The organism is Erysipelothrix sp. strain 2 (EsS2-6-Brazil) (genome assembly GCF_016617625.1).
GTDB lineage: Bacteria > Bacillota_I > Bacilli_A > Erysipelotrichales > Erysipelotrichaceae > Erysipelothrix > Erysipelothrix piscisicarius.
This window is the reverse complement of record NZ_SBAR01000001.1, coordinates 115343-173013: the sequence shown is the minus strand read 5'-3', so window position 1 is coordinate 173013 and position 57671 is coordinate 115343. Positions and strand designations below refer to the sequence as shown.

Genomic DNA, 57671 nt, shown 5'->3' with positions numbered 1-57671 from the left:
TTGACCAAATCTTCTTTAAAGATGGTAAAGCTAAGGTTTCACAAGTACTTAAATCAGCAAATGCTAACGTAGAATCATTTATTCGTTATGCAGTTGGTGAAGGTATTGAAAAACGCGAAGAAGATTTCGCAGCTGAAGTTGCAAAAGCAGCTCAAGTTTAATTAATGATATAAGGACACAGTTACTGTGTCCTTTTTGAAAGGACGTGCAACATGTACAAACGCGTATTGTTAAAATTAAGCGGTGAAGCTCTATCAAAAGATGGAGAAATATTTGATCCGATCGTTCTCGATGATTTATCAGAACAAATTAAAACAATCGTCAACGATGGTGTCGAAGTCGCTATTGTTGTCGGAGGAGGAAACTTTGTAAGAGGTCGTATGGCTGATGATTTAGGTATTGATCGCATGCAAGTTGACTACATGGGAATGTTGGGCACAGTAATCAACGCTTTAGCAATCCAAGGCGCTTTAGAACGCAACGGTGTTGAAACACGCGTTCAAACAGCAATTGATATGACTAAGGTCGCAGAACCCTTTATTCCACGTCGTGCAATCCGTCATTTAGAAAAAGGACGTGTTGTCGTATTTGGTGCGGGTACAGGCTCTGCATACTTTTCAACGGATACTACTGCTGCACTACGTGCATCAGAAATTAAAGCTGATGTTATTTTAATGGCAAAAAATGGTGTGGATGGTGTTTATAATTCAGATCCAAGAGTTAATCCAGATGCCTTAAAATATGATAGTTTATCCTATATGGATGTAATTCAAGAAGAACTTGCAGTCATGGATACAACTGCAACATCGATGTGTATGGATAATGATATTGATTTAATTGTATTTAATATGAATGAAAAAAATAATATAATAAAAGCAGTAAAAGGTGAAGCAGTAGCAACACGTGTATCTAAGGGAGGAAAATAAAGATGCAATCAATCATTAACGATGGTCGTCTTTTAATGGACGAAGTAATTGAAAACTTTGAGACACGCTTAGGCGGTTTACGTTCAGGCCGTGCGAATGTGTCAATGTTATATGGGGTGTCAATTGACTATTATGGTTCAGCAACACCCATTGAACAAATTGCTCAAATTTCAGTAGTCGAAGGGCGTCAATTGGTAATCAAGCCATTTGATCCATCTGCACTTAAAGAAATTGAACATACAATTAATAACGGTAACCTAGGGTTACTTGCTCAAAATGATGGTACGGTGGTTCGTATTAATGTACCTCAATTAACTGAAGAAACACGTAAAGAAGTTTCAAAACAAGTTGGTACTTTAGCAGAAGATGCAAAAGTAGCTGCACGTAATGTTCGTCGAGATTTAAATGATGAAATTAAGAAACTTGAAGATCTTCCAGAAGATCAAGAAAAACGTCTTCTTGATGATGTCCAAAAACTTACAGATGATATTACAAAGAAAATTGATGCGATTTCAAAAGATAAAGTTAAGGAAATCATGACAATTTAATTATGAATAGCCTAAAACATGTGGCCATCATTATGGATGGCAACGGACGTTGGGCAACAAAGCAAAAAAAAGAGCGTACATTCGGTCACTACTACGGGAGTGAGAATGTACGTGATATTGCTTTGGAAGCCTTAGATTTGGGTGTTGAGGTCATTACTTTGTATGCATTTTCGACTGAAAACTGGAAACGTCCTCAAAAAGAAATCGATTATCTGATGAAATTACCGGCTGTGTTTTTTGAAAAGTTTTTAAATGAATTGATGGAAAAGGGCATTAAGATCCGAACAATTGGTGATCTTACGAAAATTCCTGCACGTACGCGTAAGGTAATGGATAATGCGGTTGAACGCACAAAAGATAATAACAAATTAATTCTTAATTTCGCATTGAATTATGGTTCACGTGATGAAATCGTTCGGGCGGCCCAATCAATTGTGGATGAAGGTATTGAAACTGTTACAGAAACAGTATTTGAATCGTATTTAGATACGTTTGGATTACCCCCTGTTGATCTCTTAATTCGTACAGGAGGCGATCGTCGACTTTCGAATTACTTATTGTGGCAATTAGCGTATGCGGAACTTCTCTTTGTAGATGTTCAATGGCCAGAGTTTGATCGTCCAATGTTTAAGTCGTGTGTAGAGGATTTCAATCAACGAAATCGTAGATTTGGAGGACTTTAGTATGAAAGAGCGCATAACCACTGCCATTGTATTAGTCGCTGTTTTTGGTGCAGCCTTATTTGCAGGGAATCGGGCTCTTTTTACTTTAATCATGGGTTTAATTCTTTTGGGAGCATATGAAATATATCTTCTCAATAAATCGCGATTAAAGCCCGTTATTGTCCCTATAATCATCGCATTTACCATAACAGGTGGCTTAATTCAAGCCGATTATTTGCCATCCTATACTGCTGTCTTAATCATGACGCTTTTTGCACTGACGGTATTTTTCGAATGGTTTACCTTTGATAATGTTTCCTATATGTTTATCCTCATAATGATGTTAGTTCTTGCGGTGCAAGCTGTGAGCGTAGTATTGAACTATGATAAGTTTGTATTTATTTATGTACTTCTTGCTACATACCTAACTGATACGTTTGCGTATTTTGGGGGTATGCTATTTGGAAAGCATAAACTCATTGAGCGGATTTCTCCAAAGAAAACGATTGAAGGTGCGGTGATCGGTTATGCGATGTCCGCAATATTATCCTTTATCTTTGGTTCAGTATTTATTCTTAACTACGTACCCTTAAATGCTGTCATTGCAGGGTCACTTATAATCCCTTTTATTGGTCAAATTGGCGATTTAGCATTTAGCTCAATTAAACGCCATTTTGATGTTAAGGATTTTGGCTATATATTCCCAGGTCATGGGGGTGTCTTGGATCGTGTTGATAGTGTGATTTTCGCACTCTTGACATTCAATATTATACTTACAATCTTTGTATAGGAGGTTTGCATGCAAGTATTACTTAATATATTTTATTTTGTTCTCGTTATGGGATTGATTGTATTCATTCATGAATTAGGTCATCTTATGGCGGCAAAGGCTTTTGGCGTCTATTGTAATGAATTCGCAATTGGCATGGGACCTAAAGTTTTCGAATATAAGAAAGAAAATTGGGAAACCAGTTTCTCAATTCGTGCATTGCCCTTAGGGGGATTTGTATCGATGGCTGGTGAACCAGGTGAAGCGGACTTTGGTGTCGAACGTGAACGAACCATTGTTGGGATTAAACCTTGGAAGCGTCTTATTGTGATGCTTGCCGGTATCTTTATGAATTTAGTGTTAGCGTTTGTGATTTTCACAGGGCTTTCAATGCATCTCGGGACGGTTGATGCACCCAAACCCATTGTGGCAGGTGTTGCGGAAGGGTCACCGGCAGAAAAGGCTGGACTACGCGTTCAAGATGAAATTACAAAACTAACATTTGATGATGGGAAGGTCGTGATTCCTCATGATTTTAATCAGCTCGTTACGAGTATTATGGTTTATGAAGATCATGAAGTTACCATTACGGTAATGCGAGATGGTCAAGAAGTTGATACAAAACTAAAACCTGAATTCAATAAAGAAGAAGAACGGTATCTCATTGGTGTTCAAGCAGTTAGTGGTGAACATCGCGATTTAGGGTTTTTTGAATCGATCATGATGGGCTTTACAATGCTGGGAACAATTATCCAGCAACTTGGTTTTGTACTAAGCAGACTTGTTCATGGTGTGGGTCTCAATGCTGTGGGTGGTCCAATTGGGATTTACCAAGTAACATCTCAAATTTCAAGTCAAGGATTTATTTTCTTCTTGAGCCTTATTGCACAATTATCCGTAAGTTTAGCGGTTATCAACCTTGTTCCGATTCCTGTAATGGACGGTGGACGTGCGCTCTTAACCCTTATCGAGATGATTATTCGAAGACCGATTCCAGAAAAAATTGAAAATGCCATTATGTCTCTTGGCGTTGCAATGATTATGGCGCTCTTTGTATTCATAATGTTCAACGATATTCGTAAACTTATTGGGTAACAGAAGTTGATTTAAGTTAAAAAAAGGCAAGAGCCTTTTTTTATGTTATAATGGTAAAAAGGAGTATTTTATGGCGTATAAGATTGAAAAACTTTCATTAGATAAAATGTGGCTGGCTACAATGGAGATTACGGTACCCGATTATTCTCGTGATCTATACTTAAAAGCAATTGATTCATTACGCAATGAGTTGATTCGTCTTAATGTAGAACTAACAGAGCCAGAATATAACTATACAGTGGCATATGATTCAGAAGACCGTATCGAACTTGTTGATGTTAAGCTTTTCATTGCTGTGAAAGAGCCGATTGAAGACCTTGGACCGATTAAGTTTGTTCAAGAGAAACCCGATGAGTTGATACGTATTGTTGCGGATTCATTTGTGGATGTTCATACGGGAATTGCAGAATGGATGCATGAACATGATTATGTCGCGGATGGCGATATGAGACGTGTTGTGGATGCAGATCAAGAATATGTCTTTGATTGCCCATATAAAAGAGCAGATGATTAATCTGCTCCTTTTTTATGCCATACAGAATACAATTGCGATAAAATGCGCAAGCGACGCTAAATTAATAAATAAATGCCAAATAAAATGATAATACTGTTTATCTTTTTGCATATAAAACCATGCCCCAATGCTATACAAGACACCACCAAGGACAATCAGTCCGAGAAATAAGGGCGTTGTATTTTCTAGTAAGCGTGGAATTAAGACGACAGCAGTCCATCCCATCACTAGATAAATCCCAACTGTAATGGATGGCTTAGCATTCTTAGCCAGAGCCTTATAAAGAATTCCTAATACTACCATAAGCCATTGAATTAGAACAATCACAATTCCAAATGTACCGCCAATGGCATAAAGTGCTATTGGAGTATAACTTCCAGCGATTGCCACAAAAATAAAACTGTGATCCAGAAATCTAAAGATATACTTATGATTTGAACCATACTCCATTGAATGATAAAGGGTAGATCCTAAAAACATAAAGAATAATGAAATTACGAATACCGCTTCTCCAGTAGCAAGGAGTGCGCCACCATCTCGATATGCATGAATGGAAACATAGGGAAGGCTTATAAGAAGTGCGAGCGCCATGATTCCGTGCGAGACACAGTTAAGAACTTCTTCTTTAAAAGAAAGTTTAATCATGTGCTTCATTGAATTTTCGTTTGTCATAATTACCTCCTAAGTTTATTCTACACTATCCACATATAAACTTATAGTAAATTCAAGTATGTGCGTATGTGAAATATTGTTCATGATGCACCCATTCAATTGTGATTGTGAGGGAATTATGGTATATTTTATTCCAAGGCGGTGGGTAATAATGAAACGTTTTAAACTTAAAAAGAAACTCTTAAAACTGATAATTTGTGCTGTGATTTTAGGATTTGTGGGGGTAAATTCAAGTGCATCGACGTATGCGGACCATAAAGGGTTGGAGGGATTTACACAAGAACTTGATCCTGAAATTGAACAGCTTCGTGATGAAGAGGATTTGGGGGAAATTGATTTGAATGAAAATCCAGATGTCCCATCCTTAGGTGGTGAAGACAATGAAACAGTAACCGTATTAAATCAAATGCGGAATTTTTCTTCTGGAGCCCGTGCACAACGTACAGAGGGGATTATTGAACCCAATGGATCGGGAAAATCTACCATTCTTCTATACAATAATTCAACAGGGGAAGCAGCACGTACGTATCTTTCAGATGGAGTCCTTTACAGTGGTGCCTTTCCGTTTTATGGCAAAGAAAACAATCGTTATAAAGTTCAAATTGCTGGCGCTATAGGTTGGGTTAATGCTTCGAACTTTAGAGAATATAGTTTCGATGAAGCAAAATCCATGAATATGTATAAAGTGAATGGAGATAACGAATTGGTTCACTATATCAGTCGTGGTGCAAATCAAACGAATGCAGCATCAATTCTTCTTGGACCAGCACCAAGTTTTTTACGTCAAGGGGTCAATTATTATTCGGCAGATGGTCATTATTTTTACACAAATCTCAAGACCATGGTTGCGGATTTAAAACTTAATAAAAATGCCGCGGCAGTCAATGCTTCAAATCCTTGGTATAACTACTATCAATATTTATCAAATCGTGCAAAATCATCCGTTACTGCGCAAGATATCAATAAATATTTAGCACGCAAGGGTTATACCGCAGCCCCTTCACCTAAAGTAACTGAGGTTGAGAATTTACAGCCACATGAGTCACTATTGGTTGGCTCGGAAAGTCACTTTATAAATGAAGGGAAAAAGTATGGGATTAACCCTCTAATTACATTTGGAACTGCAGTAAATGAGTCGGCATGGGGACGAAGTAATATTGCCTTAAAAGATAAAAATATATTTGGGCATTCTGCCTATGATTCTGCACCTGAATCGGCGACTGTCTATGAGAGTATTGGGATGTCCATTTCTAACCATATGACCCATTTCTTGAACTGGCATTATATGGATGTTACGGAAGCGAATTACTATGGCGGTTATCTAGGGGATAAACAAAGTGGTATTAACGTTAAGTATTCATCAGATCCATTTTGGGGCGAGAAAGCTGCAGAGTATTTCTACATCATGGATTGGTATATTGGTATGAAAGATTACAAGCAATATACCATCGGTTTGGTGACATCAAGTGGAACACCATCAGTTTATAAAGAGGCAAATGGAAGTTCTGCTTCAATCTACAAATTAAACGTTACAGGACAACATGTATTAATTCTTGATGAGATTAAGAAAGGATCAGAGGTGTGGTATAAAATTGCTGCAGATCCATTATTAACATCAAATCGTGACTTAATGCCTTGGGATACTGAGACAAGACCTTTTAAAACACCCTATAATGAAAATCATAACTATGGTTATGTAAAAGGGAGTGAAGTTAAAATCGTAGCGGGTAAGTTGCATAACGAAGCAAATCTAAAACGTGGAGATGTGAATGGTGATGGGAAAATATCACTCATCGATCTTGCGATGGTCAAAAGTCATCTATTAGGTAATTCAAAACTCAGTGGTGACAGTTTTAAACGAGCTGACGTTAATGGTGATGGTAAAATTTCATTATTAGATTTAGCGATGATTAAAAGTCATTTATTAGGAAATAGTAATTTAAACTAGAGGTGAATCATGAAAAAAATATTAAAATTAGTTGTTGTGGGGCTCATGACGGTCCTCTTATTACCGTTTAATGCGAATACAGTTCATGCCGCAAGTGGAAGCATTACTATCTCAGGACCTTCATCACTTGCGCCCGGAGAAACTGGGTATTATACACTCACATTCAGTGCTAGCGAAACAGCGTATTTTTCATATAATACGTCTGTATCAAACGGTAGTGCGGGCGGTGAAACATCCAGTGGTGCGTTTGGAAGTGGAGAGAGTAAAACTGAAAGTGCGAGTATTTCTGTAACTGCGGGATCAAGTGGAACGGTTGTGATCTCAGTCTCTGGTGTTGCTGCAACGACGTCTGCGAATGCTTCAGAATTCTCAATTGGAGGATCGAAAGAAGTTGCAATCGTTGCATCTTCAGGTGGGGGAAACTCATCGGGAAACGGTGGATCATCAGGAGGGTCAACAGGAGGTTCGACTGGTGGGTCATCAGGTGGGTCAAGTCAAGGTGGTGCAGAAGCGCCATCAAAGACACCTGAAGAACTCAAAGAAGAAGCTGAACAAGCAGAAAAAGAGCGCAAGGAAGAAATTGCGAAATCATTTTTAGTTGAGTCTATCGATATTATTTCCAGTGATACCAAACTTTATGGTGAAACGTTAAAGACAATAAAAATCGAAGAAGGTAAAACAGAATACGAGTATACATTACCTAAACGTGTCAATAAAGTTCTTTTAGATGTTGCCTCAACCGGCAATGATGTTACCTTAACGTTTGACAAAGAGTATGAATTCAAAGATGACGTAAAAGAGCATGTTATCACCGTTCGTGGTGCTCAAGAGGATGTCGTCAAGGAATATAAAGTCACATTAAAACGTAATTTAGATGAACCCACAGTCGTAAAGGTTGATGACCACGATGTGACGGTTTATGAAGATGAGATGTTAGATCGCTACATGGAATCAATTGGATTTAAACAAGCCGAAATTAAAATTGGGGACCAAAAAATCAATGGGTTTGGTAACGGTAATCTAAAAGCGATGTTAAGTCTTGAGAATGGCGAAGCATCATGGCGTGTATTCAGCAACGATGATGCCTATCTCGGGGATGCGGTTATGATGATGCGTTCTGAGAAAGAACCATTCTTTATCCAATCAACAACAAATGGTAGTGACCATGAAAAGGTTAATAAAGCGACGTATGTTGACCATACCTTGGACTTGGATAAAAAAATTCTTGAAATTGATCCAGAGTTGAAATTTAAACAAACTTATAAAGCTTGGGATTTAGAAGATGAATCACAGTTGCTTTATGGTATCAATTCTAAGGGGAAACAAGGTTTTTATAATCTAGATGTCGACAAAAATATCGAATGGTCCGTTGTCGGTTTTGATCACGTCGATAATGCTTATGTTACAGCTACTTGGGGACTTTCTGGTGCACTTGCTGTTGTATCAAGTGGGTTGGTTGCAAGTGTATTAGAACGAAAAGGCATCCTTAAATTTAAGAAAAAATAACTGAAGCAATTCAGTTTTTTTTTACGCATAAATTATCGAAGTGGCACCGTGATAAAAAGAAGTTTGATTTCAAGAAATTCCAGTGGAATGTCCGCCGTTTTCATTGTAATTATGGTAAAATAATGATTGAGGTGTGAACATGAAAAATAGAGTTAAAGCATTTTCAACAAATGTATTTTTGATTTTCTTAATCGTTTTGACAATCTATATCGGCTATGTAGGATTTATTGGTGGACCTCGCCGTGCTTATGAACGTGAAGATCAATTACATGTTGAAGCGATGATGAAATTAAAAGGCTATGAAGAGGCTCGCTTATTGAGTCGTTTTTCACTTGATCAAGTTTATTACATAACAGAAATAAAAGAAGATGAAGGCTCTAAAATTGTGTGGTTCAATAAAGGTTTAGATGCTTTCGGTGAACATGAAATGATTACCTATGAGCCGGTTTATGATTTGGCAGAGTCAATGGGCATTTCAAGTCGTAAAATTCGTTTGGGTGTCTATAATGACAAACTTGTATATGTATTAAAAACTAAAAATAAAGAAGTATTTGTAGATGTTGATGACTTATCCGTAGTTTTTGAATTGGAGGACTTTTAGTTATGTGGTGGAATAAGGCTTATATTAATCGCCGTGATTGGATTTTAGAGAATTTGGGTTCGCTGAAACTGACGCCTACCCAGACCCTAGTTTTATTAATGATTGATTTCTTGAATCAACAAGATGCTCCGATTACGCTTGAACTGTTGGCAGAACGTACGGCTTTAGACAGTCAAGTTGTGGATGAAACAATCCATGATTTAGTACGCCAGAATATTCTTGCGATTAAGGTATCGAAAGATGCCCTTGAGTTTAACCTTGACGGACTATTTCAAGACGGGGTTCGATATGAATACGTTAATGAAGGGATTTTTGAGGTGTTTGAATCGGAATTTGGACGATTGTTGTCTCAAAATGAGTTGATGACTCTTAATACATGGTTATCAAAATATTCGGAAGCCGATATTTTGGACGGTTTAAGAAATGCTGTGATCTATAAAAAAGTATCGATGCAATACATCAATGCAATCCTTGCGAATAAGCAAAAAGAGCGTTTAGGATGACCGTAGCTGAAATGATTAAAATTTTGGATGCTGAGTTTCCAAATGCGAAAAGTGACTTGGATTATCGCAATCCTTTTGAATTGTTGATTGCAGTTACTTTGTCGGCTCAGACAACCGATGTTGCAGTGAATAAAGTGACACCTGCCCTCTTTCAAGCTTATCCAACGCCCGAAGCACTTGCACAGGCAGATGTTAAAGTGGTTGAGTCGTATTTAAAGACGATTGGTTTGTACCGAAACAAAGCGAAGTATATTGTCGCATGTGCTCGGATGCTTGTTGAGGATTTTAATGGGGAAGTTCCCAGAACACGCACTCAACTGATGAAATTACCGGGTGTTGGTCGAAAAACAGCGAATGTTGTTTTAGCGGAAGGTTTTAAGCTTCCCGCAATCGCAGTGGATACGCACGTTGAACGTGTTGCCAAACGGCTAAAGCTTGCCAAACCAAATGATTCGGTAGAGGATGTTGAACGTAAGTTAATGCGTAAAATTCCGCGAGAGGATTGGGCTCGTGCTCATCATCTCTTATTATTATTTGGACGTTATCATAGCACCGCACGAAATGAGCGGGATGCTTTTGAGTTATTAGAAGAATTAAAGGAGAAACATCAATTATGAAAAATTTAAAAACCGATATCATTGCGGATTGGGTAAAAGGTTCTGTATTGGGTTCAGCGCAAATTCAAGGGGTTAAGGTCGATTCACGTACTGTGGAAGCAGGAGATTTATTTGTGTGCTTAAAAGGGGCTCGTGTAGATGGTCATGATTATATTGAAGATGTGATTGGTAAGGGAGCTGTAGCGGTTCTTGTTGATCATAAAATTGATAATCTTGATGTATGTCAGATTATCGTTGAGGATACAATGGTGGGCTTACAGATGTTTGCGCATGCATACCGTGAAACGTTAAATGCGACATTTATTGGTATTACAGGCAGTAATGGAAAGACTTCGACGAAAGATATTCTCTTTAGTATTCTAAGTCGTGTTGGAAGTGCTATCGCAACATACAAAAATCAAAATACTGAAATTGGAACTTACCTCAATCTCTTTCGCATGAATGAGGATACAGAATTCGGTATTTTTGAAATGGGTCTTGATTATGTCGGGGATGTCGCTGTCATGGCTGAATGTATTCGTCCGGATGCAGGACTTGTAATGAGTTTAGCACCAGCACATATGATGAATTTTGAAAGCATTGAACACATTGCTTCGGAAAAAATGAGAATCTTCGATTTTGTGACGCATAAAGATTTATCGTTTTACCAAGGAGATTTTGAACACTATCGTAATATAAGCCATGGTGAGCACACTTTTGGTTTTAATCAAGATAATGAATGGATTGTGTCAGATGTCGCTTCAAATAATGATGGCATCACATTTAAAGTAGATGGTATTGAATATTCAAGCAATCTTTTAGGGAATCACCAAGCGAGCAATTGTGCTGGGGTAATTGCCTTAATGCGTAAACTTGGCGTTGATGATGGACTTATTCGTGAGGGTTTGAATCACGTTGCATTAACCTCCCTAAGAACTGAGCTTGTAAACAAAGGGAATGCATTAGTCTTGTTGGATGCATACAAGTCCAATCCAATCAGTGCGAAATATGCTCTTGATTTGCTTGCACACTATGAATTTGAAGGGGAACGTATTGCTATCTTGAGTGATATGGTTGAGTTAGGTCCTGAAAGTCAACGTGCACATCTTGAGGTTCTTGATTGCATCCAAGATTTAGATATTAAAAGGGTTCATACATTAGGACCAGAATTTAATAAAGCGATTTCTCAACGTAAACTTGATTCGTCGCGATTCACAAATGATGAAACGTTTGAGGCATTTGTGGCACGGGTCACACCCTGTTTTAATGAGCATGCGATGATATTAATTAAAGGATCACGTTCGTATCAACTCGAGCGTTTAATGGAAGAGGTAAAGTAAATGGATAAGTTACAAGTGGCATTAGTTTTTGGATCAATTAATAGTGAACATGATATTTCAGTTGCAAGTGCAGCGTCTGTATTTGAACATTTTCCTAAAGATAAGTTTGACTGTGTACCTTTATACATTGGCAAAGATGGAAAATGGTATACGGGTGATTATACATTAGCGATGATGCAATCAAATAAACTTGAGGGACATCGTGAACTTTATTTACAATTTAATTATGATCGTCCCGGTTTTATTTATGCAGATGATCAAAGTCTCTTACCGGTTGATGTGGCATTTCTAATGTTACATGGTCGTATGGGTGAGGGGGGACAAGTTCAAGGACTTCTAAAATGTGCAAACATTCCTTTTACAGGCTGTGATGTACTTTCTTCCGCACTATGTATGGATAAAGGCTTTACACATATAATCTGTGAAGCAGCAGGCATTAATATGGCTGATTATCAATTAATCACCCATATTAACGATATTGATATTGAAAAAGTAACTTATCCTTGTATTGTGAAACCAAGTCGTGAAGGGTCTTCTTTTGGTGTGACCTATGTGCGTAATTATGATGAATTACTGAAAGCATGTTTGTTTGCGTTTGAATTTGATACCCGTGTTCTCATTGAAGCGTATATCAAGGGAACTGAGGTCGGTCTCGGTATTCTTAAAACCGATCAAAAGATGATTATCAGTGAAGTGGACCAGGTTAATGTTTCCGGTGAGGTGTTTGACTTCCAAGAGAAATATCACCCACATGCAACCGAGACACTCCCTATCTCTACATTCCCTGAATCGGTCCGAAAAGAGGTACAGCGTTTGGGTGAGCTTGCATTCAATGTTTTAGATTGCGCTCAATTCTCGCGTATTGATTTCTTTGTAACTGAAGATCATCGTATTTTCTTAAACGAAATTAATACAATCCCAGGATTTACAAGTTCATCACGTTATCCGGGAATGTTAGACCGTGCCGGTGTAAGTTATCCAGAATTGATTACCAAAATGATTGAGGATTTACTATGATTAACAACTGTACTGTATTTGTAGACGAACAAAAAATCCTGAACAATACTGAAAAACTGCGTGAAATTATTAAACCTGAAACGAAAATCATTGCGGTCATTAAAGCCAATGGTTATGGTTGCGGTCTTGTGGAAGTAGCACATACTTGTGAAAAGATGAAAATTGATGTACTTGCAGTTTTAAACATTGAACAAGCCCGTGACCTTCGATCCCATGGAATTACGACACCGATTCTTCTTCTTGGTGCTACCCTCGAGTCAAATTTTAAGTATTTGATTGAGTATGATTTAATGCAAGTTATTGTTAATCATGACTATGCATTAAAACTGAATCAATTTGGTCTTGACCACGGTGTTAAAGTTAAAACACATGTAAAAGTTGATACAGGCCTTCATCGCTTGGGTATGGAAGATTATGAAGAGATTAAGACTTGTTATGCACTTGAGGGTCTAGAAGTTTGTGGTATTTACAGTCATTTTGTGGAAGCGCAGTCTTATGATGGAGATGCAGTTGCATTTTCAATGCTTCAACTTGAACGTTATAAGACAGTTATTGAAAAGCTCCATCAAGATGGCATTGATCCAAAGATGACCCATATTCAAAACAGTCCTTCCATCCTTAATTTTGGTGATTTAGGCTTTGATGCAGTTCGTTGCGGTATGATTATGTTTGGTCTCTATCACCCTTCACAACTGGAGATGTCTTTAAATGCGGGGTATGAACCCGTCCTATCTTTTGAATCACGCGTTTGCATGGTGCGTGAGCTTAAGAAAGGGGAGTATGTAGGTTATGGTCGCACATTCCAAGCAACGCACGATATGATGCTTGCTACGGTCTCAGCAGGCTATTGTGATGGGGTTATGAAGTCCTTGTCCCTCAATGGTGGTCATGTTGTTATTAATGATACACTGTGTCCGATTGTGGGTGATATTGCGATGTCTCAATTTATGGTTGATGTGACCGGAGTTCCTTGTGCGCTGGAAGATCGCGTGATTCTCTTTGGTCATGAGAAGCAAACAATTTATGATTACATCGCAATCACAGGACAATCGATTAATGAATTAATCAGTCATATTCTTTACGATATTCCTCGAATCTATATACATAAAATCTAAGAGACAATCCGTCTCTTTTTTTTATGCACGCAAAAAAAGAAGGCCGAAGCCTTCTATTTAAAGTTTACAACAACTTGAGATCCTTCATGATCACTTAATCTGAATGAACTCATCGCCGTACCATCTACAGTAAAGGAATCAATTATTCCAGATGCTTTACCTTGTGTGTCAACTGTGAGATATCCTGCATCAGCTGCACGCTTGAGATTAGAACGAAGATAGTCACCCGAAGCAGTGATTTCTAAATCGGTGACATTAACACTGATAACAGTTCCAGAATAATCACCCGGTTTTACATTTTTACCAAGGATATTTGGATCCGAGGAAACAACTGATTTATACTTGTTTCCTTCGAGAACATAATTTGCTTGAATGAGGTCTCGATTAAAGCCTGCTGCCACCATTTGTTCTACAAAGTCATTAAATGCAGTTCCTGCAGAGGGAACTAAAACACTAATTTCCTTGGCATCAACGGCTGTGCAGACTACATTACTCTTCTTACCGGTACTCTTATCGAAGGTGTAGTAAGAACATGCCTCAATTTTACCTTTTAAATTCTCAATCGTTACTGAGATTTCTTGATTTGGTCCTTCGGTCATCGATTCAGCGATGGGTTTACCATCAACACGAATTTCAGATTTATAGCGCACGGCACCAAAGAGCCATGATGGATCATACAGACGTTTTCCATCAACCGTACCACCACTTGGATAATTCATGGTTATGGTAGATGGTGCAACGGTTAATTGCGACGCATCGGGATAGGTTGCCATCTTAATATCAAAATTAAATTTATTTCCTTTTTGATTCATCATAACTTTATGATCACTGAGTGCTGCTAAGTCTTTTGGACTCGCTTCGGCAAGTTTTAAGAAATCACGTTTGATATAACCTGTAGCAAGGAGGCTTTGGTCCATACCTTCTACTGGCGCTTGATATGGGAATGTTCCCAAGATATGTTGAATATCGGCAACTGAACCCGGGCGGGCAACATCATCACCAGCACCATAGGATTCTTCAATGAGTGTTAGGAGGTAACTGTTGAGTTTACCTGTAAGATTTTGTGATGCTTCATCAACACCGTACTCATCGATGAAGTAAGGATTCTTCTTATCTTTTGAGTCAAAACCGGTCCATGTCGCAATACTGTATTCCGATGTTGCGGTAATCATGAGACGGTCTTTAATTGAATTTCGTGGAACACCTGTAGCATCAGCTGTTTCATCATCATATTTATTCGTTCCAGTTTTACCAAATACAGGGTAGTTACGACGTACTGGCGAGATAACCGGGTTATATGAACTTTCAACTGCATATTTCATAATTCGAGTTGTAAGCCATGCCGATGCATCCGAAATAACAGGTGTTGCAGTGTGCGAAGGAACATAAGGTTCCCGATCACTATCCAAGAACTCGATTCGAGTGACTGTATGAGGCTTAATATAATTTCCATCATTAAACATAACCGCATTGGCACCTGCCAATTCAACTGGACTTACAGTGAAGGTTCCATCACCAATCGCGAAACCAGGACGGAAATTATCCTCGGATACAGAACTGAATCCAAGTTTATTTAAATATTCAACCATCTTTTCATTACCAATGGTATCAATTGTACCTTGTGTTGCTTCAAGGGCAGGAATGTTTCGTGAATCGGCAACGGCCATCATCAATGGAACTTGTCCTAAATAGCGTCCATCATAGTTTCCAATTAGAATATCCGTACCACGATAATTCATCGGTGCGTCTAAGAACACATGTGATGTCGCAAGACCTTGATATTCAAATGCAGGTGCATAAGCAATATGAGGCTTCATAACAGATGCAGGTGAAGAGTTTCTCGCAATGGCGCGGTTATGAAGGAATGCACCATTATAATCGAAACCACCTACAATCCCAGCAATTTCACCGGTATGGTTATTAAGAATAACCGAACCAACTTGAATAGGTCGGTATTCATTTTTTTCTTCATCAACCAATGAAGGGTTTAAATCTGTAATTTTACGATTTTGGAAATCATCAATCCCTTTTTGCACGGTAGGATCCATACTTGTATAAATATTCATGGAAACTTTTCCTGGATCAAGACCCGTAAGTTCTTGGGCTTCTTGATAGGCGACATCGATAAATGCTTGATACTCAAACATTTCGCCTTCGGAAGCAGATGATTCAACAAGTAAATCCTCGACGCGTACTGCTTTCGCAAGTTGGTACTCTTCATCAGTAATATATCCGTGATAATTCATTAAGTAGAGTACTTCTTTTGTACGTTCGTCGGCTGCTTCAATGCTATAGTAAGGGTTATTCACACTCGGTGCATTAATAACACCAGCCAAGAATGCAGCTTCAGTTAAGTTAATTTCGGAAAGACGCTTACCAAAATATGCTTGGGCCGAAGCATCGGCACCCATTGTACGTGGAACACCATAATTAATCATATTAATATAGAGTTCAAAAATCATTTTTTTGCTAAGAACTTGTTCGCGTTCAAGTTTAGTAGAAAGATAAATTTCTTGCAGTTTACGGTTTACACCCGTTGCTGCATCTTCATTTTCCATAAAATACTGGTTTTTAATTAATTGCATTGTGAGTGTCGACCCACCTTGACCAAAACTAATCGAACCATGTCTTAACGAATCAAGGAGATTGGAAAGTGCTGCTTTGGTAAAGCGTGGAACATCCCAACCGCCATGGACAAAGAAACGAGAATCTTCAACCGCAACAAATGCATCAATTAACGATTGAGGCACTTGATCAAATGTTGTAGGATCGGATTTCTTTGCAGCAGTATTATAAATAGGCTCCCCATTCTTATCAAAAATGGTTGATGCGGATTGTGTTAAAAAGTCATCTTTTTTTAATACAGGTGCATTTTTCATGTTTTTTACGGTAAGTGCACCGACGCCTGTAACGCCAATAATTCCGATTGATACACAAACAATTAAAATCCATGCGACAATGCGTTGTCGTTTCAGTTTTTTCTGTTCAGGTGTTAAGGGTTTTTTATCTTTTTTTATTTTTGTTTTCTTTTGAGAACCATCCGTATTATTTGATGATCCACGCTTAATATGTGGAATCTCAGGTTCGTTTTTACTTTTTCTATTTGTCATAGACACTCCTTTATATAGACTCTATTAATAATGTCAAGATAATGACAAGGTATTTGATATGTACTTTCAAGTTGATAACCGACAGATCGAATCCACGAAAGGGGTAACGACCGAACATGTTTCTCACTGATATAAGGTACAAAGTCTTTTGCAAAGATCAAATACGTCTCATCAATCGTCCAAAAACGAATGATAAGAAATGCTATGGCACCATGCCGTGAAACCGCAGCAAGATGATCGAGCTGATGTTTATGAAGTGCAGCAAGTGGGAACAAGGTTTTGTTCTTGGTTTCTTTTGCTTCAAAATCAAGAGCGTATCCCTTATATACACCTTGATAATCGGTCGTGGATGCCTGTCTAAAATAAGCTTCAGTGATTTTTGCTTTGTTACGTGAAGGGTAGTCAACATTGACGATTTGAATCGGCGTAGGTTTTTTATGAACTACCGCCATGTCCTTCATAAGATAGTGGTCATTGGTCTTGTTGATATCTTCTTCAAGACTCATACCACGTCTACTTGTAACGCCAGTACCACTGGGTTTGTTGTAAGTTTTTTTTCCAGTTGGATATTGAATCATCTAATCACCAACAATATTATACTATAATTCCCATCAAATATCATATACTAAAAATCTTGGGGGAAAGCGGAGGTTTCCTATTGAACTTCAAACGGTTATTTGTAATAATAGATGAGAGGTGAATTTATGGCACAAAAATTAACGACGCAAGCAATCCTGGATAAAGAGTTCCATGTGGACTTTAAAGGATATAATGCAGTTGAAGTTGATCAATTCCTTGATCAAGTAATGCACGACTATGAATTCTTTGAAGGCATTATCAAAGAACAAAAAGAGTTGTTAGATCGATATGAAACCACATTAGGTCAACAAAAACGCATGCTTTTAGAATATGAAGGAAGAGATCGTGTGTCTAAGGATATGCCAACTCAATTCAGTCATGTAGACATTCTAAAACGTGTTTCACGGCTTGAGGAAGCGGTCTTTAATAATAAAAAATAAATCTTACTAACACGAAAGATAATCGCTGCAGTAAAATGTAGAGGAAAGTCCATGCTCGCACCACCTGAGATGGTGGTAGTGTTTGTGCTCAGTGAATCAATAAGCTGAGGTATAGAGGCATCTATAACGGCAGACCAAAATCCTAAGGGAAACTATGGATGGAGGCTATAAAAGTGCCACAGTGACGAAGTTTCTAGGGAAACCTAGGAAGTGGAACGAGGTAAACCCCATAAGCGAGAAACCCAAAATTGGTAGGGGAACTCACACTACTGAAATGAAGGTAACGTGAGACGTTTTTAAAACGTAGATAAATGATTATCGCAACAGAACATGGCTTAATGAGTGTTAATGCATTTAGGAGTAGAAATACTCCTTTTTTTAATTTCACAAATGCACACGTATTACATTGTAATAAAGTGTAATGATTGTTATAATTATTTTATATGTGTAAGGAAGGTGAGCATAACTTGGAAAAAATTGGCTTAATACTACAAGAACGCCGTAAAGAACAAGGTTACTCATTAGAAGAAATGAGTGTTAAAACGAAATTATCAACCGTACAGTTGAGTGCAATTGAAGAAGGAAATATTCAATTTTTCAAAGACGATTTATCGTATTTGAGCTACTTTGTACGTTATTATGCGAATGCTTTAGATATTGATTATAATGAATTGCGAAGTGAGTTGGATGATACGATTAATGCGTATACAGATTCCATTACGGTTTCACAAATCAAAAAGCAAGATGAAATTACAAGCAATGTCCAAAAAAAATCGAAGCAAGCTAAAGTTAAGAGCAAACCCGCATCGAAAGGCCGTAAGAAAATGGATTTACAAACAATTGCGATGCTCTTGTTTGCGATTGCGATTCTCGCACTATTATTCTTTGGTGGTTATAAATTATTAAGTGGAAGTCTCAATGTCAAAGATCCGATTGAAGATCCAGGAAGTACCATCGTAGTTCCAAAAGAAGATCCAAAAGAAGATGAGAAAGAAGATGAGAAAAAACCAGAAACCGAAAAGCCAAAAGAACCTGAAAAAACAAAACTTGAAGTCGCTCAAAAATCGATTGAAGGATCAAGTGTTGTTTATGAAGTGAAAAACTGGGTTAAGGATGAAAAAGCAACGTTTGATTTTGAATTCCATAATGCTTCTTGGACCTCTTTTACCGAAGATGGCCAACAGCTTGCAAATCCAGCTGCTAAGATTTTTAATGCTAATGAGAAAGCAAGTGTTATTCTCAATGTTGCGGATGGGAAGTCACTGGAAGTAACATTTGGTTACATGAATGGTAATGAGATTAAACTGAATGGTGAAAAAGTCGAAATGGATGCTTCAATTGCAACCTTACCCGACTATGCAACAATTACCTTCAAGTTTGTTGGAGGAGCTAACTAATGAATATCGCAAATAAACTAACCGTCTTTCGAATTATTCTAATACCAATTATTGTATTGGTGGAATTATTTCCTTACAGTCATTTTGGGATTACGGTTCCCTACATAAATATTGATACCGTGATGTTGTCGTATAAAAATATTGCAGTGCTTGTACTGTTTGCGGTCGCATCCTTTACGGATTTCCTTGATGGTTATCTTGCACGCAGTCGTAATATGATTACTGTATTTGGGAAGTTTTTAGATCCAATTGCAGACAAACTTCTTGTAAATACATTATTTATTATTTTCGCCTACCAAGGCATTGTTCCTGTTGTAGCAGTCTTAATTATGATTTGGCGCGATACCATTGTGGATGCAGTGCGAATGTTACTTGCTCAAAAAGGAATGGTTATGGCTGCTGGGTATTTAGGTAAGGTAAAGACTGTTGCGCAAATGATTGCAATTATTTTAGTCTTACTCAATAATCTGCCATTTGAGTTATATCATATTCCAGTTTCATCGATTGCAGTATGGTTTGCAACCTTGATGTCAGTATTAAGTGGGGCTTCGTATGTAATTCAAAGCCGTTCATTCTTTACAGAAAGTATGTAGTCTTTGTTTAGTTTCATATATGGAGGATCGTATGGAAGACGCAAAAAAAGATAAAGTTCTTGATGATGCAATAAAACAAATCGAAAAACAATTTGGTAAGGGTTCAATTATGCGCTTGGGTGATCGAGCTGCGGTTGATATTGACGCTATTAGTTCAGGATCGCTCAGTTTGGATGCTGCACTAGGAATTGGCGGATACCCTAAAGGTCGTATTATTGAAATTTATGGCCCTGAATCAAGCGGTAAAACAACGCTTGCATTACATGCGATTGCGGAAGTGCAAAAAGCGGGTGGTAAAGCTGCATTTATCGATGCTGAAAATGCGATTGATCCTATTTATGCTCAAAATTTAGGTGTTAACATTGACGATTTAATTCTTTCACAACCGGATAGTGGTGAACAAGGATTGGAAATTGTGGATGTCTTAGTTCGTAGCGGTGCTGTTGATTTAATTGTCGTTGACAGTGTTGCGGCACTGGTACCACAAGCGGAACTCGATGGTGAAATGGGTGATGCTCAAGTCGGTTTACAAGCACGAATGATGTCTAAAGCAATGCGTAAGCTATCCGGTGGCATGAACCGAGGGGAATGTACCGCAATTTTCATTAATCAGCTTCGTGAAAAAGTGGGAATTATGTTTGGTAATCCTGAAACAACACCAGGTGGCCGTGCGTTGAAGTTCTACTCTTCAGTTCGACTCGATATTCGTCGCAGTGAACAAATTAAACAAGGGACGGATATTGTTGGGAATAAAGCCAATATTAAAGTCGTAAAAAATAAAGTAGCCCCACCTTTTAGAACCACACAAGTTGAAATCATTTATGGTAAAGGTATTAGTTATATTGGTGAAGTCATTGATCTCGGTGTTCAATATGACTTTATCAATAAGAGTGGATCTTGGTATTCTTACAAAGATGAGAAAATCGGACAGGGTCGTGAAGCGGTTCGAAGTTTCTTAGAAGATAATCCTAAGATAACAGAAGAGATTGCTGCACAGATTCGCGAGATTATTTTACCGAAACGTGAAGTTTTAGAGAAAAAAGAGGATAAAGAATGATAATATATATCATTCTTTTTTTTGTCCTTGTGGAATTCACATTAATAAAGTATTATATAAGTATTAGGAAACTAATTTTTAAATATTTTTTTAATAAAGAAAGAGGAATAGAATGGACAATCAACTATTATATTCCGTCTTAACTGGTATTATTGTTTTTATTTTGACAATTTTTGCGATGATTGTCGTGAATAAATTAGGTTTAAACCGTTCAAAGGAACGTGCAAATTCATTAATTAAAGATGCTGAAGAAAAAGCAGAATCAATAAAAAGAGAAGCACATTTAGAAGCGAAAACTCATGCTTATGAGATCAAACTAAATGCTGAAAAGGAACTTAAGGGGCAGCGTAAGGAACTCCAAGAATATGAAAATAAATTGGATCGCCGTGAAGAAAATCTAAATTTTCGCGATGCAAACTTAGTGACTAAAGATAAAGAAATGTTGAATAAGCAACGTGACTTAGAGGCTAGAACTGCCAAACTAGATAAGATGGAGCAGGCGTTAATCGAACGCACAGAAGTTCAATTAAGAGAATTAGAACGAGTTGCTCATATGCCTGCATCAGAAGCAAAAACAGAACTATTCGAAGTTGTTGAAAAACAAATGGAGCAAGAAGTTCTTACTTACATTCGTGAACAAGAAGAAATGGCTCATCAACGGGCTGAAGACATCGCAAGAAACATAATTTCTCTTGCTATTTCGCGATATGCACAAGAAGAAACAACGCAACGGACCTCTTCGGTCATTACCTTGCCAAGTGAGGAAATGAAGGGCCGTATTATTGGTCGTGAAGGACGTAATATCCGTGCATTTGAAAATGCAACGGGTGTCGATCTATTAATCGATGACACACCTGAAATTATTACATTATCATGTTTTGATCCAATTCGTCGTGAAGTTGCACGAATGGCATTGGATACGCTTATGACTGATGGTCGAATTCAACCAGGTCGTATTGAAGAAGTTGTTGATAAAGCACGTAAAGAACTTTATCAAGTTATTAATAAAACGGGTCAGGATACCTTGTTTGATTTAGGTATTAGTAAGATGGATAAAGAAATTGTAACCATTCTGGGACGTCTGAAATATCGTTATAGCTATGGTCAAAATGCCTTGGCTCATAGTATTGAGGTTGCGAATTTAGCGGGGATGATGGCCGCTGAACTTGGCTTAAATCAAAAACTTGCGAAGCGTGCAGGTCTGCTCCATGATATTGGTAAGGGTCTTGATTTTGAAATCGAGGGTAGCCATGTGGATTTAGGGGTGCGTTTAGCGAAGAAACATAATGAACATCCAATTGTGATTAATGCAATTGCATCACATCATGGTGATACTGAAGCAACCAGTGCGATTGCCGTACTTGTCGCAGCGGCGGATACATTAAGTGCAGCACGACCAGGCGCACGCTTTGAGTCATTTGAAAATTATATTCAACGTCTTGAAGAACTTGAAGCGATTGCATCAACTCGTGAAGGAGTTCAACGTGCATTCGCAATTCAAGCAGGTCGTGAATTACGTGTTATGGTTGTACCAGATGAAATCGATGATCTTCAAACGGTAAAACTAGCACGTGATATTCGTCAACAAATAGAAGAAGAACTCACATATCCTGGTCAAATTAAAGTGACTGTGATTCGTGAATTACGCGCAATGGAGTTAGCTAAGTAATGAAGATATTATTTATAGGTGATATCGTAGGAGCAAGTGGTCGACAAATTGTTGTTGACCACTTACCTATGTTAAAAGAGCAATACGAAATAGACTTTACGATTGCAAACGGTGAAAACAGTGCACATGGTAAAGGCATTACAAAGAAAATATACAATCAATTAACCGAAGCAGGTGTGGAGTGCATTACAATGGGAAACCATACATTTGCGAAACGCGAAATTATCGATGATTATGATGCATGTCCGAATCTATTGATACCTGCGAATATTGAACCCATTGATTTTGGAAACTATTATAAAGTTTTTGATGTTCAGGGAAAACAAATTTGTGTGGTAAACCTCTATGGTGAAGCATTTATGAATCGTGTGGGTGATCGGCCTTATCCTTATATGGACTGGCTTTTAGAAAATACGGAGTATGATTACTACTTTGTAGATTTCCATGGAGAATCGACCAGCGAAAAGATGTTATTTGCACATATTTATTCTGAAGAAATTGATGCGATGGTTGGAACCCATACACATGTTCAAACTGCAGATGAACGTATTATTGGCCAGGTAGCCTATATTACGGATGTCGGAATGTGTGGCGCTTGTGATAGTGTTATTGGACGTGACATTGATGAGTTGTATGATCGCGTAATATTAAATGAAAAAACACACTTCAAAGTGGCCAAAGGTGATGCATTCTTAAATGCTGTAGTGATTGATGTTGATGATAAGACGATGAAGTCGAAGTCAATTCAAAGAATTGCAATTTAAAGTAAGTAAAACCAAGCCTTGCTTGGTTTTTTTATTGAAGTTTCTGTGCAAACATTAGTGCTTCGTTTTTAAGTGAAGGAAATCTAGTGTATAATATAGGAAATGGTTTACATCATAATAGAAATTAATTAAAAGGAGATTTTATGGATAAAATTCGTTTTCTCGCATTAGGAGGTCTTGATGAAGATGGCAAGAATATGTCGGTCATTGAGATTAATGACGAGATTTATGTCGTGGATGCAGGTTTAAAATATCCACAAACTGATCAATTGGGTGTCGAAATTGTCATTCCCGATTTATCATATTTAAAGAAAAATAAAAAGCGTGTTAAAGCAATTTTTATCACACACGGTCATGATGACGTAATGGGTGCACTCCCATATCTTGTTAAGGAAGTGAATGCACCGGTATATGCAACGCCGCTTATTGCGCTTATGATTGAAGATTTGTTTAAAGAAAATAAAGTAAAGAATGCACACATTCACAAAATTAAACGCAACAGCCGTTTTAAAATTGGTGAGCGTCGTTTTGTAGCTTTTGGGTTGACACATTCAATTCCAGATACATTTGGAATTGCAATTGATACGGATCAAGGATATGTCGTTCATTCGAGTGAATTTATTATTGATTTTGATGTGCGTAATCAAGGATTTATGTGTGATGTCGCAAATATCTCTGAATTGGGTAAAAAAGGCGTATTCTTATTAACTGCTGAATCGGTAGCTTCAAAACGCCAAGGATTTACTTCGCCTAATCACCGTATTTCAAAACGTATTGAACGTGTTTTTGAAGAAACAAACGAGCGCATTCTTGTGACGTTGTATGAACAAAATATTTACCGACTCATTGAAGTGATTGAAACGGCTCAAAAATTCAATCGTAAAGTGTTTTTCTATGGTGAGAAGCAACGTCGTTTGATGAAGCATCTTGAACGTTTAAATTACTATCATATGCCTAAAGGTCTCGAAATTAAACCTGAGAAGTTTAATAATGAAATCAAAGATGTCGTGGTAATTGTGTCTGATATTGGCCCTAGCGTTTTTAATAAAATGGGACGCATTGCGATGGGTGAAGATCAACTTGTTGAAGTGAATGAAAACGATAACGTGATTGTCGCTTCTCCAGTTGTTCCAGGTACGGAAGCCGTCGCGGGAGCTATGATCAATGAATTGTATAAAGATGGCGTTAAAGTAATGTCCTTAAACTATAAAGATGTTATGCCGATGCATGCATCTGTTGAAGATTTGAAAATGATGATTGCGCTTCTTAAACCGAAGTATTATGTTCCAGTTAAAGGTGAATATCAAAATCTTGTCGCAAACGCAGGTGTTGCGGTTGATATGGGTATTAGCGCTGGTAATATTGTAATCTTGGATAACGGTCAAGTCGCAGAGTTTGATGAAGGTCGTTTAAAAACGACATCTGAAATCTTAAAACTTGAAGATATGTTAATCGATGGCAAAGACCATTTAGATACATCGGGATTGGTGCTTCGTGATCGTCAAACACTCGCTACAGATGGATCCATTATTGTTGGTATGGTTATCAATAACAAAACGAAGGAAATTCTGGGCGGACCGGATGTGCAATCTCGTGGTGTTATCTACCTAAAAGACGCAGATAACATTATGAAAGAAGTGGGTGTCATTCTTGAACAAACCATTCTTAAACTTGTTGAGAAGCACAAATATGATAACGTTACAGCGCGAAATGAAGCACGTGATGTTATTTCTAAATACATTTATAAACAAACAGGGAAACGTCCGATGATTTTACCTGTTATTATTGAAATTCATATTTGATAAGGGGTGATTGCGTGAGTTCTAAGGGAAAGAAAACAAAAAAAGAACAGCTTAAACAACAAGAGCTCATTAAATTTGTCGTTGAACTCTCTGTAATTGCACTTGCAATTATTGCGATGTTTGAATTGGGTGTTGTTGGCCGCTTTTTAAATCAATGTATGCGTATTTTAGTGGGACAATATCCGATGCCTTACCACATCTTAATCATTGGGATTACAGGATACAAAATGATTGGAACGGATACGAAACATAAAACATGGCGTTTTTGGACCGCCGTGGGTCTGCTTTTTACTGCAATGATTCTTTCCGTTAATTTCTTTCTACAACCCCAAGCGTCCGGTTTGTCCGTAATCTCGGAGTATTTTAATCGTATTCCGAAGATTTTTATGAATTCAAATGAGAATGCTTATGGTGGTGTTGTGGGCGCAGTTTTATTTGGACTGTTGTCATATCTTGTGGATCGTGCAGGTGTCTTGCTTTTTGTAATTGTGCTAATTCTAAGTGGTCTTGCGCTCTTATTTACACCAAGAGAAATGTTGCGAAGTGCACAAAAGAGTACTGATGCAACCAAGTCTGCCTTAGAAAAACGTCGTGAACAAAAAGAAGCGAAGCGCCGTGTGAAGGCAATGCAGGAAAAACAAGCGGAACTGGATGAAAAATTAAATGAGTACGCAAGCGAAGCAGAACCAACAAAAGCCGGTTTTATTTCGTTTGATGCTCCCAATGTGGTGAAAGAATCAGTCACAAAATCACCGTTTATGACAATGGATGATGTCAATGTGCCTGATTCTTCCGATGCTACGCCGACAACGGATTTAGAAGAAAATCCATTTGGATTTAAAAATGCAGGATTAGATCCGGTTTCCTTATCGGATAAAACCAGTACCCAACAAGCACTGGAACAAGGAGAAGATTTTAGAACGAGTTCATTTGAAAATTACAAAGTTCCTTCCATTCACTTGTTGGAGGCGGGACGTGGATCAAATACATCCAAAGCGAATGTAGCCAGTGCTAAAGAAAAAGGGGAACGGTTAATTGCGGTTTTAAAACAGTTTGGAATTGATGCAGCGCTTATGGATATCCATATTGGTCCTGCCGTAACGAAATTTGAGTTAAAACCTGACAGCAATGTGAAGATCAGTCGGATTGCATCGATTCAAGATAACTTGATGATGGAACTGGCAGTAAAGACTTTGCGTATTGAAGCGCCGATTCCAGGTAAAAGTGCGGTTGGGATTGAAATTCCAAATGTTGAGATGGTCCCAGTTAAAATGAAAGATGTTGTGATGGGGTCATCACAATTTATGTCAGAAGATAATGTAAATGTTGCACTGGGTAAGGATTTAACAGGAAAACCCATTACGGTGGCTTTGAATAAGATGCCTCACCTACTTGTTGCGGGTGCAACAGGGAGCGGTAAGTCGGTATGTATGAATACCATTATTACATCCATTCTGCTCACCAAGTCTCCCGAAGATTTAAAACTTCTCTTAATTGATCCTAAAAAAGTAGAATTTACACCTTATACTGAAATACCTCATTTAATTGGTCCGGTTATTGATGATCCGCATAAGGCATCAGCAGCTTTGAAAGTTGTTGTTGAGGAGATGGAACAACGTTATGATTTATTTTCAAAAGCTGGGGTGCGAAATATTGGATCTTATAATGAGAAAGTGAAAGCCTTCCCTGCGGAAAATCTGTCAAAATTACCGTGGATTGTCGTTATTATTGACGAGTTGGCAGATTTAATGTCTGTTGCCGGTAAAGAGGTTGAGACAAGTATTCAAAGAATTACTCAACTTGCGCGTGCTGCGGGGATACATCTTATTGTCGCGACGCAGCGACCATCCGTGGATGTCGTAACAGGAATCATTAAGGCAAATATTCCTTCGAGAATTGCTTTTGCGGTGTCAAGTGCAATTGATTCGCGTACCATCTTGGATGAGACCGGTGCCGAAAAATTGCTTGGATATGGCGATATGTTGTATGTACCAATGGGTGAACCGCATGCAATTCGTGTTCAGGGATGTTATGTCAGTGATGACGAAGTTAAGAAAATTGCGGATAAAGCAAGTGCCCAAGCAAAACCACGATTTGATGATTCCTTTATTAAATTAGATGGTGTTGATGGAAACCAAGGGGTCTTGGGTGTGGAAGAAGATCCACTTTACCAAGAAGCTCAAGAATATGTTGTTCGTCAGAAAAAAGCATCAACATCTCTATTACAACGCCGTTTTAGAATTGGATATAATCGCGCAGCCAATATGATCGATGCCTTAGAACAAAATGGTGTCATTGGTCCAGCTCAGGGTAGTAAACCCCGCGATGTTTATTTAAAATTAGATGATCTTGAACAAGAGAGCGCTTTATAGCGCTTTTTTATTTGTCTCCATTACCTTATATTTGTCATTTATCGTTAAATATATGGGAGTTGTGTTAAGTTTATGTATATTACGAGAACAAATTGTGCGAATGTAGTGAAATTTTCTTAAAAATAGTGTATATTGATACCGTTAGTCTAAATTTTTATATTTGGATTCATGGGAGGGTATATGAAAAGAAAGCTATTTGCACTTTTGATGGCTGTGGTCATGTTTGTATCAACTGGAGTTCAGTTGGATGCAGATACAGCACGTGTCGCAAATCAAAACAGTCTTATAACTGATTTTAATTTCTCAAATACTAATTTAAACCATGGGTATGAAACCAGCGTTACAGTTCAATTTGCGGAATCCGGAAATCGCAAGTTGAATTCTGGTGATGTTATGGAACTCCGATTACCAATGGAGCAGAAAGTAGATTCGAATGGATCTCCTTATTCCGTGGGACTCAAAGGAATCTCACAAACGATTAAGCTTACCATGCCAGGGGTTGAAAAACCACTCGGTCATGTCTATGTGACAGAAAGTAATGTTCATGTTGTGTTTACAGATGAAGTGGATCAACTCAACAATATTGCAGGTTCTTTCACATTTAGAGTTGAAGGATTTAATGATAATACGCAAAACATCAAAGAAACACTGTATACCAATCTTGGAACGAATGTTTCTCAAAAGTCGGTACAAATTGAAGGTCAATTTCAAGGAAGTGGTTCTTATGAGATGTTTGCGAAACTAGGCGGAATGTCCCGTGAAGAGGAAGAGGTCGTGCGATGGGTTCTTCTATTAAACGGTGAACGCGAACCCTTTATGTCTGAGATGACGGTACGCGATACAATTGGAACAGGTCATGAATACATGCCAGGATCCTTAGTATTTATGGTTACCGATCATACCGGAAATCGCTTTACGGTTAGTGAACAGACGTTTCGAGATCAGTATGGTGGCGTATGGATTAATGGTCAGTCTTTAATTGTGGCAACTCATCCAAGCAAATTACACTATACTTCAATTGAAGTCATGTATAACACAAAAATCACAGATTTGAAACAGGCTGAGATGGAAAATAAAGCTGTGGCGAGTTTTTATGATCATGAAGGCTATCCCCAAACCATTGAAAAAGATGTATCTGTTGAAAATCATTATGCATCCGGTTCGATTGTTGGAAATAAACCAAAACCGGGTGTTTTAAGGATTGTAAAAGTTATTGATGGAACGGAAACACCTGTATCGGGTGTTACTTTTACTGTGAAAAATGATCGTGGTGTCCTCGTTGAACGTGTAACAACCGATGAAACGGGAGTGGTTAATCTTTCGCTGAAAGATGGCCGTTATACGATTGAAGAAGTCGAGGCACCTTCTTGGCTTGTCTTGGATCCCAAACCCGTAACCGTGGATGTTGATCAACATGCGGAAGTCGGGACGCTTGCAGTTTTTAAAAATGAAATTAAAAAAACAGAAGTTAAAGTCTCTAAAACATGGATTGGTGGTCCTTCACCCCATCCGATTGTTGCATTTAACCTTATGCAAACGCTTAACGGGGTTACTTCTGAGGCAGGTCGTATTTTAACCTTAGAGGGTGGAAAATCTTCGGTTGTTTTTGAAAATCTTCCAGTTGCTGATGAAACTGGAACCCCCATTGTTTATTCTGTCGAAGAAGCGGGGTTCGCAACCGATGAATATAAGGTTTCAATCACACCAATTAATGAAAATAATGAAATTTTTGTTACAAATACCTTTATTAAAGATACAGAGTTGACAGATTTTAAAGTTTTTAAAACATGGAATGGAGGGCCTTCTACGAAGCCTTCAGTTTCCGTTCAACTTTATGCCAATGGAGATCTTGTTGAGGGAAGTATTATGGAAATTCCTAGCGGAGAAAACTCCGTAACGTTTCAAAATTTACCTGCTTATAAAGGAGGCGTTGCGATAGAGTATAGTATTCGAGAAGTTGAAGTTCCTAAAAATTATAAAGAAACAGTGATTAAACCCAATCATATTGAAAATGAGTACCTATTAAAAGATGTAACCATGACTAAAAAATGGGTGGGAGGCAGTCCGATACATCCAGACACTGAATATGTTTTAGTTGCGGATGGTGTTGATACTGAACACACCGTAACGCTCTCACAAGAAACGAGTTATACCTTTAAAGACATGCCGAAATACAATGACAAGGGTCAAGAAATTGTTTACCGTGTTCGTGAAGTCGTGGTTCCAGAAGGGTATGACGCAACGTATAGTGAAGATGGTTTAACCATAACCAATACCTATCGTATGGAGTACATGGATGTTACCGCAAACAAAGTTTGGGTGGATTCCTTAAACTCAGGGGAACATCCAACAGTTAGGTTTCAATTGTACCAAACCATTGATGGTGTAACATCAGCGGTTAATGGTGTATATAAAGACTTAAGTGAAGGTTCTGTAACGTTTAAACAGCTTCCTAAAACGACGCAAGACGGTAAAGAAATTCGTTATACTGTTCGTGAGGCAAATATTCCAAAACATTATGAAGTTCACTACAGTACGGATGGTTTAACTGTCACCAATACCTTTAAACCGGATATGATTTCCGTAAATGTAGAGAAGGTTTGGAATCATGGACCCGTTACGCGTCCAGATATTGAAATTCAATTGTACGCAAATGGTGCTCCTGTCACAAACGGGAAACGTACTTTAAGAAATGGTCAAACACACGTGGTTTATCGAAATCTACCAAAACAAGACCATGCGGGAGAGATTGTATATACGGTTAAAGAAATTACCCAGTTAGACAATTATTCAACCCGCTATGAAGGAGCAGGGACAGATTTAAAAATCATTAACGATTATCAAATTCCGACAAAACCCATTATTGCGCGAAAAGTGTGGGAGGGTGGACCAAGTCCAAAACCAACCATTGCTTTAACACTCTCAAAACGTATTGAGGGATCCAATGACATATTACCAGTTCCCCTTGCACCGATTGAACTTAAAGATGGTGAAACGGAGGCTCATTTTGGTGTGCTTCCAATTAAAACCTTGGATGGAAAAACCATTACGTATTTCGCGAATGAGGTGGATGTCCCAGAAGGTTATCTAGGGTTAAATTCATACTCCGACCCACTAACCGTAATCAACCGTTTTGATGTGAAGACAGCACCGGTTTACGGTAAGAAACTATGGCGTGGCGGACCAGATCTTAAACCTGATATTGAAATTAAACTTCAAGAACGGTATGAAGGTGAGACAGAGTATCGTGATAGCGATGTTGCTTCTAAGCTTTTAAAAAGCGGTTATGATACTGTGCGTTTTGACTCCATGCCAACGTTTGCGTTTGATGGACGTCGTATTGAATATCGACTTCATGAAGTAAAGGTACCAACTGGATACACTCAAATAGAAAGTTCCAATCCGCTGGAATTGATAAATGTATATAATCAAGGAAGCATGTCCGTTACGGCTGAAAAGAAATGGATTGGTGGACGCAAAGAAACCGTTACCCTTCGTCTTTATCAAGAAATTGATGGTGTTGAAACGCCTGTACCTAATGGGGAACGCGTTTTAAAGGAATCCGAAGCACAGATCGTAACGTTTACGGATTTACCTGAAAGAACCTTGGATGGGAAAACCATTACGTACTTTGTTCGTGAGTTAGGCGTTCCGGAAAATTATTCTGTTTCATACAGCTCTGATCGTTTGACAGTTATCAATACCTTCCAAGAAGGGGTAACGCATTTAAATGTGAAGAAAATATGGCAAGGTGGTCCAGGACCTTCAATTCCCCTCGAACTTGAATTAACGCGTAATGGAGCGGCTACGGGGATTATGCAAACTATGGTTCCTGGAGATAATGACGTTGTCTTTGCGAACTTACCGAAATATAGTGAAGAGAATGTTCCGTATTTCTACAGTGTTCGTGAGGTAAATGAAATCGAACACTATAGCCTTGAAAACATTTCGCATGATGGAGATACCAACGTTACCTTGACCAATGTCTACGATTATGGAGTACGGGATGTGGTTGCGAAAAAAGTATGGACCAACGGCATGAGTCCACGTCCTGAGATACAGTTTGAACTTCGCCGTGCGTCTTCACCAACTGATAAAGTCGGTACATCAACAGGTAGGGTTCAAACCTTACGTGATGGTGAAACAACCACTGTCTTTAAAGATTTAGAGGTTCGCGATGATGAGGGGAATACCTACATCTATTTTGTAAAGGAATTGACGTCAGTTCCGAATACGATTACACAATACAGCCCTGATGGGTTAACCGTCTATAATCACTATGTGTCACCGAAAACATCCATTCGTATTCTAAAAACATGGGTTGATGGACCAACGGTGAGACCTGATACCTCTTTCCAATTAACACGACGTCTAAAAGGGACCGAAAATGTCTTTGAAGATGTTTTAGGATTTGAAGCTCAATTACATTCAGGTCAAACACACCTTGATTTTGTGGATGTGCCCTTAAATGATCATCAAGGGAATCCGTATGAATACTCGGTTCGTGAAGTTTCCGTTCCAGAAAATTATACAGAAACCGTATCACCAATTCGTGATGCAAATATTATAGAGGTTACCAACACCTATCAGTCTCCACTTAAATCCGTGACCGCCTTTAAAAAGTGGTCTGGCGGAGAAAAAGCGCGGGATCGTGTTGTATTCGAACTCTATCGACGAGTTGAAGATAACGATTTTGAAGCGGTATCGAATCAAAAAGAAACGCTTTTACCATCAATGGCTTCCGTAACGTTTACAGATCTTCCTGTGAATGATCAACAAGGCCGTCTTTATGAGTATCGTGTCAAAGAAATCGAGGGACCTGAGCATTTTGAAGCCTCTTACAGCGATGATGGATTAACGGTAACCAATACGTATAATCCTGGGGTCACGGAAGTGTCCTTTACTAAAGTATGGGTTGATGGACCCGATACGCATCCGACAATTGTGGTTGATTTATACGCAAATAACGTTAAAACAGAGCACGCAATAACACTTCAAGCGGGTGAAAAGGCCGGTATATTTAAAAACCTTCCAAAACGTGATGAAGCAGGTATTGATATTACGTATACCGTACAAGAACGGGATGTTCCTGAAAATTATGATGTATCGTATCAAGGAACGACCATTACCAATACCTTTAATCAAGGTGTTCGTGATGTGATTGCTACTAAACTATGGGATGGTGGTCCAATGACACATTCTGAGGTTACCTTTGAACTTTTTGCGGATCAAAAAGCAACCGGTATAACGCAAGTTCTATCACCAGGTGCTAAGACGGTGACCTTTACGAATGTTCCAGTCTATACATCGGAGGGTACAAAAATTGCATATCGTGTTGAAGAAATCGGTGGTCCGGAACATTATATTGCACGTTATAGTTCTGATGGTCTAACGGTAACCAATACGTATGATCCAGGCCTACGTGATGTCATTGCTACTAAAAAATGGGTCGGTGGAGCATCAAGTAATCGACCAACGGTGATTTTTGACTTGTATGCAGATGGTTCTAAGACAGATCAATCTGTAAGCCTCTCAGATGGCATGACACAAGCTCATTTCACAAATCGTCCGATCCGTAATCAAGATGGCTCAATCATTCAATATACAGTGAAAGAGCGTACAAAGCATGAAGCTTATGATGTCCATTACAGTGAAGATGGTTTAACCGTAACCAATACCTTCAACCCAGGTTCACAAACCATCACCGCTCATAAAGTGTGGGTAGGTGGACCTGATGAAAAGCCTGATGTTGTATTTGAACTTTATGCCAATAATAAACCCCTTGGTGTGAAAAAAATCTTGGGATCGGGTGTGAAGTCGGTTAGTTTCAGAGGTCAGCCTGTTTTTGATGACTTTGGAAAACGCATTAAATATCATATTGTGGAACATGATGTTCCTGATTATAAAATTACATACAGTGCGGATGGCTTAACCGCTATTAACACTTATACAAAAATCGATAATGGTGTTGGTTCGCTCAACAATCGACCAACAAAACCATCTGTGCCACCACTCCATGGTATTAATGTATTGGGAATGAGTAAAAATCGTTTGAGTGCTCTTCCAAATACAGGGGTTGGTGGATCGCAAATGCAGTATACTGCTGCATTGGGTCTTATTGCGATGGGATTAATTCTAAGACGCAAAAAACGAAAATAGCCTAAAAAACCTACATAAACGTAGGTTTTTTTTATTGTGCAAAATCTTGTGTATTTAATGCCATAAATAAGTGAACAATTGCTTAAGTTTGTTCATTAGATACATTTTGTAAGGAATCGTGATAACTTTGTGATGAAAAGGTGCAAAAATGTGTAAGTTTTGTGACAAAGGACATATACTACATATACAAAGAGATTGTGAACAGGTCATGAAAGTTCACAAGTAAAGGAGAGAATATGAAAAATACGAAGACAAAGTTGATTCTAAGGTCACTTATTGCTTTAGTTCTAATCGTTTCAGGTATTACAACAAATGTGAATGCATCAAGCAGTCCTAAAGATTATACAAATGAAGCGATATTTACCCAATTCGACGTTAATCCTAAGGGATTAATTAACAATCCAAGTCAACCTATTGAGTTTAACTTAGCGTTCAGCGATATGAACAATGGTCAAAAAGTTAAATTTAAACCAGGTGATTATTTCGAGTTAACATTACCAAGTAATGATGAGGTAAGTTTACGTTCCCTTCGTGCTATGGGTTCAAAAATGCCTGTACATGCATTTGATAAAAATGGAAAACAAATCACCCTTGGTGAGTTAACCTTTAATGGAAGTCACATTCATTTTGAATTTATGGAGGATGTACTTCAACTTGAAAACGTTACAGGTACGATTAATCTAAAATCGGTATACGATAATGCATACCGTGGTGAAGAAGATAAAATTGCGGAACTTCCAACCAATCTTGGATTGGGTTCATTGGATAAACAAATGATTACAATCTCACAACCTGGAACCCCTACAGGTGTTGAACCAAGTCCAATCTTTTACTGGAAAACCGGAACATTCTCAACAGAAGTTCACGGCGATATGAACTGGTGGTTAAACATCAACAGTCCTAAAGAAGCAGTGCAATCCGATGTGAAGGTAATCGATACAATTGGTGAAGGTCATAAACTGGTTGATGGATCAATCATGGTTGACGTGGAAGCAAATGGAGAACTCAAACACATCAGTGCTGAAGAATTTAATAAAGAATATGGAACAATTACTGTTGAGGGTCAAGTTCTAACGGTAATGATTCCAAGAGAAAAAGCAGCAAAAACAACATTTACCGTTACTTATGATACGCGTGCTTTTGATAAGAAACTTGAAAATTATAAAAATGCGTCAACAATTGAATATAAAGATGAATCCGGAAATCTTGTGACGGATACACCCAAACATTATACTGATACATCCGTTGTGAATATGTTTGATGATGCGACAATCGGTGGAGAAATGAAGGAAAAAGGTGTATTCCGCGTGCAAAAATTTATTAAAGATACAGATGAAGTGCTCGAAGGCGTTACCTTTGAGATTACAGATAAAGATGGCAAGAAAATAGAAGGAATTACCAATGAAGATGGTATCTTTGATTTCAATCTTGAACCCGGTAGTTATACCTTAAAAGAAATCAAAACGCGTGATGGGTTTGAGTTGGATTCAACAGAATATGAAATTGAAATGACTGAAAAATCCCAATCGAAGTCAATTTACAACGATTACCAACGAATTGATGTTGTTGCGACAAAGAAATGGGTGGGTGGTACGTCACCACGGCCTGCGGTAACATTTGATCTCTACCGTAGCGCAAACGGTGTTTCAGAACGTGTTGAAGGTGCAACCATGGAATTGGTTGATGGTCAAACAACCGCTGATTTTGGAAAACAGTTAAAATTCGACAAAGAAGGTCATGAATACACATATTTTGTTAAAGAAACAACAGATTTAGAAAACTATATCAAACATGAAAATGGACTTGAAGTAACCAATACCTATAACCTACGTGATGTAGCTGTAAACAAAGTATGGGTTGGTGGACCTGCGGTTCACCCAACCATTCAAATTCAACTTTATGCAAATGATATTGCACTTGAAAATCATCTTGAAACCTTAACATCAGGTACTGATGTGGTAACATTTAAGAATTTACCAATTCTTGACAAAGCAGGAAATGAAATCGTTTATTCCGCAAAAGAAGTCAATGTGCCGGTAGGCTATGAAATGGAACAAACGGATGCACTCACAATTACCAATCACTTTATCGTTGAGAAAATCGATATTACCGCACACAAAATCTGGGACGGTGGTCCAAGTGTTAAACCTACCATCACATTTGGGCTAGTCCGTGATGGCATTGAAATGGGAATTACGGTAGATTTAGTCAATGGTGAGGAAACAGCAGTCTTTGAGGATTTACCAAAAACAGATCCTAATGGAAAAGATTATGTTTATACCGTTATCGAACTTGATGTACCAAAAGGTTATGTTGCGGTTTACAGTGAAGACGGTTTAACCGTTACAAACTATTATGATGAACCGGTCATTGTAGATCCACACGAACCAAAAGAACCTACAAAACCTGTTGAACCTACGAAACCTGGTGAACCTTCAAAACCTGAAGTCTTGGGTGTTCGTAAAGAACAATTACCTCAAACAGGTGTAAGTGCAAACAATGTCTTACTCTATGGTAGTTTATTATTAATCTCAGGAATCGGTATGTTTGTATTGAAACATCATCGTGAGGAAAAAGAGTAGAAGCTTCGGCTTCTTCTTTTTTTATAAAATCATAAAAAAAACTGGATGATTAAGTCCAGTTTTTGTATTTTACATATAAGATTTAAGAACACTCAAGATGTCTTCACGTTTAATTTTTTGTTCCGCACCAGTTTTACGTTCCTTCAGTTCGACTTCACCGTGTTCCACATCACGTCCGACGGTAATTCGTAATGGAACCCCAATGAGATCCATATCGTTAAACTTAATACCTGGACGTTGTTTACGATCATCGAGAATCACTTCCAGTCCTGCTTGGGTTAATTCTTGATATAAAGCGTCTGCGAAGGCCATATGTTCTTCGTTTTTATTATTGATAACAACGATTGCTACTTGGAATGGCGCAAGATTCATGGGCCATACAATGCCGTTTTCATCATTGTTTTGTTCAACAACAGCTGCAAGAGTACGACCCAGTCCAATTCCATAAGATCCCATATATACATCTTGAAGTTTGTTGTTTTGGTCTAGGTATTCAAGACCCATTGCTTTTGAATATTTTGTCCCCAGTTTAAAGGTATTTCCAACTTCAATCCCTTTTGAGAATGTAAGAACGCCTTTACCATCTGGGTTTGGATCGCCTTCTTTAACATTTGATACGTCGATAATGTGTGTTGCTTTAAAATCAGAATGATTCACATTAATGAAGTGGTGGTCATTTTCATTTGCACCCACTGTGAAATTTCGTAATCCTTCAATCATCTTATCAACAACAACATCAATTTCAAGACCTACAGGTCCTGCAAATCCGACAGAAGCACCCGTATGTTTTTGAACGTTTTCAAAGTCGGCAAGTTCAACTTCCGTTGCTTTGTATAATTTCGCAAGCTTAGTTTCATTTACATCACGGTCTCCAAGAACACAAACGGCAACATATTGATCATCCAAGCGATAGATTAATGTTTTTACAAATTTTTGAACGGGTTGTTGTAAAAATGAAGCAACCTCTTCAATTGTACGTGCATTGGGCGTATAGACTTTTTCCATACTTAAGAATGGTTCATCAGATTGAATACGATTTACGTTTTCCGCAACCTCAAGGTTACTTGAATATCCTGTTTCTTCGCCAAGTACTAAGATGTCTTCACCGATATCAGTAACAGCCTGAAACTCTTCAGAGAGTAAACCACCCATAATACCTGTGTCTGCACGAACGATACGATAATCCAGTCCAACACGATCAAAGATACGTTTATACGCTTCAAACATCGCGTCATAGGACTTGTCAGCGGATTCAAGATCAGCATCAAAGGTATAGGAATCCTTCATCACAAACTCACGTACACGAATTAAACCAAAACGAGGACGTGCTTCATCTCTAAATTTCGTTTGAAATTGATAAAGGCTAAATGGCATATCTTTATACGAACGAATTTTCATTTGTGCTGCTTGCGCAAACAACTCTTCATGCGTAGGACCTAAAACAAATGGTTTTTTAAAACGGTCATCCAATTGGAACATGCTGGTACCAATAATATCACGACGTCCTGAGGCTACATAAACATCTTCAGGAATCAAGGTAGGCATGGTCATTTCCTGTGCATCGATGGCGTTCATCTCTTCACGGATAATGTTTTCGATTTTATTTTTAACTTTTAAACCAAGTGGCATATACATATATACCCCAGAAGAACTTTTTTTAATATACCCAGCTCGAACGAGTAGGTTACCACTGGTAGAATCTTCATCACGAACATCTTCCCTAATGGTATAAAAGAAACTTTTACTTAATTTCATACATTCACCTCGTAATTTTCTCATATAGTATATCACGAAACCATGAATTGTGTGTTATAATAGTGGTGCCCAAAGGGAAATATATTTCCGACACTTTGATATAAGGGAATCCGGATGTTTATGCGTGGTGTGAAAGCTAATTTATTAGAATCCTAAACCCATGACAGGATACCCACCTGTTAACACAGGGAATAATATCAACCCTTTGGGTTTTTATTTTGAATGATTAAATCGGTCCTTGTGTTTATCAAGGAATCGTTATAAAATATAGATAGATATAGGATGGTGAGAGTATGCTAACACTACTAAGTACAACAGGTTTATCAATTACTTATTTTGTTTTAGGGTTATTGGTTGGAGGTGTCGTTGCTTTCTTCTTAAGTAAGAAGTATTTTGAAAAACAATTAAAAGAAAACCCACCAATTAACGAAAAAATGATTCGTGCGATGTACATGCAAATGGGACGTAAACCGTCCGAAGCGCAAATTCGTCAGATCATGAAGTCGATGGGACAATAAAAAACACAGGCGACTGTGTTTTTTATTACGATGTGTGAATATGAGAAAACTGATACGAAAACTTGTTTTAATGATGGTGACCGTTGCCTTGGTGGTTGCGGGGGTCATCCTCTTTTTCGGATACAAAGAGTATCAATCGGTTATCCTGAAAAAACCAATTGATACGGTTTTAATCGAATTAAAAAAAGATGAAGCGTATACTACAATCGATGAAATCCCTGACCTTGCTTTAAAGGCCATGGTTGCTACGGAAGACTCCCGTTTATTTACTCGGAAATCGGTAATGGATTTGCGTGCAGTTTTACGTGCGATTGTTCATAATATTCAAAGTCGTAAACTTGTGGAAGGGGGATCAACCATTCCACAACAAGTTTCTAAAAATATATATTTTGATCATGATGCCTCTTTTGTGCGGAAAGTATCCGAATATTTTGTAACACGTGACTTACTTTTAACGTATACTAAAGAAGAAATCCTGGAGATGTATCTAAATATAATCTATTACGGTGATGGTTATTCCGGGATATACCATGCAAGCATGGGGTATTTTGAGGTCCTACCTTTCGAATTGAATGAAGGACAGGCGACGCTTTTAATGGGGTTGCCACAATCACCGTCTTATTATGCCTTGAGTTCTAATTTTGAGGCTGCGAAAGCGCGGCAACGTCATGTATTAAATCGTCTTGTTGATGCCCAAGAAATTACAGCAGAACGTGCCGAAGAAATCTATTTAATGGATGTTTATGGAGGACAATGAAATGAAAAAGAGAATGATTAGTGGTATTAAACCAACAGGACAATTAACATTAGGAAACTATATTGGCGCGTTAAAGCCTTTTGTAGCATCGCAAGATGAATACGATTTAAGTGTTTTTATCGCGAATCTACACTGTGTTACCATGCCGATTGATCCGGAAGAACTTGAGACCAATTTAAGGGATGCCTTGGCATTTTATTTGGCATGTGGTCTTGATCCGCAAAAAACAGACATCTTTCTCCAAAGTGATGTTCCTGAAATTGCGCAACTTGGTTTCTTATTATCGTGTGTTACCCCAATGGGTGAATTAAACCGTCAAACTCAATATAAAGATAAAAAAGACAGCGGTGTTTCCTTAAGTGCTGGATTTTATACGTATCCAACCTTAATGTCAGCCGATATTTTAATTCACGGTGCAGAGCTTGTACCTGTTGGTGAAGATCAAAAACAACACGTTGAGTTAGCGCGTGATACAGCCGAACGTTTTAATAATCGATTTGGGGATACGTTTAAAATTCCAGAACCGGTCATTGCGAAGGTTGGAAAACGCATTATGTCCTTACAAGATCCAAGCAAGAAAATGAGTAAATCAGATCGCGAAGGGGACAAAGGGGTCATTTATTTAAAAGAAGACACTAAAAAAGCACGTAAGAAAATTATGTCAGCAGTGACGGATAGTATTGGTGTTGTGCAATATGATCCAGAACACCAACCAGGGGTTGCGAACTTACTAACCATCTATGCTTCACTGAAAGAAATCAGTATTGATGACGCCGTAAAAGTATTTGAAGGCCAACAATATGGAAGTTTTAAAAAGGCAGTCGCAGACGTTGTTTGCGCTGAATTAGAGGCGATTCAAGCACGTTATCACGAGTGTATTGAATCCAATACACTCAATGATGTTTTAGCGGAAGGCGCATCCCGTGTCCGTCCTCAAGCCCAAGCAACATTGCATGATGTGCAATCGAAATTTGGTCTTGATTGGAAACGCAACTAAGTTCGCTTAACATAAATATCAAAAAGATTCATGAATTATGACCTAGAATTATTTTCTAGGTCTTTCAAAATATACATATAAAATGTATAATTGATTAAAAGGGAGGTTTGCACATGATTGTTCTTTATTCATCTCCTGGTTGTGCGTCGTGTCGAAAAGTTCGACAATGGCTTAAAGATCGGAATTTAAAATTTATTGAAAAAAACATATTTACATCGGTTCTTAGCGAAAAAGAAATTAAACATTTACTTATGCGAAGTGAAAACGGTACGGAAGATATTATCTCGAAACGTTCGAAAGTGATGCAAGAATCACAACTTGACTTAGAGGAATTATCGATGAGTGAATTAATTACATTTATTCAACGACATCCATCCGTTTTAAAACGTCCAATCATTATGAATGATAAATCATTCTTAGTGGGGTATGATGAAGAAGAAATCGATGCATTTCTACCGCCGGAATTACGTTCGGCAAATAGACATTCGTGTGATCCAACCTGTCCAAAGTATGGGTCATGCAGCATGGCAATGAAAGATGATGAAAAATGAAAGTATTAGTAGGTTTATCTGGAGGCGTCGATAGCGCAGTCGCGGCTCATATATTAAAATCGCAAGGACATGATGTTACTTGCGCTTTTATGCGTAACTGGGATTCTTTTGCGAATAATGATATTCTGGGAAACCCAACCATTAAAGATGATATGTGTTCACAAGAAGTGGACTATGATGATGCGAAACGTGTTGCTGACCATTTAGGTTTGGAATTACTTCGTGTTGATTACGTTAAAGAATATTGGGATCATGTGTTCTCATTTTTCTTAGCAGAAACCGAACGCGGAAATACTCCGAATCCGGACATTTTATGCAATCGTTTTGTGAAGTTTGATGCATTCTATGATTTTATGGATGCGAATGGTTTTGAAGCACTTGCGACCGGTCATTATGCCATTACACGTGATGGGAAAATGTATCGTGCCGTCGATCAAAATAAAGATCAAACGTATTTCTTAAGCCGTGTTCGTCCTGAAGTGTTACCACGGGTATTATTCCCATTAGGTTCTTTAACCAAAGACGAGGTTCGTCGTATCGCCTTAGAATTAGATTTACCGGTAGCAACCAAAAAAGATTCTACGGGCATCTGCTTTATTGGTGAACGTCAATATCGTGATTTCCTTAAAAACTACCTTAAAGATGTGGAAGGGGATATCATCGATGTGGATACACAAAAAGTACTCGGAAAACATCAAGGTGTTATGTTCTATACAATAGGTCAACGCCATGGCTTGGACATCAGTACGGCTGTAGGCCCATGGTTTGTGGTGGGAAAAGACCTATCAACAAACCGTATCTATGTTGGAAAAGGCGCAGACCATCCAATGCTCTTTGCCGGTGCTGCCGAAATTGCGGAAATGAACTGGTTTGCGGATGAAAAAGTGGATCTTGAATGTACCGCAAAATTTAGATATCGTCAAAAAGATGTGCGAGTGCGTATTGCTTGGATTGATGCGACGCGACTCCGTGTTGAAATGATTGATGATGTGAAGTCAGTCACATTGGGGCAAGAAGCCGTCTTCTATCTTGGCGAAGCATGTCTTGGTGGCGGTCGTATTGACCGTGTGTTTGATACAAATGGAAATGAAGTAACCTATGATTCGAAATTATGATGTTGATCAGGGGCGATTTGAGTTTACCCCCTTTCAAGTGATTTTAGTGGTTCTAAATTATTTCTGTGGATTCCAATACCTTTACCCACGCATCGGTGCTTGGGTAAGTGGTACACAAGGGGTCGTAACACCGCGTGTGGCGATGTTTATCTACCTTTTTACATTGATATCAATGGTTGCAATCGTTTATAAGCCATTGAGAGCTAGTTTCTATTTTTTTAAACGAAATATTCGGACAAACATTCTTCCAGTATTTAGGATAACAGGTCTTATGCTTTTATTTAATATTGCACTGGGTTTGTTGGTTCAATTAATTCTGGGAAGTGGTGTCGTAAGTGCCAATCAAGAAGCGGTCAATGAAGGGTTGCGTAATTTTCCGTATCTAAATATGTTTGCAACAATTGTGTTTGCGCCCATTGTGGAAGAGATTGTCTTTCGTGGAGCGTTTTACCAATCCTTGCGTTCTGAAAAATCATACCGATCAAGCATCGTAATTTCGTGTTTGCTCTTTGGGTTAATCCATATCTTACCCAATATGATGCTTACCGGAGATTTAACGCAATTGATTTACTTAATTCCTTATTCAGGAATGGCAATTTTTATGATTATGGCATTTGAAGTAACAGGTTCAATATGGGGAGCAATTTTTGTCCATATGTTGAACAATACCTTCGCAACATTAACTGTAATTCTACCAATGTTTTTAGGTTAGATTTGAGGTCAATATTATGGAACAAACGATTAAAGGATCTGTCGAAACATGTATATTTAAAAATGAACAATCTGGATATGGTATTTTCCGGATTGTTCTTTTCAATAGCAATCAAAAGCCAATGACCATTAAGGGGCCATTGGCGACTTTAGAGCTGGATTCATATTATGAGTTTACAGGGGATTACGTCGAAGATCCACGTTATGGCATGCAGTTTGATGTCATTGCGTTTAAACAAATGCTTCCCCAACACCGTGATTTTATTATTCGTTTTTTAAGTGGACCCAATTTTCCCGGTATCGGTCAAAAAACGGCAACTGCAGTTGTGGATACTTATGGCGAAGATGTTTTAGATCAAATTCGTGAGGATGAGTCTTTTAAACTTGACGTTAAGGGGATTACGGAAGCGAAAGCGGAAATGATTGTTTCGGTGATTCGCAAACAAGACGCGCAAGAAGATGCGGTATCGTTTTTGCTTGCCCATGGACTTGGAAATAAGCAAATTATTAAAATAAACAAAGAATACGGTGATAATGCGATTTCAGTGATTCGTGAAAATCCTTATCGTCTTGTTTATGACGTCGATGGCATTGGATTTAAAACCGCTGATAAAGTCGCAATGTCGCTTGGTTATGCGCTGGATGATCCCTTGCGTGTTGAGGCACTGGTTCTTGACCGTTATAAAACAATTTGTTTTGGGGCGGGTGACAGTTTTATCACCAAAGATAAATTGTTTGATGGTGTGCGAATGGGGGATGCAGAGCGAGTGGAAGCGGCGTATCAAGCGCTGGTTCAAAGCGGTGAATTGGTTGAAGATGGTGATCGTCTTTACCACCGTACGCAATATGATAGTGAAGTTTATGTTACTGAAACCCTTAAGAATTTTAAATACACAGGTTATGATTTTGATCTGGATGATTTGGAATCTAAAATCGCTTCAATAGAATCTCAGCTTCGCCTTGAATTTGATGATACCCAACGCGAAGCCATTGAGTCCTTTTTATGTGAAGATGTCATGATTCTCACCGGTGGTCCGGGAACGGGGAAAAGTACCTTGTTATCGGGTGTGGTCACATTACTCCAAGCAAATTGTCCATGGCTACACATTACCTTATGTGCGCCGACTGGGCGTGCCGCAAAACGCTTGGAAGAATTAACCAACGTCCAAGCCGCTACGATTCACTCTGTTCTTAAATGGGATTTGGAATCCAATAAGTTTGGTATGCATGAAGAAAACCCATTAGAAACCGATATTTTAATTATCGATGAGTTTTCAATGGTCGATACATGGCTTCTTGCTCATATCTTAAAAGCATCGGAGAGGGTAAAAAAACTGCTGTTTGTGGGTGATAAAGATCAGCTTCCATCAGTGAGCAGTGGTTTTGTGTTAGGGGATTTAATTGCATCGAAGGTATTTAAAACAATTTCCTTAGAACGAAACTACCGTCAAGAGGCCGGATCTGAAGTTATTGACTTAGCGGTTAATATGAATCAAGGTCTTCTGGATGTTTCAAATTATCATCGTGATGTCCGGTTCTTTGATAGCCGTTATGGCAGTGTCAAAGATATTGTCTTAAAGGTTGTGGATGAAGCTATGCAGCGTGGTTATGATTTAAGCGATATTCAAGTCTTAGCACCCATGTACTCAGGTCCAGCTGGGATTGATAATTTAAATCACTTCCTTCAAAAAATGTGTAATCCTGAAAGTCCTCAAAAAGCACAAATCATGTACGGGACACGGATTTTTAGAGAAGGGGATAAAATCTTACAACTTAAAAATCAACCGGATGATTTTGTATTTAACGGCGATATTGGGATGCTTGTGGAAGTTGAAGCCAAACGTTTGGTTGTTGATTTTGATGGAAACTTCGTCGAGTATGAGCCATCTTCCTATATAAACATTACTCATGCTTATGCCATGAGTGTTCATAAAGCTCAAGGGTCGGAATATCCCATTGTGATTCTTGTAGCAGTGCGAGATTTTTACCGCATGTTATCCCGTCGACTTTACTATACCGGGGCAACGCGATCTTCAAAATCACTCGTCTTGGTTGGTGAATTGGATGCCTTTCACACCGCAGTTGAAAATCACCACGAAGCCAAACGCAATACATATTTAACTGAACGCTTGCAAGAAGCATTTGAAAAGTAAGAAAAATTTGATATAATAGACGTGTCTGAGATGTGATGAATCTTAGACATGGTGGATTTAGTTTGGGAGACAAAATCTATTATGGTAGCTATATTACTACTATAAGAAAAATAACACCGCTTATAATAGGTGTTATTTTTTTATGCTTTTTCAGCGATTATTTATTTTTCTTGAGTTCATCTAAGATGTTTTCAAGTAACACAACTTCATCTGATTTTGGTGCAGGTGCCTCTTCCACAACTTTAGGTGCTTTTTTAAATTTATTCATAGCACGGATAACCATGAAGATACATAAAGCAATGACAATAAAGTCGATTGTTGCTTGTAGGAAGTTTCCGTAACTCATGACAACGGCGGGTGTTTCACCGACTGCAGGTTTAATAACCCACTTCAAGTCCTCAAAGTTTGCGGCTCCGGTTAATAAACTAATGAGTGGTGTAAAGATATCTGCTACCAGTGACGTTACGATTTTCCCAAACGCACCCCCGATAACAACCCCAACTGCCATGTCAATCACATTCCCTTGCATTGCGAATTCTTTGAATTCTGTGATAAATTTTTTCATACTGCTCCTCCTTATTAATAATATAATTGATTTATGTGATATTTCAAAGGAATGTGATATGATTTATACGACAAATAACAAGAAAGAAGGTCTTTTATGAGTGAATCAGTTGTAATGAAATATTTTAGAGAAATCAGTGCGATTCCTCGTGCTTCGTTTAATGAAGAAGCAATTAGTAATCACTTAGTTGATTTTGCGAAAGGATTAGGTTTAGACTACATCCAAGATGAATTATGGAATGTGATTATCTTTAAGCCGGCAACTCAAGGTTATGAAAATGCACCGACTGTAATGCTTCAATCCCATACAGATATGGTTGCGGAAAAAAACAAAGACAGTAATCATGATTTTGATGTGGATCCTATCGAACTGATTATTAAAGATGGGATGCTTTATGCTAATAATACAACGTTGGGTGCTGATGATGGTGCCGGGGTTGCGTATATGATGGCAGTTTTAGCGGACTCAGAAATGGGACATCCTGCCCTTGAATGCGTCTTTACGGTTCAAGAAGAAACGGGCTTAACGGGTGCGACTGAACTGGATACATCAATGCTTAAGTCAGAATTATGCATTGGTTTGGATGGATCGGGTGAAGTTGAAACGTATGTATCCTCATGTGGGGGTGTGCGTGCACGTCTTGCGAAGGCAGTACAATTTGAAGATATTGATTCGGATACAATTACCGTATCAATTCGTGGTCTTTTAGGTGGTCACTCAGGTGGTGAAATTGATCAAGAGCGTGGGAATGCTTCGAAGATTGCAGGAATCATTATGCGTCGTGCACTCGATCAATTTGATTTCCGTGTGGTTGCTGCAGAGGGTGGTTTAAAAATGAACGCGATTACGCGTGAACATGATTTTACCTTAGCCATGAAAGATATTGAAGGATTTAAAGCATGGTTTAAAGAAATGGAAGCAGGCTTTAAAGAACAATATGAATTCAGTGACGCGGGTTTAAACTTTACCTTAACAGAAGGACATACAACGCGTGCTTTATGTGAAGCAGACACACGTCGTGTTGTGGATGCACTCTTTATGCTTCCTTACGGTGTAATTCAAATGAGTAAAGCAATTGAAGGCTTGGTCATCACGTCTTCAAATATTGGGACAGTACGATTAGATGAAAATGAACTGGAAATCACGATGTCGATTCGTGCAACGCAAGCGTTTGTCTTGGATACGGTAATGCGTCAAGTTGAGTGGATTGCAGCACAAAATGATCTTGAGACCGAGTTTACGTCACGTTACCCTGGATGGAACTACGATGCGAAGTCAAAACTACGCGAACGTACAATGAGAGTTTATAAAGAACTTCGTGGTCAAGACATGGAAACTGAAGCAACACATGGTGGAATGGAACTTGGTATTTGGAAGGGTAAAATGCCTCATATCGATATTGTAAGTTTTGGTCCAATTATGTTTGATATTCATACACCGGATGAACGTTTGGATATTGCGTCATTTGACCGTACCTACGAATTCTTAGTGGCATTACTTGAATCACTTCACGATTTCAAGGCATAGTCGCCATATCCGAAATCGTTTACGAAATTTATGCGTAAATTTCAAACACTTAACAATTATATTTTTAAAATAATATGATAAAATTAGAGTAACTGATTGGAGGACGATATTATGTTTGGTTTGTTTAAAAAAAATAAAGAATCATACCGTTCATTTGGTACCGGTACCGTCTTAGCGCTTAAGGATGTTCCAGATCAAGTGTTCTCAACCAAAATGATGGGGGATGGCTATGCCCTTGAACTTACTGATGGTAAGGTCTATGCACCCATCAGTGGTGATGTAACTTTGGTCTTTCCTACAGGACATGCCTTTGGCATTACGGATGCAAGTGGTGTGGAGATGTTAATTCATTTAGGAATTGATACGGTGGAACTTAATGGTAAAGGATTTAATGGTGTTGTGAAGCAAGGGGATAAGGTTACCCAAGGTGATCTGTTAACCACTGTGGATCTTGATTATATTCGTGAAAACGGAAAATCTTTAGTAAGTCCTTTTATTCTAACTTCAGGTCAATCCATTACGCTTCTTAAAGAAGGGGAATCGGTAACACCCGAGTCTGAAGACATTTTCTCAATTAATGCTTAAAAGACATCTTCATGATGTCTTTTTTTCCAATTTATGAAAGAGGTGCCCTAATGCTTAAGAAACTATTAAAAACAGCACAGTTTAATGACGATGCAATTTCAATCCTAATCTCACAATACGATAACTATCAATATGTCTTGGAAACCTGTGAGAAGCCGTATACGGGTGAAAAGAACGCACTCCCTATATTGAAACTCAATTCCCAAGAACGCCTCATGCGAACGCTTTATATGCTTCCTGAGCTCAAAGAACAATATATTCAGCGTGGTATTGACGATGCAATCTTTAACGCCAGCATTCAAGACCTAAACTATCGTATTGAACGTTATCATAAATCCAATGATCATTATGGACTCAGCGATAGTGATGTCATCTGGTTACGTTTTATGTTCCGTTTTGAAATGTTTGAACTTGGAAGTTTGCGTTATCAAATCTTTCCATTCAGTTATGCTGAGATTGAACGGAGTGGTCATGACACCATGCACTTACCCCAACAACAAAAACACCGTTTTCCTGAAAACACCATGATGCTTAACATTCATATAAAACGTGATGCCAATTTATCACCACAAGCCATCGATGCATCCCTCAAACAAGCACATGACTTCTTTACAAAGACCTTCCCCGAACATCATTTTAAAGCGTTTATTACCCGAACATGGTTAATTCATCGCGGGATTATGGCTTTAATTGGTGATCCAAACAGCCATATCGTTCAGTTTGGAAATTGCTTCGAAGTCATTGCTTCTTCACATAACCGATATCAAGCACTGGAACGCATCTATGGGACAACCGATATGTATGAAATCAGTCGCATGAACAAAACAACCCAATTACAACGTGATGCATACAAACATCCAGAAATGCTTGGGGTTGCATGTGGGATTATCGAATTTGAAAGCTTCGAATAATGGTGATAGGGATTTCATTATTACGTGAAATAGTCTATTATAGTACTAGATATTCCAAATAGGAGGAAGCCATGGATTACTTAAAATTGTTTATGATCTTTGTCGTTGCATTTATCGCGATTCAACTTTTAATCCGATTACTGGGTAAAAGAGCGAGTGATAAGGCAATGAAAGCATTTATGGAAAGTGACACCCCAACCTTCACGAAAAATATTGATAGTTGGCTTGCGAAACTGACCATCCCCACATTTAACCGTAACTTCTTTAAACTTAATTATTTTATGAGTGTCAATGACAGTGAGCAGGTTCAAAGCATTGCGCAAGGTATGGAGAAACTTCATATGAACCGCAATCAAAAATTAGAGTACTTAATGAAGCTTTATGAATATGCATTGATGCGTGATGAAGTTGAATCCACCAAACAAGCACTTGAAGCACTGCGTACCTTTATTCGCGAATCGGATATGGATAATCGCACCCAACTTCTTGAGAAACTAGATTTGGATGAATCAATTTTTATTAATCACGATATGGACTCACTCGCAGCCATTGATACCTTGATCGAACAATCCCCCGAGGAACTTAAAGGTGTTTGGTATTTCCGTAAAGCGATGATCTTGGAAGAAAATGGTCATGACCAACGCGCACTTACTGAAATCGAGCGTGCTATGCGCCATGAACCCCTCGAGATTAATAAAGAACAATACCAAGTATTAAAAGATCAAATTTTAAAGAAATAGAAGGGTTCACATGCGTGAACTCTTTTATTTTCATTGGAAATAAATAAATTCGTTATTTATGTGAAATACTTTAAGTTTTAGGTTGCATTTAAGCCCCTTTTAAGATATTATTATTAAGCAAACAACATGCCCGAGTGGTGAAATCGGTAGACGCACTGGACTCAAAATCCAGCGAGGTAAAACTCATGACGGTTCGAGTCCGTCCTCGGGCACCATTTAAAATTTAGACTCACTTTTAAGTGGGTTTTTTTGTGTTTTTAATTTTAAAGGTTACCAAAAAGTTACCAAAGTTATGAGAATATAAAATACTCACTAATTTCGACACAACTTTGAGAAACTTTATGAATTCAAGGCATGTTCTATACATACCATGATTCACTAAAAAAACAACGCACCATCAAAGGTACGTTGTTTTTTATTAATTAGGTTGACGCTTACGTTTATTTAGTATGAAAAATAGTGTTCCAATTACCACTGCACTAATACCTAAAACAATAATACTCATAGGAAATTCGACACCTGTACCAGGAAGCTTCGAATCTGAAGAGTCTTTTGTTTGAGAAGGATTATTTGGATCGACTGGATCAATTGGTTTAATTGAATCGATTGATTTCGTTTTTTCTAACGCTCTTATAGCATCATTGAGTTCAATCCCGATTGCATCAATAACATGTTGACTATCAGCATCTTGATTTTCTAACATCGTAATTACATTTTTAAGGATGGATTCAAATTTAGTCCAACTTTCCTCAGTATATTCATCTTTTTTAAGAGTTTTGGATGTTTCAACTAATGCTTGCAAGACATCATAATTTACAACTTCCTCTGAAGTAAGTTCAAGATTACTCATTGCTTTCGTTAATGTTTGAACCATTTCATCAATAGATAATTGAATAGCTTCTTCATTATCATAAAGTTCTTTTGCACTTATAAGGACTGTTTCAAACTCTTTCCAACTTAATTCAGTATATAATTCTGGGTTTAGTTCTGAAGCTTGTTCAATAAGAGTTTTTAAGTATGTCTTATCTACAGGAATAATTTTTTTACCATAGTTTAAAGCATAAGTTCCAAGCTCATGAGTCTTGAATACAAGTGCATCATCTACATACTCAGCATTGACTGGTCTCCATGTTCCATCTGATTGTAGATGGAGTAGTTCAGTCGCTGGTTGCGATGCTTTCATGAAAATAAATTGACGAGTCGAACGTGTTGGAATTCTTACAGTAACTTCACCATTAAGTGGTTTCACTTCAATACCGTTACGTACAAGACTCATATTGTAAATATCTACATCAATCATCTTTTCTTCAAATTCTTTTTTGAGTGTTTGATCTTTAGTTACATTAAGTATATCTGTGTTTTCAATAACATTTGAAAGACCAGTCATACTTATATTAAATTCTTTGTTCTCTAATGTGACTTCGTAAGGTGGTACTACTTTCTCAATGCGAACATTATCTAATACAACATCTTTGTAACTTCTAAAGTTTGCTTCTTTATTCGAGGAATCTTGAAGATCAGGAGCTACACTTGTTGAATAGATACCAAACCATGTTTGTCCAGACTTTGATCCTGTAATTTCAACTTCAAAGCGTTGTGCACCATCTTTATTGAGTGTAGCAGTCAGAGGGATTTGTTGTTCATTTCCTGTAAATTCTCCATCACCAATCATAACTGCATATGTTCCTTCTGATCCTGCTTCGTAATCAAATGAAACTTTGTATGTTTCTCCAATTTCAAAGCGGATATTTTGAGGAATCGTTTGGTAAACAAGTTTTCTACGTTGTGTTAAACCATTTGTTTTCAAGGACCAATCGCCATCAATTACGTCTGAAATTTTCTTATTGTTCCAACCACGTTGAGTATATGGCTCATGCTTTTCGGATAAGTGAGTTCTGTTATCTTCAACACCTTCAACGTTCCCCACAACAAATGGGTAAATACCTTGAGCACTATTTTCAAAGTCTTGGTAGAATACATTTTCTTTTAGATGAGGATTACCATTGTTTTTTGTAATTCGCACATCGTCGAAGTATGTCGCGCCATCTCCCGCTTCACGGATTAAGGATAATGTAACATTTTTACCATTAGTAGGTGCGGTAAAGTACACAAACATATTTTGGAAGTAACTATTGTTATTCACAGTAGATGAGTTTGTATTGTGTGCATATGCTTTTACATAGTTTTTTGCGATAGATTTTTCGGTATAGTTAGATATTATTTCTCCATCCACATTAAGTTCAAGAATTGCTTTCGAATCTGAACGGTTGTCGACACCAACATAAACTACATAAGTATCACCAGCTTCTAAATCTGTAAGTATCTGACTAACCTTAGTTGTCTTCGAATTATCCTGAATACGTAACATATCATTACTTGCTTGTGATTTTATGACATCTGCATTTTCTCCTGTCACATCCCATGCATCAAGATTTTGATAATTGAATCCTGGATCTACAATATGAGCACCACTTCCGTAGCTTACATTTTTTTCTGCCTGGTCTCCTTTATAGATTACATAAGGAATATCTGCTTTTGCATCTAAGGTAATTCGACCATCTTTAACTGTAATAGTATCAATTAATTTATTACCGGTTTCAGTCAACTGGTAAAACTTAACAGACGATACATTCCAATCGCTTGGAATTTCCCAAGTTGATGTTCCACCTTTTTTATTAAAGTGATAAAGCTTTTCTTGATCGCCTGTAAGGTTATTTCCATTTTCATCCCAGTTCCAAGGAAGAAGATACTTATCACCATCTAAGATTAAACGATCGTTAAGTTTTATGGTACGAGAACGATAATTATCGCGGTCATTTTTATAATCATTTGATTTTCTTTCGATTATTAATTTATCATTTGCGTCATTTACAAGTTCAACCATCATTTCAGGGTTCCAATCAAAGTTTTTACCTTTTGAGTTAGTCATATTAACTGGAGTTCCTTCAACCCAACGATTCACCTTAAAGTGTTGTATATATTTTGTAGAAAGGTTATTTTCGAAAAGATTTACAATATAACCATTATAATCGTTACGTCCTTGCCATCCTTCAAAGTCTTTCATGTTATAACCACCAAGGAGCGGATATTCGGCAGCGCCACCATATGAAGGGAAGTCTGCAGGCCATGAATCACGTTGTTGGTTAAAGATAAAGCGCGTTAATGTTGAGTTGATACCTTTTAGCGTATAACCTCCATAAGTAAGGTCGGCTGCCCAGTGTTGGAATGTTGAATCAGGTTCAAATGCATAACCCCATTCTCCGCCTAAACGCCATCCTTGATCATGAATTTCTTTTGCGAGTTGATGACTTGCCCATGCATTGTTGTCACCAGATTGACCATTACCCCATACGTCAACATAAATCCAGTCAAGGTTGTCACCAACTAAGTTTTTAAGGTCTTCAAATCGAGAACGACGTCCATTAGCTAAATCGATGGCAGCATCAATATTGATACCTTGATCAATCCAGTTCCAACCGTAGTTGTAGGAACCATCTGCAGATTTACGTAAGATTTTTTCATTGAAATATTTTGACTCTGGATAAGTTTCACTCGCATTAACATGAATACCAATCTTTGCGCCATAGTCCACCGATTCATCTATTAAGTATTTGAACTCTTCAACACCACCCATGCGACGTCCAATATCTGCATAGTTTAAGTGTCCTGAGTCATGTCCTTCACTACCATAACCTTTTAGTAAAACTGATTGTCCAAGGCCATCTGTATGCAAGTTTATTTTTTTAATACCATCTAATGTCATTAAGAATGGGTTTTGAGCATGAGAACCAAAGTTCATTGCGATTCGATAAGCTACTAAATCTTTAACCGATTCTGCACCAACTGGTGAATACATAATATCTCTAAATGCAATAGCACCATCTTGCCAATTCACAACACCATCATCATTAGCATCTTCTGTAATGACAACTTTAGCTTCTGGTAATTCAAGTGTTTGTTCATTGAACATCACATCACGGTGGTAAATCCATGGTGAACTAGATAATCCTACTGAGTTATAAGACTCAAATTCTTTTACACGTGCATTTATACGTACAAAGTCATTTGCGCCACCACCTGATGAGTACTGTGAATTACTGTGCATACTTGCTGAAAGTTCGCTGTTTGAAATGACAGCATACATATAATTACTGTTAAAACTTCGTAGTGTGTCAGTTACCTCCGTTAATGTATCACCATTAACAGTTGTATCAGTTGAAATTTTTGCGCCGTACACATTAGCATTCGTTTCCGATGAATTGACGGATACTAAACTATGATTTGGAATTTCGAGGGTACGGATAATTTCTTCATTTGTTTTTTGTGAAGTATTATTATTCTTAATTTCAGTTACACTAAATTCAAGAGTATTATTTTTCACTTCCAAAAGTATCGTAAGATCAGCATTAATTTTATTTTCCGTATTGATTGCTTTTAAAATATATTTAATGCTATTTTCGGATACTTTTTCTAAGCTTACTTCTGGAACAATATCAACATTATTAATTTTAATTGTATCAATTTTAGTTGGTTGACCATGCATTTTTTTACCACTTGTTAAGGTGTAATCGAGCACCCGTGGAAATGCTTCGTCAAGACGAACTGTCATATCTGAAGATTTAATTTCTACAGGTACGACACCTTCATTATCTGGATCAACAGGACGTTCAGGTGTTATTTTCGTAACTTTAACATTATCGACTAACACTGAACCCATACCGCGATCTTTAAAAAATCCAAATGCTCCTATGCCTTTAGCAAGGCCATCCATTGTATTCGAAAGAATTTGTTGTCCATCAATAAAAAGCGTTATTGTTTGATCCTCTACAACAGTCTTCCAGTGGTGGACCTCATTTGGATTTAATACTGTTCCTTTGGAAGTAGGGGACCATGCTGGTTTAGCACCAAAGTTTTCTGTGAAATAATCCCCTTGATTATCTCCAATTACAGCATAACCATATTCACCACCATCTTGAACACGCACAAGTTGACCAAAACGAATCATATCGTTAATGGCGTCCTCTGCTTTTTCAATCGTAATGTCAGCTTCAAAAATATAATTTTCTAAAAGTGGTGTTTCTCTGAAGATAATAAGATTTTTATCTCTTGATTGAAAATCAAGTCGTACTGAATTATTGCCATCATGTGTAATGATTGATGTTTCGACTTTTCCTTTTTCAACGGTAAACATCTCTTTTAGTGATTCATCCGTCAAATCTTCAAAATTAGTTTCAAACGTATATTCCTCATAAGTATCAAGGACCGGTCTCTCAAATTCAGGTTCTGGAATAACAATATCATCTTGGTTATCCGCTTTTACAAGAATTTTTGAGAGAATTCCTGAATAGGTCCCTAGTTTTACGACAATGTCTTCAGACTTTTCTTGAAGTTGATTGATGACATTTGTATCGAATGATTGAGTAAATAGTTGTTTCTTATCACCATCATCACTTGTAATCCAAGCAATTAGAAGATCATCTTTTAAAGAAACTTCTAACGTATTTTTCGAACCTAATTTAGGACCTGGTAGACGATTGTCGTTTTTATAAGTGCCATTTCCGTCAACTTTATATTCCCAAAACCACCCACCTGCATCATACGCTACAGTTAGAAAATTCTTAGAATCAGTATAGAATAAATGAACCCCAAAGCGGTTTTTTTCTGAGGTGTTCTCTGCAACAAAATCAAATGTAAAGTTTGCTTCTTTACCATCTGTTTTCCATTCCTTATTAGGTTTAAAGATTGCAGGATTGTCTTGATTATCATTTCTATCAGATGATGAAAGTTCATAATAGCGTACGCCATCTTTGATAACTTCCTTCACGGACCCTTTACTTGAAGAAATAGATTCCCACTCTGCGGTATTGTCAGCATAGATTTTACTTGGATTCGTAGTCATTGTTGTTAAGGCAACGACTATAGTAAGAAATCCAGTCAAAAATTTCTTCATATACTCCTCCTTTAGCTCTAGTTCTTTAGCTAATTTAAGTATACAAGTCTCTGTATGTAACCGCTTTAATTATATTGTTGTAACCTTATAACTTCTTGTTGTATGAGCTTTAGGACAAAATAATTTATTCTCAAAATTCTTTTTTAACAAAGTTTTGAGAAGTTATACATTCATAAGTAGATAAAACATGTGATTTAAGTTTGATATTTACTTTATCGATTATTTCAATTGGTTGAAATGGTGATACAAGCACTTGATAAGGTGGCACGACTTTTTCAACACGTCCAGTAATTGGGTCGTTGTTGTAATCTGGAATCACCACCAAATCATTTGGGTAAAGCTCTATTTTTGATGAGCATAATACACTGATTTCATTTTTAATTTCTTTCACTTGATAATATAACATTGTTTATTTTCTCTCTTTCTATATTCATCACACACCTCAATTCTAATATAAGGTTATTCACTCATTATTTATCGCTCCTTTCTAGTAATCAGGGTTGACACCCTATCCTTAGCACACAAAAAGGAGAGGAATGCAAAATGAAATGAAGAGATGCCGTAAGTCGTACTAGTGCGGGAGAAGGGTGAATGTAGTGAGCGAATCATCTCGAAATGAAACTCGAGAGAAAAATTTTAAAAATGTTTTTAATTTAAAAATTTTCGAATTTTGCATTACGAACGAGTGTGCTATGGTAAGGGTGTCAAATTACAAGGTTAAAGAACATAGTATTCGTAGTTTTTATTCTTTAAGATTTAATTTTATTTAGCTATTAAAATTAAAAAATTATGAATTTATCTATTGATTCTTTTTAAAACATAAACAAAAGCAGCCCACTATACGATTACAGTGGGCTGCTTTTGAAAGGATATAGCAAAAAACTAATGTTAAAAAAAGAAAACAAGAGGTTTTTTTATATAATAAATTTATAATTGCTCTTTTTCAAGTTTGAAAAAGAGCAATTATTTCAATTTGATAGACTATCTTATTTGATATATTTGTTACTGGAATAGAATCAAATGAAATAGATTGTTGGTTTGTTAAACCTTCAATTGCATGTAGGAGTTGCCTTTCTAATTCTTGATCACTTAATTTGTTGAAGGTGGTATTTTTCATTAATTTCGTTCCATATGGAAATATTCTTTTTATTTGACCTAAACATTGTAATTTACATCCAATAATATCTGTCTTGTTTGATTGATATAAATGTTCGTCGTAAATGTTTGCTATAACAGCATACTTGTCAGTTTCATAGAGTAGTTCGTCACCAGAAAACATCTTATCAATGATTGTCTTGACCTGATCAAACTCCTTATTCTTCTGATTCTTCTTATTCTTAGCCTTGCTGGGATTATTCATATTTTCAATTAGATTATATAAATCCATAAAATTATCTACTTCATTCATCAAATGTCTAAATGAATTTATTCTAAATTCTACAGGTATATTGATAAAACTTCCAGCCTCTGAAACACTAATTTTTGAAATATAATCATTAGAAGCAAGTTCATCAATAACTATACTTAGCATCGAAGCGATGGTTTGAACCATTCTATGGCTATGTTTTTCAAGTGTTCCAGATTCTTTATTTTTAGATCCACCCACTGAGCCTCCAAAATTGAACATTTTAAAACCGCTCAATGCTCCGTTAATTTCTGCTTCTACCTTAGATTTGTTGTTCTGTGAGACTGATTCCATGATTTCTGAATATTCATTATAACCACCATTTAATAATGCATAAAGATCAAATAGTCTCGACTGATTAATATAATATGGGGTAAAGATTAATTTCTTTTTCGTGACTTTCATTTTACTGAACCTTTCAATTGTTTTAATTAAAAACATCTTCAATCCTCTCAATATATCGAGAAATTTCTTGGGGTTTTCTACTGCCCCATGGCATCATCTTGAATTTAAGAGCACTAATGTAACATCTCCTTTTTGCACGCGATAATGCAACATAAGCATTGTTGTCTTCTTCGGCCATAGTATCTTCAGTTGCTCTATAATCGGGTAATGTACCTTCATTAAGTCCTAATACAAATGTAGTATCAAATTCTAGTCCCTTAGATTTATGGACTGTAAGCAAAGAAATACCAGACAGATCTGTTTTCTGTGTTTTTCCTAAATGCATGTCATTTATGAAAGAAGTTAGGGACTTATTTTCTGACGATGCAGAATAATTTACCCAATTTGTTTTTAGAAATTTTAAATCATTAATAAGCAAGTATTTGAATTCATCACTAAAATCTCTTTTTTCAGAATAATAGCTAATTAGTGTATCTATCTCTCTAGTAAATAGTTGTATATTTGCATGAATATTCTTTGAAGCGTTAAAAATTTCCGGATAAATTAAATCAATATTTCTGTGTATTTCATTTAAATTGTAATTATCTAATTCAAACATTTCTTTAAAATAATTCATGATGATTTTATTATCAGGATTATCTAATAATTTTATGATGTTTAGTAATACTGTTGCTTCTTGCGTTTCGAAAG

General features: G+C 37.6%; 45 protein-coding genes, 1 tRNA gene and 2 other RNA genes (2 of these 48 running past the window's edge). 39 read left to right on the top strand and 9 right to left on the bottom strand.

All coding sequences use genetic code 11. From position 1 onward, the window contains the following. The 7 genes from tsf to EPJ89_RS00700 all read left to right on the top strand — a co-directional run. Window positions 1–161 carry the 3' portion of a translation elongation factor Ts gene (gene tsf, locus EPJ89_RS00730; RefSeq protein ID WP_161636601.1) on the top strand. It extends 724 nt beyond the left edge of the window, so only the last 161 of its 885 coding nucleotides appear in the window; its start codon lies beyond the left edge, outside the window; its stop codon occupies window positions 159–161. A 51-nt stretch (window positions 162–212) separates the two neighbouring features. Beyond that, the gene (gene pyrH / locus EPJ89_RS00725) at window positions 213–926 is read left to right on the top strand and encodes a UMP kinase (RefSeq protein WP_125164644.1); all 714 of its coding nucleotides are present in this window, start codon (window positions 213–215) and stop codon (window positions 924–926) included. A 2-nt stretch (window positions 927–928) separates the two neighbouring features. Continuing rightward, the gene (frr, locus tag EPJ89_RS00720) at window positions 929–1474 is read left to right on the top strand and encodes a ribosome recycling factor (RefSeq protein WP_125164643.1); all 546 of its coding nucleotides are present in this window, start codon (window positions 929–931) and stop codon (window positions 1472–1474) included. Window positions 1475–1476: 2 nt separating this feature from the next. Next, entirely contained in the window at window positions 1477–2157 is a 681-nt protein-coding gene (locus EPJ89_RS00715) for an isoprenyl transferase (RefSeq protein WP_125164642.1), read from the top strand. A 1-nt stretch (window position 2158) separates the two neighbouring features. Beyond that, a complete protein-coding gene (locus EPJ89_RS00710) occupies window positions 2159–2926 on the top strand; it encodes a phosphatidate cytidylyltransferase (protein ID WP_125164641.1) in 768 nt (255 codons plus the stop codon). 9 nt (window positions 2927–2935) lie between these two features. Next, window positions 2936–4000, top strand: a complete 1065-nt coding sequence (locus tag EPJ89_RS00705) for a M50 family metallopeptidase (protein WP_125164640.1) — start codon at window positions 2936–2938, stop codon at window positions 3998–4000. Between the two features lie 70 nt (window positions 4001–4070). Further along, window positions 4071–4514 carry a hypothetical protein gene (locus EPJ89_RS00700; RefSeq protein WP_125164639.1) on the top strand — a complete coding sequence of 148 codons (444 nt, stop codon included), beginning with the start codon at window positions 4071–4073 and terminating at the stop codon, window positions 4512–4514. A gap of 12 nt (window positions 4515–4526) precedes the next feature. On the opposite strand, the gene trhA is transcribed toward EPJ89_RS00700, so the two are convergent. Next, on the bottom strand, window positions 4527–5186 hold the full coding sequence (gene trhA / locus EPJ89_RS00695) for a PAQR family membrane homeostasis protein TrhA (protein WP_200548775.1): 660 nt from the start codon (window positions 5184–5186) through the stop codon (window positions 4527–4529). Window positions 5187–5337: 151 nt separating this feature from the next. Here trhA and EPJ89_RS00690 point away from each other — a divergent pair, with 151 nt between their 5' ends. From EPJ89_RS00690 to alr, 8 genes are all read left to right on the top strand, one after another. Then, complete coding sequence (locus tag EPJ89_RS00690; RefSeq protein WP_161636599.1) at window positions 5338–7134, top strand: dockerin type I domain-containing protein; 1797 nt, start codon at window positions 5338–5340, stop codon at window positions 7132–7134. A 9-nt stretch (window positions 7135–7143) separates the two neighbouring features. Further along, the gene (locus EPJ89_RS00685; protein ID WP_200548774.1) at window positions 7144–8640 is read left to right on the top strand and encodes a hypothetical protein; all 1497 of its coding nucleotides are present in this window, start codon (window positions 7144–7146) and stop codon (window positions 8638–8640) included. Between the two features lie 139 nt (window positions 8641–8779). Continuing rightward, window positions 8780–9241: a transporter gene (locus EPJ89_RS00680; protein WP_125164636.1), complete on the top strand. Its 462-nt coding sequence runs from the start codon at window positions 8780–8782 to the stop codon at window positions 9239–9241. Window positions 9242–9243: 2 nt separating this feature from the next. Further along, entirely contained in the window at window positions 9244–9744 is a 501-nt protein-coding gene (locus EPJ89_RS00675) for a DnaD domain-containing protein (RefSeq protein WP_125164635.1), read from the top strand. Continuing rightward, a complete protein-coding gene (gene nth / locus EPJ89_RS00670) occupies window positions 9741–10361 on the top strand; it encodes an endonuclease III (protein WP_161636597.1) in 621 nt (206 codons plus the stop codon). The genes EPJ89_RS00675 and nth overlap by 4 nt, the downstream gene beginning before the upstream one ends. After that, complete coding sequence (locus EPJ89_RS00665) at window positions 10358–11680, top strand: UDP-N-acetylmuramoyl-tripeptide--D-alanyl-D-alanine ligase (RefSeq protein ID WP_125164633.1); 1323 nt, start codon at window positions 10358–10360, stop codon at window positions 11678–11680. The genes nth and EPJ89_RS00665 overlap by 4 nt, the downstream gene beginning before the upstream one ends. Next, a complete protein-coding gene (locus EPJ89_RS00660; RefSeq protein ID WP_161636595.1) occupies window positions 11681–12697 on the top strand; it encodes a D-alanine--D-alanine ligase family protein in 1017 nt (338 codons plus the stop codon). Next, on the top strand, window positions 12694–13812 hold the full coding sequence (alr, locus tag EPJ89_RS00655) for an alanine racemase (RefSeq protein WP_125164631.1): 1119 nt from the start codon (window positions 12694–12696) through the stop codon (window positions 13810–13812). Before EPJ89_RS00660 ends, alr begins: the two co-directional genes overlap by 4 nt. A gap of 53 nt (window positions 13813–13865) precedes the next feature. On the opposite strand, the gene EPJ89_RS00650 is transcribed toward alr, so the two are convergent. Together EPJ89_RS00650 and recU are read right to left on the bottom strand one after the other, a co-directional pair. Further along, the gene (locus tag EPJ89_RS00650; protein ID WP_200542674.1) at window positions 13866–16922 is read right to left on the bottom strand and encodes a transglycosylase domain-containing protein; all 3057 of its coding nucleotides are present in this window, start codon (window positions 16920–16922) and stop codon (window positions 13866–13868) included. Then, the gene (gene recU / locus EPJ89_RS00645) at window positions 16919–17500 is read right to left on the bottom strand and encodes a Holliday junction resolvase RecU (protein ID WP_161636593.1); all 582 of its coding nucleotides are present in this window, start codon (window positions 17498–17500) and stop codon (window positions 16919–16921) included. Before recU ends, EPJ89_RS00650 begins: the two co-directional genes overlap by 4 nt. A gap of 126 nt (window positions 17501–17626) precedes the next feature. Between recU and EPJ89_RS00640 the strand changes: the two genes are divergently transcribed. The 11 genes from EPJ89_RS00640 (at window position 17627) to EPJ89_RS00590 (ending at window position 36336) form a co-directional block, all read left to right on the top strand. Further along, the gene (locus EPJ89_RS00640) at window positions 17627–17941 is read left to right on the top strand and encodes a DivIVA domain-containing protein (RefSeq protein WP_013852834.1); all 315 of its coding nucleotides are present in this window, start codon (window positions 17627–17629) and stop codon (window positions 17939–17941) included. Window positions 17942–17956: 15 nt separating this feature from the next. Then, window positions 17957–18279: RNase P RNA component class B (gene rnpB, locus EPJ89_RS00635), an RNA gene on the top strand. 129 nt (window positions 18280–18408) lie between these two features. After that, the gene (locus EPJ89_RS00630; protein WP_237558265.1) at window positions 18409–19338 is read left to right on the top strand and encodes a helix-turn-helix domain-containing protein; all 930 of its coding nucleotides are present in this window, start codon (window positions 18409–18411) and stop codon (window positions 19336–19338) included. Then, window positions 19338–19931, top strand: a complete 594-nt coding sequence (gene pgsA / locus EPJ89_RS00625) for a CDP-diacylglycerol--glycerol-3-phosphate 3-phosphatidyltransferase (protein ID WP_125164628.1) — start codon at window positions 19338–19340, stop codon at window positions 19929–19931. The genes EPJ89_RS00630 and pgsA overlap by 1 nt, the downstream gene beginning before the upstream one ends. A 31-nt stretch (window positions 19932–19962) precedes the next feature. Then, window positions 19963–20988, top strand: a complete 1026-nt coding sequence (recA, locus tag EPJ89_RS00620) for a recombinase RecA (protein WP_200542676.1) — start codon at window positions 19963–19965, stop codon at window positions 20986–20988. A gap of 112 nt (window positions 20989–21100) precedes the next feature. Next, window positions 21101–22657 carry a ribonuclease Y gene (rny, locus tag EPJ89_RS00615; protein ID WP_161636590.1) on the top strand — a complete coding sequence of 519 codons (1557 nt, stop codon included), beginning with the start codon at window positions 21101–21103 and terminating at the stop codon, window positions 22655–22657. Beyond that, window positions 22657–23421: a TIGR00282 family metallophosphoesterase gene (locus EPJ89_RS00610; RefSeq protein ID WP_125164625.1), complete on the top strand. Its 765-nt coding sequence runs from the start codon at window positions 22657–22659 to the stop codon at window positions 23419–23421. Before rny ends, EPJ89_RS00610 begins: the two co-directional genes overlap by 1 nt. A gap of 143 nt (window positions 23422–23564) precedes the next feature. Then, the gene (locus EPJ89_RS00605) at window positions 23565–25223 is read left to right on the top strand and encodes a ribonuclease J (RefSeq protein ID WP_161636589.1); all 1659 of its coding nucleotides are present in this window, start codon (window positions 23565–23567) and stop codon (window positions 25221–25223) included. A gap of 14 nt (window positions 25224–25237) precedes the next feature. After that, window positions 25238–27595 carry a DNA translocase FtsK gene (locus EPJ89_RS00600; RefSeq protein WP_200548773.1) on the top strand — a complete coding sequence of 786 codons (2358 nt, stop codon included), beginning with the start codon at window positions 25238–25240 and terminating at the stop codon, window positions 27593–27595. Between the two features lie 180 nt (window positions 27596–27775). Further along, complete coding sequence (locus EPJ89_RS00595; RefSeq protein ID WP_161636587.1) at window positions 27776–33754, top strand: Cna B-type domain-containing protein; 5979 nt, start codon at window positions 27776–27778, stop codon at window positions 33752–33754. A gap of 236 nt (window positions 33755–33990) precedes the next feature. After that, window positions 33991–36336, top strand: a complete 2346-nt coding sequence (locus EPJ89_RS00590; protein ID WP_161636586.1) for a Cna B-type domain-containing protein — start codon at window positions 33991–33993, stop codon at window positions 36334–36336. Window positions 36337–36405: 69 nt separating this feature from the next. Here EPJ89_RS00590 and EPJ89_RS00585 read toward each other — a convergent pair whose 3' ends face one another. Next, window positions 36406–38091, bottom strand: a complete 1686-nt coding sequence (locus tag EPJ89_RS00585) for a proline--tRNA ligase (RefSeq protein ID WP_200548772.1) — start codon at window positions 38089–38091, stop codon at window positions 36406–36408. A gap of 63 nt (window positions 38092–38154) precedes the next feature. Between EPJ89_RS00585 and ssrS the strand changes: the two genes are divergently transcribed. The 8 genes from ssrS (at window position 38155) to EPJ89_RS00545 (ending at window position 44893) form a co-directional block, all read left to right on the top strand. Continuing rightward, window positions 38155–38307: non-coding RNA, 6S RNA (gene ssrS, locus EPJ89_RS00580), on the top strand. Between the two features lie 77 nt (window positions 38308–38384). Further along, window positions 38385–38609 carry a YneF family protein gene (locus EPJ89_RS00575; protein ID WP_125164623.1) on the top strand — a complete coding sequence of 75 codons (225 nt, stop codon included), beginning with the start codon at window positions 38385–38387 and terminating at the stop codon, window positions 38607–38609. Window positions 38610–38649: 40 nt separating this feature from the next. Continuing rightward, complete coding sequence (locus EPJ89_RS00570; protein ID WP_200548771.1) at window positions 38650–39366, top strand: biosynthetic peptidoglycan transglycosylase; 717 nt, start codon at window positions 38650–38652, stop codon at window positions 39364–39366. Between the two features lies 1 nt (window position 39367). Then, window positions 39368–40363, top strand: coding sequence for a tryptophan--tRNA ligase (trpS, locus tag EPJ89_RS00565; RefSeq protein WP_161636583.1), 996 nt, complete (start codon window positions 39368–39370; stop codon window positions 40361–40363). A 113-nt stretch (window positions 40364–40476) separates the two neighbouring features. Then, on the top strand, window positions 40477–40914 hold the full coding sequence (spx, locus tag EPJ89_RS00560) for a transcriptional regulator Spx (protein WP_003773302.1): 438 nt from the start codon (window positions 40477–40479) through the stop codon (window positions 40912–40914). Further along, entirely contained in the window at window positions 40911–42029 is a 1119-nt protein-coding gene (gene mnmA / locus EPJ89_RS00555) for a tRNA 2-thiouridine(34) synthase MnmA (protein ID WP_161636582.1), read from the top strand. Before spx ends, mnmA begins: the two co-directional genes overlap by 4 nt. Beyond that, on the top strand, window positions 42013–42741 hold the full coding sequence (locus EPJ89_RS00550; protein ID WP_161636581.1) for a CPBP family intramembrane glutamic endopeptidase: 729 nt from the start codon (window positions 42013–42015) through the stop codon (window positions 42739–42741). The genes mnmA and EPJ89_RS00550 overlap by 17 nt, the downstream gene beginning before the upstream one ends. Window positions 42742–42757: 16 nt before the next feature. Then, complete coding sequence (locus tag EPJ89_RS00545) at window positions 42758–44893, top strand: ATP-dependent RecD-like DNA helicase (RefSeq protein ID WP_200548770.1); 2136 nt, start codon at window positions 42758–42760, stop codon at window positions 44891–44893. A 157-nt stretch (window positions 44894–45050) separates the two neighbouring features. Here the strand turns inward: EPJ89_RS00545 and mscL are convergent, their stop codons facing one another. Further along, complete coding sequence (mscL, locus tag EPJ89_RS00540; RefSeq protein ID WP_200542684.1) at window positions 45051–45458, bottom strand: large-conductance mechanosensitive channel protein MscL; 408 nt, start codon at window positions 45456–45458, stop codon at window positions 45051–45053. A gap of 96 nt (window positions 45459–45554) precedes the next feature. Here mscL and pepD point away from each other — a divergent pair, with 96 nt between their 5' ends. From pepD to EPJ89_RS00515, 5 genes are all read left to right on the top strand, one after another. Further along, window positions 45555–46985: a beta-Ala-His dipeptidase gene (pepD, locus tag EPJ89_RS00535; protein ID WP_161636578.1), complete on the top strand. Its 1431-nt coding sequence runs from the start codon at window positions 45555–45557 to the stop codon at window positions 46983–46985. A 111-nt stretch (window positions 46986–47096) separates the two neighbouring features. Next, window positions 47097–47570: a PTS sugar transporter subunit IIA gene (locus tag EPJ89_RS00530; protein WP_123171605.1), complete on the top strand. Its 474-nt coding sequence runs from the start codon at window positions 47097–47099 to the stop codon at window positions 47568–47570. Window positions 47571–47620: 50 nt separating this feature from the next. Beyond that, window positions 47621–48481 carry an acyltransferase domain-containing protein gene (locus EPJ89_RS00525; protein WP_161636577.1) on the top strand — a complete coding sequence of 287 codons (861 nt, stop codon included), beginning with the start codon at window positions 47621–47623 and terminating at the stop codon, window positions 48479–48481. A gap of 71 nt (window positions 48482–48552) precedes the next feature. After that, complete coding sequence (locus EPJ89_RS00520; RefSeq protein WP_161636576.1) at window positions 48553–49221, top strand: hypothetical protein; 669 nt, start codon at window positions 48553–48555, stop codon at window positions 49219–49221. A gap of 128 nt (window positions 49222–49349) precedes the next feature. After that, window positions 49350–49436 (top strand) — tRNA-Leu (locus EPJ89_RS00515). A gap of 203 nt (window positions 49437–49639) precedes the next feature. On the opposite strand, the gene EPJ89_RS00510 is transcribed toward EPJ89_RS00515, so the two are convergent. The 4 genes from EPJ89_RS00510 to EPJ89_RS00495 form a co-directional block, all read right to left on the bottom strand. Then, window positions 49640–55171: an endo-alpha-N-acetylgalactosaminidase family protein gene (locus EPJ89_RS00510; RefSeq protein ID WP_200548769.1), complete on the bottom strand. Its 5532-nt coding sequence runs from the start codon at window positions 55169–55171 to the stop codon at window positions 49640–49642. Between the two features lie 130 nt (window positions 55172–55301). Beyond that, window positions 55302–55577, bottom strand: a complete 276-nt coding sequence (locus EPJ89_RS00505) for a hypothetical protein (RefSeq protein WP_207106275.1) — start codon at window positions 55575–55577, stop codon at window positions 55302–55304. A gap of 537 nt (window positions 55578–56114) precedes the next feature. Continuing rightward, the gene (locus EPJ89_RS00500; protein WP_200548768.1) at window positions 56115–57017 is read right to left on the bottom strand and encodes a DUF6414 family protein; all 903 of its coding nucleotides are present in this window, start codon (window positions 57015–57017) and stop codon (window positions 56115–56117) included. Next, a protein-coding gene (locus EPJ89_RS00495; RefSeq protein ID WP_200548767.1) for an ATP-dependent helicase crosses the window boundary here: on the bottom strand, window positions 57004–57671 show its 3' end. Its footprint extends 1108 nt past the window's final position; 668 of the gene's 1776 nt are visible here — the last part of the coding sequence; the start codon falls outside the window, past its right edge; it ends in the stop codon at window positions 57004–57006. The genes EPJ89_RS00500 and EPJ89_RS00495 overlap by 14 nt, the downstream gene beginning before the upstream one ends.

Excerpts from the sequence above, each read along its gene's own strand:
- EPJ89_RS00500 (WP_200548768.1), bottom strand. The coding sequence starts at position 57,017 with ATGTTTTTAATTAAAACAATTGAAAGGTTCAGTAAAATGAAAGTCACG.
- EPJ89_RS00700 (WP_125164639.1), top strand. The coding sequence starts at position 4,071 with ATGGCGTATAAGATTGAAAAACTTTCATTAGATAAAATGTGGCTGGCT.
- EPJ89_RS00610 (WP_125164625.1), top strand. The coding sequence starts at position 22,657 with ATGAAGATATTATTTATAGGTGATATCGTAGGAGCAAGTGGTCGACAA.
- nth (WP_161636597.1), top strand. The coding sequence starts at position 9,741 with ATGACCGTAGCTGAAATGATTAAAATTTTGGATGCTGAGTTTCCAAAT.
- spx (WP_003773302.1), top strand. The coding sequence starts at position 40,477 with ATGATTGTTCTTTATTCATCTCCTGGTTGTGCGTCGTGTCGAAAAGTT.
- EPJ89_RS00530 (WP_123171605.1), top strand. The coding sequence starts at position 47,097 with ATGTTTGGTTTGTTTAAAAAAAATAAAGAATCATACCGTTCATTTGGT.
- EPJ89_RS00570 (WP_200548771.1), top strand. The coding sequence starts at position 38,650 with ATGAGAAAACTGATACGAAAACTTGTTTTAATGATGGTGACCGTTGCC.
- EPJ89_RS00710 (WP_125164641.1), top strand. The coding sequence starts at position 2,159 with ATGAAAGAGCGCATAACCACTGCCATTGTATTAGTCGCTGTTTTTGGT.
- mnmA (WP_161636582.1), top strand. The coding sequence starts at position 40,911 with ATGAAAGTATTAGTAGGTTTATCTGGAGGCGTCGATAGCGCAGTCGCG.
- recU (WP_161636593.1), bottom strand. The coding sequence starts at position 17,500 with ATGATTCAATATCCAACTGGAAAAAAAACTTACAACAAACCCAGTGGT.
- alr (WP_125164631.1), top strand. The coding sequence starts at position 12,694 with ATGATTAACAACTGTACTGTATTTGTAGACGAACAAAAAATCCTGAAC.
- pepD (WP_161636578.1), top strand. The coding sequence starts at position 45,555 with ATGAGTGAATCAGTTGTAATGAAATATTTTAGAGAAATCAGTGCGATT.
- EPJ89_RS00705 (WP_125164640.1), top strand. The coding sequence starts at position 2,936 with ATGCAAGTATTACTTAATATATTTTATTTTGTTCTCGTTATGGGATTG.
- recA (WP_200542676.1), top strand. The coding sequence starts at position 19,963 with ATGGAAGACGCAAAAAAAGATAAAGTTCTTGATGATGCAATAAAACAA.
- EPJ89_RS00685 (WP_200548774.1), top strand. The coding sequence starts at position 7,144 with ATGAAAAAAATATTAAAATTAGTTGTTGTGGGGCTCATGACGGTCCTC.
- frr (WP_125164643.1), top strand. The coding sequence starts at position 929 with ATGCAATCAATCATTAACGATGGTCGTCTTTTAATGGACGAAGTAATT.
- EPJ89_RS00605 (WP_161636589.1), top strand. The coding sequence starts at position 23,565 with ATGGATAAAATTCGTTTTCTCGCATTAGGAGGTCTTGATGAAGATGGC.
- EPJ89_RS00510 (WP_200548769.1), bottom strand. The coding sequence starts at position 55,171 with ATGAAGAAATTTTTGACTGGATTTCTTACTATAGTCGTTGCCTTAACA.
- trpS (WP_161636583.1), top strand. The coding sequence starts at position 39,368 with ATGAAAAAGAGAATGATTAGTGGTATTAAACCAACAGGACAATTAACA.
- mscL (WP_200542684.1), bottom strand. The coding sequence starts at position 45,458 with ATGAAAAAATTTATCACAGAATTCAAAGAATTCGCAATGCAAGGGAAT.
- trhA (WP_200548775.1), bottom strand. The coding sequence starts at position 5,186 with ATGACAAACGAAAATTCAATGAAGCACATGATTAAACTTTCTTTTAAA.
- EPJ89_RS00545 (WP_200548770.1), top strand. The coding sequence starts at position 42,758 with ATGGAACAAACGATTAAAGGATCTGTCGAAACATGTATATTTAAAAAT.
- EPJ89_RS00690 (WP_161636599.1), top strand. The coding sequence starts at position 5,338 with ATGAAACGTTTTAAACTTAAAAAGAAACTCTTAAAACTGATAATTTGT.
- EPJ89_RS00665 (WP_125164633.1), top strand. The coding sequence starts at position 10,358 with ATGAAAAATTTAAAAACCGATATCATTGCGGATTGGGTAAAAGGTTCT.
- rny (WP_161636590.1), top strand. The coding sequence starts at position 21,101 with ATGGACAATCAACTATTATATTCCGTCTTAACTGGTATTATTGTTTTT.
- EPJ89_RS00715 (WP_125164642.1), top strand. The coding sequence starts at position 1,477 with ATGAATAGCCTAAAACATGTGGCCATCATTATGGATGGCAACGGACGT.
- EPJ89_RS00550 (WP_161636581.1), top strand. The coding sequence starts at position 42,013 with ATGATTCGAAATTATGATGTTGATCAGGGGCGATTTGAGTTTACCCCC.
- EPJ89_RS00505 (WP_207106275.1), bottom strand. The coding sequence starts at position 55,577 with ATGTTATATTATCAAGTGAAAGAAATTAAAAATGAAATCAGTGTATTA.
- EPJ89_RS00525 (WP_161636577.1), top strand. The coding sequence starts at position 47,621 with ATGCTTAAGAAACTATTAAAAACAGCACAGTTTAATGACGATGCAATT.
- EPJ89_RS00520 (WP_161636576.1), top strand. The coding sequence starts at position 48,553 with ATGGATTACTTAAAATTGTTTATGATCTTTGTCGTTGCATTTATCGCG.
- EPJ89_RS00650 (WP_200542674.1), bottom strand. The coding sequence starts at position 16,922 with ATGACAAATAGAAAAAGTAAAAACGAACCTGAGATTCCACATATTAAG.
- EPJ89_RS00660 (WP_161636595.1), top strand. The coding sequence starts at position 11,681 with ATGGATAAGTTACAAGTGGCATTAGTTTTTGGATCAATTAATAGTGAA.
- EPJ89_RS00640 (WP_013852834.1), top strand. The coding sequence starts at position 17,627 with ATGGCACAAAAATTAACGACGCAAGCAATCCTGGATAAAGAGTTCCAT.
- EPJ89_RS00585 (WP_200548772.1), bottom strand. The coding sequence starts at position 38,091 with ATGAAATTAAGTAAAAGTTTCTTTTATACCATTAGGGAAGATGTTCGT.
- pgsA (WP_125164628.1), top strand. The coding sequence starts at position 19,338 with ATGAATATCGCAAATAAACTAACCGTCTTTCGAATTATTCTAATACCA.
- pyrH (WP_125164644.1), top strand. The coding sequence starts at position 213 with ATGTACAAACGCGTATTGTTAAAATTAAGCGGTGAAGCTCTATCAAAA.
- EPJ89_RS00675 (WP_125164635.1), top strand. The coding sequence starts at position 9,244 with ATGTGGTGGAATAAGGCTTATATTAATCGCCGTGATTGGATTTTAGAG.
- EPJ89_RS00590 (WP_161636586.1), top strand. The coding sequence starts at position 33,991 with ATGAAAAATACGAAGACAAAGTTGATTCTAAGGTCACTTATTGCTTTA.
- EPJ89_RS00575 (WP_125164623.1), top strand. The coding sequence starts at position 38,385 with ATGCTAACACTACTAAGTACAACAGGTTTATCAATTACTTATTTTGTT.
- EPJ89_RS00595 (WP_161636587.1), top strand. The coding sequence starts at position 27,776 with ATGAAAAGAAAGCTATTTGCACTTTTGATGGCTGTGGTCATGTTTGTA.
- EPJ89_RS00680 (WP_125164636.1), top strand. The coding sequence starts at position 8,780 with ATGAAAAATAGAGTTAAAGCATTTTCAACAAATGTATTTTTGATTTTC.